This is a genomic window from Pseudomonas sp. CBS, assembly GCF_024734645.1.
Classification (GTDB): domain Bacteria; phylum Pseudomonadota; class Gammaproteobacteria; order Pseudomonadales; family Pseudomonadaceae; genus Aquipseudomonas.
On record NZ_CP102929.1, the window covers coordinates 1,375,868 to 1,432,051 of the forward strand.

The 56,184-nt window shown below is 60.3% G+C and carries 54 protein-coding genes and 1 pseudogene (2 of these 55 only partly in view); 22 read left to right on the plus strand and 33 right to left on the minus strand.

Annotated elements, in window-relative coordinates; translation table 11 throughout:
* The 8 genes from NVB75_RS06170 to NVB75_RS06205 form a co-directional block, all read right to left on the minus strand.
* Window positions 1–551: the 5' portion of a glycosyltransferase family 1 protein gene (locus NVB75_RS06170; RefSeq protein WP_309149019.1), read on the minus strand. 412 nt of this gene lie to the left of the window's left edge; only the first 551 of its 963 coding nucleotides appear in the window; its start codon is at window positions 549–551; the stop codon falls past the left edge of the window.
* Between the two features lie 53 nt (window positions 552–604).
* Entirely contained in the window at window positions 605–1,147 is a 543-nt protein-coding gene (locus tag NVB75_RS06175) for a DapH/DapD/GlmU-related protein (protein WP_219272014.1), read from the minus strand.
* Complete coding sequence (locus NVB75_RS06180; protein WP_258346467.1) at window positions 1,148–2,023, minus strand: polysaccharide lyase; 876 nt, start codon at window positions 2,021–2,023, stop codon at window positions 1,148–1,150.
* A complete protein-coding gene (locus NVB75_RS06185) occupies window positions 2,013–3,164 on the minus strand; it encodes a polysaccharide pyruvyl transferase family protein (protein ID WP_258346468.1) in 1,152 nt (383 codons plus the stop codon). The genes NVB75_RS06180 and NVB75_RS06185 overlap by 11 nt, the downstream gene beginning before the upstream one ends.
* Window positions 3,161–4,621, minus strand: a complete 1,461-nt coding sequence (locus tag NVB75_RS06190) for an oligosaccharide flippase family protein (RefSeq protein WP_275713341.1) — start codon at window positions 4,619–4,621, stop codon at window positions 3,161–3,163. The genes NVB75_RS06185 and NVB75_RS06190 overlap by 4 nt, the downstream gene beginning before the upstream one ends.
* Complete coding sequence (locus NVB75_RS06195; RefSeq protein WP_309149020.1) at window positions 4,618–5,889, minus strand: DUF6369 family protein; 1,272 nt, start codon at window positions 5,887–5,889, stop codon at window positions 4,618–4,620. Before NVB75_RS06195 ends, NVB75_RS06190 begins: the two co-directional genes overlap by 4 nt.
* A 105-nt stretch (window positions 5,890–5,994) precedes the next feature.
* Entirely contained in the window at window positions 5,995–8,223 is a 2,229-nt protein-coding gene (locus NVB75_RS06200) for a polysaccharide biosynthesis tyrosine autokinase (RefSeq protein ID WP_258346471.1), read from the minus strand.
* A gap of 45 nt (window positions 8,224–8,268) precedes the next feature.
* Window positions 8,269–8,709, minus strand: a complete 441-nt coding sequence (locus NVB75_RS06205; RefSeq protein ID WP_275713343.1) for a low molecular weight protein-tyrosine-phosphatase — start codon at window positions 8,707–8,709, stop codon at window positions 8,269–8,271.
* Window positions 8,710–8,940: 231 nt separating this feature from the next.
* On the opposite strand from NVB75_RS06205, the gene rfaH reads away from it, so the two are divergent.
* From rfaH to NVB75_RS06220, 3 genes are all read left to right on the plus strand, one after another.
* On the plus strand, window positions 8,941–9,450 hold the full coding sequence (rfaH, locus tag NVB75_RS06210) for a transcription/translation regulatory transformer protein RfaH (RefSeq protein WP_258346473.1): 510 nt from the start codon (window positions 8,941–8,943) through the stop codon (window positions 9,448–9,450).
* Between the two features lie 120 nt (window positions 9,451–9,570).
* Entirely contained in the window at window positions 9,571–9,879 is a 309-nt protein-coding gene (locus tag NVB75_RS06215; RefSeq protein ID WP_226476182.1) for a phosphomannomutase, read from the plus strand.
* Window positions 9,876–10,223: a hypothetical protein gene (locus tag NVB75_RS06220; RefSeq protein WP_258346475.1), complete on the plus strand. Its 348-nt coding sequence runs from the start codon at window positions 9,876–9,878 to the stop codon at window positions 10,221–10,223. The genes NVB75_RS06215 and NVB75_RS06220 overlap by 4 nt, the downstream gene beginning before the upstream one ends.
* On the opposite strand, the gene NVB75_RS06225 is transcribed toward NVB75_RS06220, so the two are convergent.
* Both NVB75_RS06225 and NVB75_RS06230 read right to left on the minus strand, forming a co-directional pair.
* Entirely contained in the window at window positions 10,175–10,834 is a 660-nt protein-coding gene (locus NVB75_RS06225) for a hypothetical protein (protein WP_258346476.1), read from the minus strand. The genes NVB75_RS06220 and NVB75_RS06225 overlap by 49 nt on opposite strands.
* Before the next feature lie 927 nt (window positions 10,835–11,761).
* Window positions 11,762–12,667 (minus strand): LysR family transcriptional regulator, encoded by a 906-nt coding sequence (locus tag NVB75_RS06230; protein ID WP_258346477.1) that lies wholly within the window; start codon window positions 12,665–12,667, stop codon window positions 11,762–11,764.
* A gap of 220 nt (window positions 12,668–12,887) precedes the next feature.
* Between NVB75_RS06230 and NVB75_RS06235 the strand changes: the two genes are divergently transcribed.
* On the plus strand, window positions 12,888–13,511 hold the full coding sequence (locus tag NVB75_RS06235) for a cysteine dioxygenase (RefSeq protein WP_258346478.1): 624 nt from the start codon (window positions 12,888–12,890) through the stop codon (window positions 13,509–13,511).
* The gene (locus NVB75_RS06240) at window positions 13,508–15,091 is read left to right on the plus strand and encodes a rhodanese-related sulfurtransferase (RefSeq protein WP_258346479.1); all 1,584 of its coding nucleotides are present in this window, start codon (window positions 13,508–13,510) and stop codon (window positions 15,089–15,091) included. Before NVB75_RS06235 ends, NVB75_RS06240 begins: the two co-directional genes overlap by 4 nt.
* A 73-nt stretch (window positions 15,092–15,164) precedes the next feature.
* Here NVB75_RS06240 and NVB75_RS06245 read toward each other — a convergent pair whose 3' ends face one another.
* The 10 genes from NVB75_RS06245 to NVB75_RS06290 all read right to left on the minus strand — a co-directional run bounded on the left by NVB75_RS06245 (window position 15,165) and on the right by NVB75_RS06290 (window position 25,714).
* Window positions 15,165–16,436, minus strand: coding sequence for an efflux RND transporter periplasmic adaptor subunit (locus NVB75_RS06245; RefSeq protein ID WP_258346480.1), 1,272 nt, complete (start codon window positions 16,434–16,436; stop codon window positions 15,165–15,167).
* A complete protein-coding gene (locus tag NVB75_RS06250) occupies window positions 16,426–17,877 on the minus strand; it encodes a TolC family protein (protein ID WP_375378935.1) in 1,452 nt (483 codons plus the stop codon). The genes NVB75_RS06245 and NVB75_RS06250 overlap by 11 nt, the downstream gene beginning before the upstream one ends.
* 19 nt (window positions 17,878–17,896) lie before the next feature.
* Window positions 17,897–19,099 (minus strand): ABC transporter permease, encoded by a 1,203-nt coding sequence (locus NVB75_RS06255; protein WP_258346481.1) that lies wholly within the window; start codon window positions 19,097–19,099, stop codon window positions 17,897–17,899.
* Window positions 19,087–19,797 (minus strand): ABC transporter ATP-binding protein, encoded by a 711-nt coding sequence (locus tag NVB75_RS06260; RefSeq protein ID WP_258346482.1) that lies wholly within the window; start codon window positions 19,795–19,797, stop codon window positions 19,087–19,089. Before NVB75_RS06260 ends, NVB75_RS06255 begins: the two co-directional genes overlap by 13 nt.
* A 134-nt stretch (window positions 19,798–19,931) precedes the next feature.
* On the minus strand, window positions 19,932–20,444 hold the full coding sequence (locus NVB75_RS06265) for a hypothetical protein (protein WP_258346483.1): 513 nt from the start codon (window positions 20,442–20,444) through the stop codon (window positions 19,932–19,934).
* 147 nt (window positions 20,445–20,591) lie between these two features.
* Window positions 20,592–21,470: a LysR family transcriptional regulator gene (locus NVB75_RS06270; RefSeq protein WP_258346484.1), complete on the minus strand. Its 879-nt coding sequence runs from the start codon at window positions 21,468–21,470 to the stop codon at window positions 20,592–20,594.
* A gap of 184 nt (window positions 21,471–21,654) precedes the next feature.
* Window positions 21,655–22,272, minus strand: a complete 618-nt coding sequence (ycaC, locus tag NVB75_RS06275; RefSeq protein ID WP_003207315.1) for an isochorismate family cysteine hydrolase YcaC — start codon at window positions 22,270–22,272, stop codon at window positions 21,655–21,657.
* A 24-nt stretch (window positions 22,273–22,296) separates the two neighbouring features.
* Window positions 22,297–24,135, minus strand: coding sequence for an amidohydrolase (locus NVB75_RS06280; RefSeq protein ID WP_258346485.1), 1,839 nt, complete (start codon window positions 24,133–24,135; stop codon window positions 22,297–22,299).
* Complete coding sequence (locus tag NVB75_RS06285; protein ID WP_258346486.1) at window positions 24,132–24,725, minus strand: antibiotic biosynthesis monooxygenase; 594 nt, start codon at window positions 24,723–24,725, stop codon at window positions 24,132–24,134. The genes NVB75_RS06280 and NVB75_RS06285 overlap by 4 nt, the downstream gene beginning before the upstream one ends.
* An 80-nt stretch (window positions 24,726–24,805) precedes the next feature.
* The gene (locus NVB75_RS06290) at window positions 24,806–25,714 is read right to left on the minus strand and encodes a LysR family transcriptional regulator (protein ID WP_258346487.1); all 909 of its coding nucleotides are present in this window, start codon (window positions 25,712–25,714) and stop codon (window positions 24,806–24,808) included.
* A gap of 205 nt (window positions 25,715–25,919) precedes the next feature.
* Between NVB75_RS06290 and NVB75_RS06295 the strand changes: the two genes are divergently transcribed.
* Window positions 25,920–26,318: a helix-turn-helix domain-containing protein gene (locus tag NVB75_RS06295; RefSeq protein WP_258346488.1), complete on the plus strand. Its 399-nt coding sequence runs from the start codon at window positions 25,920–25,922 to the stop codon at window positions 26,316–26,318.
* Window positions 26,319–26,383: 65 nt separating this feature from the next.
* Window positions 26,384–29,176 (plus strand): helix-turn-helix transcriptional regulator, encoded by a 2,793-nt coding sequence (locus NVB75_RS06300; protein ID WP_258346489.1) that lies wholly within the window; start codon window positions 26,384–26,386, stop codon window positions 29,174–29,176.
* On the opposite strand, the gene NVB75_RS06305 is transcribed toward NVB75_RS06300, so the two are convergent.
* Window positions 29,123–30,664, minus strand: a complete 1,542-nt coding sequence (locus tag NVB75_RS06305) for a helix-turn-helix transcriptional regulator (protein WP_258346490.1) — start codon at window positions 30,662–30,664, stop codon at window positions 29,123–29,125. The genes NVB75_RS06300 and NVB75_RS06305 overlap by 54 nt on opposite strands.
* Window positions 30,665–30,752: 88 nt before the next feature.
* Window positions 30,753–31,703, minus strand: coding sequence for a GlxA family transcriptional regulator (locus NVB75_RS06310; protein WP_258348546.1), 951 nt, complete (start codon window positions 31,701–31,703; stop codon window positions 30,753–30,755).
* 183 nt (window positions 31,704–31,886) lie between these two features.
* Here NVB75_RS06310 and NVB75_RS06315 point away from each other — a divergent pair, with 183 nt between their 5' ends.
* The 4 genes from NVB75_RS06315 (at window position 31,887) to NVB75_RS06330 (ending at window position 36,380) form a co-directional block, all read left to right on the plus strand.
* Window positions 31,887–32,609 carry a pirin family protein gene (locus NVB75_RS06315; protein WP_258346492.1) on the plus strand — a complete coding sequence of 241 codons (723 nt, stop codon included), beginning with the start codon at window positions 31,887–31,889 and terminating at the stop codon, window positions 32,607–32,609.
* Window positions 32,610–32,745: 136 nt separating this feature from the next.
* Complete coding sequence (locus NVB75_RS06320) at window positions 32,746–33,054, plus strand: hypothetical protein (protein WP_258346493.1); 309 nt, start codon at window positions 32,746–32,748, stop codon at window positions 33,052–33,054.
* Window positions 33,055–33,342: 288 nt separating this feature from the next.
* Window positions 33,343–35,139, plus strand: a complete 1,797-nt coding sequence (locus NVB75_RS06325; RefSeq protein ID WP_258346494.1) for a triacylglycerol lipase — start codon at window positions 33,343–33,345, stop codon at window positions 35,137–35,139.
* The gene (locus NVB75_RS06330) at window positions 35,127–36,380 is read left to right on the plus strand and encodes a T6SS immunity protein Tli4 family protein (protein WP_258346495.1); all 1,254 of its coding nucleotides are present in this window, start codon (window positions 35,127–35,129) and stop codon (window positions 36,378–36,380) included. Before NVB75_RS06325 ends, NVB75_RS06330 begins: the two co-directional genes overlap by 13 nt.
* On the opposite strand, the gene NVB75_RS06335 is transcribed toward NVB75_RS06330, so the two are convergent.
* Window positions 36,381–37,367, minus strand: coding sequence for a quinone oxidoreductase (locus NVB75_RS06335; protein ID WP_258346496.1), 987 nt, complete (start codon window positions 37,365–37,367; stop codon window positions 36,381–36,383).
* Window positions 37,368–37,469: 102 nt separating this feature from the next.
* On the opposite strand from NVB75_RS06335, the gene NVB75_RS06340 reads away from it, so the two are divergent.
* A complete protein-coding gene (locus NVB75_RS06340) occupies window positions 37,470–38,333 on the plus strand; it encodes a LysR family transcriptional regulator (RefSeq protein ID WP_258346497.1) in 864 nt (287 codons plus the stop codon).
* A gap of 1 nt (window position 38,334) precedes the next feature.
* Here the strand turns inward: NVB75_RS06340 and NVB75_RS06345 are convergent, their stop codons facing one another.
* A complete protein-coding gene (locus NVB75_RS06345; protein WP_258346498.1) occupies window positions 38,335–39,297 on the minus strand; it encodes a GlxA family transcriptional regulator in 963 nt (320 codons plus the stop codon).
* A 106-nt stretch (window positions 39,298–39,403) separates the two neighbouring features.
* Between NVB75_RS06345 and NVB75_RS06350 the strand changes: the two genes are divergently transcribed.
* Window positions 39,404–39,982: an acyl-CoA thioesterase gene (locus NVB75_RS06350; protein ID WP_258346499.1), complete on the plus strand. Its 579-nt coding sequence runs from the start codon at window positions 39,404–39,406 to the stop codon at window positions 39,980–39,982.
* On the opposite strand, the pseudogene NVB75_RS06355 reads toward NVB75_RS06350, so the two are convergent.
* Window positions 39,951–40,046 (minus strand): annotated as a pseudogene (locus tag NVB75_RS06355) (cupin domain-containing protein); the annotation flags it as partial. The gene NVB75_RS06350 and the pseudogene NVB75_RS06355 sit on opposite strands and share 32 nt — an antisense overlap.
* Before the next feature lie 47 nt (window positions 40,047–40,093).
* A complete protein-coding gene (locus NVB75_RS06360) occupies window positions 40,094–40,987 on the minus strand; it encodes a LysR family transcriptional regulator (protein ID WP_258346500.1) in 894 nt (297 codons plus the stop codon).
* A 117-nt stretch (window positions 40,988–41,104) separates the two neighbouring features.
* On the opposite strand from NVB75_RS06360, the gene NVB75_RS06365 reads away from it, so the two are divergent.
* Window positions 41,105–41,545 (plus strand): GFA family protein, encoded by a 441-nt coding sequence (locus tag NVB75_RS06365; protein WP_258346501.1) that lies wholly within the window; start codon window positions 41,105–41,107, stop codon window positions 41,543–41,545.
* Between the two features lie 101 nt (window positions 41,546–41,646).
* Here NVB75_RS06365 and NVB75_RS06370 read toward each other — a convergent pair whose 3' ends face one another.
* Window positions 41,647–42,252, minus strand: coding sequence for a histidine phosphatase family protein (locus NVB75_RS06370; protein ID WP_258346502.1), 606 nt, complete (start codon window positions 42,250–42,252; stop codon window positions 41,647–41,649).
* 138 nt (window positions 42,253–42,390) lie between these two features.
* On the opposite strand from NVB75_RS06370, the gene NVB75_RS06375 reads away from it, so the two are divergent.
* The gene (locus NVB75_RS06375) at window positions 42,391–43,344 is read left to right on the plus strand and encodes an aliphatic sulfonate ABC transporter substrate-binding protein (protein ID WP_258346503.1); all 954 of its coding nucleotides are present in this window, start codon (window positions 42,391–42,393) and stop codon (window positions 43,342–43,344) included.
* A 158-nt stretch (window positions 43,345–43,502) separates the two neighbouring features.
* Here the strand turns inward: NVB75_RS06375 and NVB75_RS06380 are convergent, their stop codons facing one another.
* From NVB75_RS06380 to rpiB, 6 genes are all read right to left on the minus strand, one after another.
* Window positions 43,503–44,729, minus strand: a complete 1,227-nt coding sequence (locus tag NVB75_RS06380; protein WP_258346504.1) for a hypothetical protein — start codon at window positions 44,727–44,729, stop codon at window positions 43,503–43,505.
* 33 nt (window positions 44,730–44,762) lie between these two features.
* A complete protein-coding gene (locus tag NVB75_RS06385) occupies window positions 44,763–45,140 on the minus strand; it encodes a VOC family protein (RefSeq protein ID WP_258346505.1) in 378 nt (125 codons plus the stop codon).
* 17 nt (window positions 45,141–45,157) lie between these two features.
* A complete protein-coding gene (locus tag NVB75_RS06390) occupies window positions 45,158–46,765 on the minus strand; it encodes a GMC oxidoreductase (RefSeq protein ID WP_258346506.1) in 1,608 nt (535 codons plus the stop codon).
* Window positions 46,749–47,204 carry a hypothetical protein gene (locus NVB75_RS06395; protein WP_258346507.1) on the minus strand — a complete coding sequence of 152 codons (456 nt, stop codon included), beginning with the start codon at window positions 47,202–47,204 and terminating at the stop codon, window positions 46,749–46,751. The genes NVB75_RS06390 and NVB75_RS06395 overlap by 17 nt, the downstream gene beginning before the upstream one ends.
* Before the next feature lie 393 nt (window positions 47,205–47,597).
* Window positions 47,598–48,578 (minus strand): sugar-binding transcriptional regulator, encoded by a 981-nt coding sequence (locus NVB75_RS06400; RefSeq protein ID WP_017479041.1) that lies wholly within the window; start codon window positions 48,576–48,578, stop codon window positions 47,598–47,600.
* 63 nt (window positions 48,579–48,641) lie between these two features.
* The gene (gene rpiB, locus NVB75_RS06405) at window positions 48,642–49,103 is read right to left on the minus strand and encodes a ribose 5-phosphate isomerase B (RefSeq protein ID WP_003215716.1); all 462 of its coding nucleotides are present in this window, start codon (window positions 49,101–49,103) and stop codon (window positions 48,642–48,644) included.
* Window positions 49,104–49,387: 284 nt separating this feature from the next.
* On the opposite strand from rpiB, the gene NVB75_RS06410 reads away from it, so the two are divergent.
* The 7 genes from NVB75_RS06410 to dhaL form a co-directional block, all read left to right on the plus strand.
* Entirely contained in the window at window positions 49,388–50,875 is a 1,488-nt protein-coding gene (locus NVB75_RS06410) for a sugar ABC transporter ATP-binding protein (protein ID WP_258346508.1), read from the plus strand.
* Window positions 50,872–51,861, plus strand: coding sequence for an ABC transporter permease (locus NVB75_RS06415; protein WP_258346509.1), 990 nt, complete (start codon window positions 50,872–50,874; stop codon window positions 51,859–51,861). Before NVB75_RS06410 ends, NVB75_RS06415 begins: the two co-directional genes overlap by 4 nt.
* A gap of 56 nt (window positions 51,862–51,917) precedes the next feature.
* Window positions 51,918–52,925 (plus strand): substrate-binding domain-containing protein, encoded by a 1,008-nt coding sequence (locus tag NVB75_RS06420; RefSeq protein ID WP_258346511.1) that lies wholly within the window; start codon window positions 51,918–51,920, stop codon window positions 52,923–52,925.
* A 138-nt stretch (window positions 52,926–53,063) separates the two neighbouring features.
* Window positions 53,064–53,819 (plus strand): SDR family oxidoreductase, encoded by a 756-nt coding sequence (locus tag NVB75_RS06425; protein WP_258346512.1) that lies wholly within the window; start codon window positions 53,064–53,066, stop codon window positions 53,817–53,819.
* A 28-nt stretch (window positions 53,820–53,847) separates the two neighbouring features.
* Window positions 53,848–54,963 carry an alcohol dehydrogenase catalytic domain-containing protein gene (locus NVB75_RS06430; RefSeq protein WP_063031068.1) on the plus strand — a complete coding sequence of 372 codons (1,116 nt, stop codon included), beginning with the start codon at window positions 53,848–53,850 and terminating at the stop codon, window positions 54,961–54,963.
* Between the two features lie 153 nt (window positions 54,964–55,116).
* Window positions 55,117–56,118 (plus strand): dihydroxyacetone kinase subunit DhaK, encoded by a 1,002-nt coding sequence (locus tag NVB75_RS06435; RefSeq protein WP_258346513.1) that lies wholly within the window; start codon window positions 55,117–55,119, stop codon window positions 56,116–56,118.
* A 3-nt stretch (window positions 56,119–56,121) separates the two neighbouring features.
* Window positions 56,122–56,184 carry the 5' end (the start) of a dihydroxyacetone kinase subunit DhaL gene (gene dhaL, locus NVB75_RS06440; RefSeq protein WP_258346514.1) on the plus strand. 582 nt of this gene lie beyond the right edge of the window, so 63 of the gene's 645 nt are visible here — the first part of the coding sequence; it begins with the start codon at window positions 56,122–56,124; the stop codon falls past the right edge of the window.

Below are 56,184 nucleotides of genomic sequence, written 5' to 3' on the forward strand. Positions count from 1 at the left end.
AAGTCAACATCCGGCATTTCCCGGGCGGCGTTGATCACGATCTCTATGGGCTCATCGATATCAAAAGAGCACGGAAACAGCACATAGGGCCTCTCGCGCTCAGTGGCGGGCGCCGCCGGGAAGTCACAGGGCAAGTCTTCCAGGATAAAGATATTGGTTTCCTTGACGCCAAGGCCTGCCAGTTCTTCTTTGACTTTAAAGTTATGCACGACCACTGCGTCGATTCTATTCAACAGGGATACAGTGCCCGGAAAGCCTATCCACTGTTTGCGCAACAAGCTGTTGTGGGCATCAGCGATAATCTTCAAGCGCCGGTTGAATATAAACTTGTAGGCCAGTGCTATATGCAATACCGGACTCGGCGGCAACTGCACCCACAGTACTTCCGGAGAACCGGCCAACAGCGTCTTGATGGTTTTAAACGACTTGATCAAGTAGTCCAGTGGACGCGCCGATTTCTTCTTGAACTGGTTGGGCAAGTGCAGAATGTCATAGGCCCAATATTGCTTCATGGTATCGGCGCGTCGTTGATAGCCAATCCATGCGATCATTAATGATTTCACGTCAGAATCCTGCATAAATAAAAGTGGAGCCAGTGAGATGCTTACACGGCAAACCAAATCGGAAAGTCGGCGCTGTACAGAATATTTTTATTCCTGAAGCGAAGATGTTTGGCCGGGTTGCCGCCCACAATTGAGTACGCTTCAACGTTGCGCGTGACCACACTGCCTGGATAAACCACGGCGCCTTTTCCGATGGTGACGCCTGGCATCACCATCACATTGGGAAAGATCCAGGCGTTGTCTTCGATCACTACGGGTTTGCCCACCAGGCAACTCATCGGGTCATCAATATCGTGACCCAGGGTATAAATCCTGGCGTTGTGGGAAATATTGACGTTATCCCCAATCTGAATCCCGGCCCGGTTGTCCAGGTAGCAGTCGTAATTGACTGTGCAGTTTTTCCCGATGGAGAAGTTGCCGAAGGTAAAAAAAACCACCTTGCGGTGAACCGTAGTTTTCGCGCCCACCTGGCATCCGGTCAGCCTGAGCAGTGAACGCCTCAGGTTGAAAAACAACGCCAGGCTGAGCAGCGAATTAAACAGCGCAACAGCGGCCTTCTTGATATTCAGTTTCAGGTTCTTCACTTAGTCACCCTGCCCTGATGCATCAGTCACGCGCTGGGAACTCATCACAAAATTCCTGAAGCGGATATTGGTGCTGACCGGCGTGGCGAACGACGGGTTATTCCCACCGAAGAACGTGGAAAACAGCAGGCCATCGATGGTGATGTCCGGGGTGTCTCTAAACGTCAGTCCGGTTTCGGAGTGCACCAGCTTTTTGTCGTACCAGATGGAAATCACGCCATCGGCCTGCCCCGGTGTATTCAACTTCACCAGTTGCTCCAACCTGTGCCACTGCCCGACCGTAAAGATCCAGGAACCCAGGCCGACTGCCGTGCCCCAGGTTTTACTGGTGGGCAAATAGGCATAGATCGCACCGGCGCCCTTCTCTTTCCAGATATAGCGCGTGGAAAAGCCGTCATGCCCGTTGGGTATTTTCCCGCCGGTATTGCCGGTGCCGCCGTAGAGGCCAGGGAGCTTGCCGCCTTTTACAAAATTGAAATTCTGGTCGAACTTCAACTCGTACGTCAGCACCAGGCACTCCCTGCCCGGTTGCGGGAGCGGGGATTTGAATTCGATTCCGCCGTAGGGCAATCCGAGCCGAACCATCGAGCCCGGGTCGTACGAGCCGGCGGGAAAATGCACGGCGATGTCCTTGATTTTCTGGCTGTAGGTTTTGTTGGTTAAATTGGCGCGGCCCTTGATGCTGTTCTGCGCCTGAGTACCGTCGAGCACCTGCGACACATCCGGAAGTGACGGATAGATGTTTTTGATGCGTTGCTCGCAGCGGTCGCTGGCCTCTGATGCGCCGCTCGCGGCCACCTGCAGAGAGAACGCCAAAGTGAGTAGCGTCGAGGCTGTCTTTTTCACGTCGATTGCCCCCTCCACTTTATTTTCCATCGACCCATTTCAAAAAATCGTCGACCGCTTTTTGCGCAAGGGAAGATCGCTGGGCAATTTCCTGCTTGAGGTGCTCGGCCATTTGCGCTTTCGATTGGCGGAATTCGCTGATGGTCGTGATGATCACGTCGGGGTCCGGGACGCTGACCAGCTTCGTGCCGTGCGGGAGCATTTCATGGACTTTTTTCAGCTTGTTTTCGATCTCAACGGCGATGGTCGGGAAACCCAGGGAAGCCGGCAGGAGTACGCCGTGGGCCCGTGCGCTGATGATCACGTCGGACTCAACGATGAGTTTCGCCATGAAGGTTTCAGGGGTATCGCCGGCGGCGTCCCAGCACAACCACTCGAAGGTGTCGTACTTGTCGATCAGGTGCTGGTCACGCTCTTTGTAGAGCGAGACTAGGCGCACCTGCTCGCCTCGCTTGGCCAATTCATCAGCGGCCTGAACCATCGCCTTGATGAACTGTTGCCCGTTCGCATCGTGGGGCCAGTCGCGCAGGATAAAGGACAGGTACTTGCCCTTCTTGAGGCTGCCGATTTCCAGGTCTTTGCTGGAGATCCAGAGGTCGGAAAGCAGGCTTGGGTCGGTGTACACCTCCACGTCTTTCTTTCCGAAGGTATTGCAATGCTGCTGGCTGGTACCGTCCCGCACGGAAATGTAGTCACAGCGATTGATCACGCTGACGGCGCGGGTCAGCAACTTGCCGCCGCCATCAAACGGGCCCAGGCCGATACAGAACGCCGCCAGACGCTGGTGGAAATAGATCTTGTCGACACCGCCACGCAGCCCGACATACAGGCGTAACAGCGTGGACTTCAGGTCGGTTTGAGCCTTGATGCTCTTGTAGACCTTCGCCAATCGCCCGGTGGTGGCGGTGACTTCTTTGGCCGGCGGGATGAACGAGAAGAACTGGCCGCCGCCGCCCAACACCACCAGGTCAGCCTTGACCGGTTCCTTGATATGCAGCCACTTGATGCGCGGGTTGAAGTTCCTGGCGATCTCCGGATGATCGACACCCACCGCAATATCCGATTCTTTAAAGCGCTTTTTCAGAATATTGATCACGCATAGCATTAATACGTCATCACCCAAGTTACCCGGACCGTATGCACCCCGGATATAAACTTTACTGACATTCATGCTGGGCTTCCATTTTCCACGGGGTCATTAAACACGGTATTCAAGGCAAACGTCGTTGCGAGAATGTAGATAAATATCGTCGCCATAATCATCAATCGATACAGGACACTTTCAACGTAGGCGCTGGCTATGAAACTGATAAAAGGCAATGTCCACAGGATCAGGATCCTGGGAGAAATAAGCAGTTCCAAAGGCAGTATTTTCTTATAAACAAAATAAGGCAGGCCCAGCAGGAAGTGGATGAACTGCGAACCAATGAATGCCTTGGCAATCCCGATTGCGCCCTCCTCCCTGAGCCATAACGCGCCGGCGATAAACAGCAGGCCCCATAGAATGTTGCTCATGACGCTGAACCAGGCCAGGTTCATCACGATCATCTTTCTTGAGATGCCGGACTTGAATGCACTGAGTAAAGACCCGAGGATTACCAGCACCAACGTGACTTCAAAATCCCGCCCGAGGAAACTGCTGCCATAGAGTTTGGCCAGCAACTCGGGAAACATGATCACCGGCTGTATGATCACTAATACTACTAACCAGCCTGACAGAAAGTTCAAGGCGTCCAGCTTGCGGTTTTTACCGCCCAGCGCTGCAGCCAGCATCGGCACCAGTACAGAGCCCAACACCACGGAAACATGTGAAAAGATCGCGTTCCATTGCATGGCGGCGGCGTACATGCCTAGCGCGGCAAGACCGTTAGTTGTTTCTGCCAACAGCTTGTTGGCGAACCAGTTCATTGGGGCGACCATCAACCCCGTCAGCAATACCGGCAGGCCCACCGACAACACGGCATGCTTTTCAGTCATTGCGCCTGTGAAGCTCAGCGCGGTGTTCCGGGCCTTGAGTATTTTCCAGCAGGCCAGTGCGCTGAAAAACACGATCAGCAATTGGGAACCGGCCAACCCCAGCAGCGCGCCGTTGAGCCGGAACTGGATGGTCAGGAAATACGTCGCCGGGATCGCGACCATCGCGATGATTCCGTTGATCGTCGCAATCGACCGGTATTGCCCCCACCCGGTCAGGCAACCTTGGGTCCACCCCGACAGAATGATGAAGGTGATGGTGCTCAATACAATCAGCGACGCCGCGCTCAGGCTGTCTGCGCCCAAGATAACGCTGGAAAAGAAGTGCGGGAAAAACAGCGCTGTCCCGATGATCATCGCGCTGAAAAACACCGAAAATGTCAGCGTCAGGGCGATGCCCCGGCCGGTTTTCTCGGGGCTGCTCTCTTTGAACTCCCCGATATGCTTGGCCGTTGCCGTGGTGGTGGCTTGGGCGGCGACGTTGGCCAGCATCACAATCGCGCTTTGGATCAACCCGTACTCACCAAAGGATTGGGCGCCCAATACCCGGGCCACCAGGATGCCGGTGATCACCACCGAGACTTTGGTGGCGACGGCAGAGATGAAACTCCAGGCCGTACTGGAGACGAATTTTTTCAACACTGTGCTGTTCATCCGGCTTTCACCTGTAAGGGCATGGTTATCAGCGGCAAGCCCGGCTTGAGCAGCTTTTTACGTTGCCTCGCCGTGTGTTCCGCACAAACGCGCAGGACGATGGCGCCATAAGCGATCCCGATGGCGTACGGCTGATAAGGCGTGGCCGACACAACGAACATCACGCCCAAAAACACAGCGATCGAGACCGCCACCCGGCTGTTCATGTGCTGGGTAATCGAGGTAATGAACACGTACAACAGGTACAAGCCGATCAGCCCGTACTTAACGAAGTACGTTAAGTAGGCACTGTCGATATTCGAGTTCTTGTCATCGAGGCCACGGTATTCAAACCACGGAATTTCGAACGGCGTTCCCGCGCCCAATCCGACAAAGTAGTGCAGCGGGTTCATGCCCCGGATCAGTTCCAGCGCGGGGCTGAAACGAGTGCCCAGTTGAGCGGCCATGCCTTCAGACGACAAACCGTCATTGATTCGGTCAGCGCCGATCATGTTGCTGACGCCGATAAACGCCATCAGTACAACGGCCCCGGCCAGGGCGACCCCGATCATGCGGGCCGGCTTTGTGTATTGGTGAATGATGATCGCCGCAAACACCGACACAAAGATGAAGCGCGAATTGGCGATAAACAGACAGATGAATGAGGTGGCCAGGCAAATTCTGGCGAGCTTTTTTCGCTGTTCAAACAGCCGTGGGTCTATGAAGTAATAAATCAGGTATGCCACGGCGGCGTACGTACCGCCATCCAGATACCGGTAGGCGTTTTCTTCATAGTAAACGTCTTGAAATTTGTACAGGCCCAACCGCAACCAGGCGATATCCAGCACGTTAAATGCCGTCATCGCGATCAATAGCAACAGCACTGTTTGCAGCTTCAGGGTTTTCGCGGCAAGGGTCGCGATATTCGAGAGCACGATAAACGACAGGATCATTATGAAAGGCCGGACATCTTTCAACAGGTACTTGTTCGAAGACTCCAGCAAACCGCACGCGAGTAATACCAGATACAGGCCACAGCCAAACAACAGACCGCCTGGCGCTGTCAGTTGATTCCTCTGCGAAACCACCTGCCTGACCAGCAGTGCCCCCAGCCCACCGACGATGTAAAAGTCAAAGAAGTAGAGGCCTTTGAGCGAGATTATTTCGCTGTAGGAGTTACCCGTGGGAATAACAGCCAGCATTATCCCAAACACTACCATTGAGTATTTTGGATTTTTCGCCGCGAGCAAACCCGCTGACAGCGCGATAAGGGATAACAGGTAAAACATGGCTGGGTATTCTTTATGCTGATTTGAATTTGGCACGCTACCGCCCCAGGATTTTTCGTTCATTTCCTGAGAACGTAACCGCTATCCTGCAATTACAGTGGTGACTCAGCTCCGATCAGCCTGGTACTCGTACTGGTAATACCCGTAGTTGCCATAGCCATATTTGGCCGAGGCTTTCTTTTCAACGCCGTTGAAGATCGCGCCCCTGAGCACGATGCCGTTCTGGGCAAACCGGCGAATGGTGTGTTCGATCTCTTTTGCCGGGTTCAGGCCATAGCGCGTGACGATCAGGTTGGTCCCCGACTGCCTTCCCACGATCGCCGCGTCGGTCACGGCCAATAGCGGCGGCGTATCCAGAATCACCAGGTCATAGCGTTCGCTGACTTGCGACAACAATTCGGTCAGGTTGCGATGCATCAACAGCTCGGAAGGATTGGGCGGTATCTGCCCGCGGCTGATGATGTCGAGGTTTTCAATGCCGGTTTTGTGAATGGCGGACTCAAGGGTGCATTGGTTGGAGAGGATGTCGGAAAGCCCATCCTTGGCCGGCACACCCAACACCTTGTGCAGGTAGCCACGGCGCATATCCACATCAATCAACAAGACGCGCTGCCCGGTTTGCGCGATCACCGCCGCCAGGTTGACCGAGACGAAAGTCTTGCCTACCTCGGGGCTGGGCCCGGAGATCATGATGCGGTTATTCGGCGCCTCGAGCATCGCGAAGTGCAGGCTGGTGCGCAAACTGCGCAAGGCCTCCACCGCCAGGTCCGTGGGGTGACTGATGGCCAGCAATGACGACTCTGCATTGGTACGTCCACGACCGCGGGTGATTTTGTCTTCTTCAACCTTTTGCAACGGGCTGTATGGAATCGACGCATACACCGGCAACCCGAGTTGCTCGATGGCTTCCGGGCTTTCCAGGCCACGATTCAGCGCCTTGCGCAGCAGCACCAGCGCCACCGCCAGGAAGCCGCCCAACAGCGTCGCGATCAGCACAATCAGGATCTTTTTCGGCTTGATCGGCTTGAAGTAATTGACGTCTGCGGTGTCGATCAGGCGCACGTTGCCCACGGTCCCCGCGCGCATCACATCCAGTTCCTGGGACTTGTTCAGCAGTTGGGTATAGATGGCCGTGCCGACCTCGACATCCCGGGTCAGGCTCAACAGCTCCTGCTGGGTCGAGGGCAGGCCTTCTACCCGGCTCGCCAGGCTTTGCTGCTTGCTGGTCAACTCGCCAATCTGGGTCAGCAACGCGCGATACGCGGGATGCTGGCGGGTGAACTTGCGGTCCATCTCGGCCTGCTGCAACTTCAGCTCGGAGATGCTGGTATCGAGCCCCACGATCTGGTCGAGAATCGCCTTGGTTTCCAGGGTGATGTCCACCGACTTGCTGCGGGTCTGGTATTCATTCAAGGCCTTGCCGGCTTTTTCCAGGTCCTTCTTGACCTCCGGCAGTTGCTCCTTGAGGAACGCCAGGCTTTGCGCCGCCTCAGCCGAGGTGCGCTCGACGTTTTGCCGCACGTAGATGGCCGCGATCTGATTGAGGATTTTGATCGCCTGGTCCGGGTCGGTGCTTTCCAGCGCCAGGCCGATCATGCCCGACTCTTTCCCCCGCTCGACCACATCCAGGTTCTCTTGGTAGTCGAGGATGCTGGTCAGGCGCGCATTGCGGATCACTCGGAAACGCGTGCCGGGTTTGGCACGCAGTTCTTCAATCTGGAACGCGACGCCATTTTGCTCGATCAGTTGCCCGACTTGGCCAGCCGCCAACACCTGATCATCTTCATCCACCAAGGTGAAATGATCATGTTCACCTACGGTCAGGGTCAGTTTCTTGCCCAGTTGCCCGTCGGGCAGGTCCAGCTTGAAAATCTTCAGCGACTCGCCGCCCCAGGCGAAACTGTCCAGGCCCAGCAAGGGCTCGGCGATTGCACCGGGGTTAGTCTTCTGGAAGCGGCGCGCGAGGAACTCACCGACCACCGGGAAGTACATCGGCTGTACGACGATATCGAGTTTCAGGTTGTCGACGGTTTTGCCAATCACATACCGCGACTGGATCAACTCGATCTCGGTGGCCGAAGGCGACTCCTTGCCGAGCATGCCGCCGATGTCCGAAAAGCCCAGCAAGTCGTTCTTTTTCGCTTCGACCTGCAGCAGGGCATTCGCCTGATAGACCGGGGTCGCCAACACCGCATACGCGGCGCCTGTGAGCATAAAGGCGCCGGTAACCGCGGCGATCAACCATTTGTGGTCGATCAGTGTTCCAAACAGACCGAGGAGATCAATCTCCTCGTTATCGTCTTCCCGTACGGTGACTGCTGGCGCTTGCTGCATAAGTCGGATTCTTAGCCTTTATTTCGATTCAAAAAGTCATGGCGATCAGCGTGCGAGACGCTGCGCCCATGCGTTTACGGCTTCTTCGATCAACGCATAAGCGTGCACAAAAGCAGCTTTCCCTTGCCGGTAGGGGTCGCTGATCTCTCGCTCGTTTTGCCACTTCCCCAGCAGCAAGACCTTGCCTCGCGCCTCGGGCGCCATGCTGAGTACGGCATTGATGTGCTGTCGCTCCATCACCAGGATCAGGTCGGCTTCACTGATCGCCTGTGGCTCCAGCTGGACGGCCTGGTGCTCAATAACTGGATGACCATGGGCCTCGAGTACCGCACGCGCGGTGGTTTCAATCGGCTTGCCGACCAACGCGGCAATGCCCGCAGAACTGACCTTGATATCGCAGCGACTCAGTGCGCCACGCAACAGGCTTTCCGCGGTGGGACTACGACAAATATTGCCAATACAGACAATCAACACTCTTTTAAACAAGACACTATTCCCCGGGCCATCCATTACCCCACGAAGCCATCACATCAACTTCGCAACTTCGCGGCAGTATTTATTACCATGGAACCCCCACTTCACCAACATTATCTCCAGACGAAAAATAACAACACTCGCACTAGCCCGACGATTTATAACATTCATGACTTTGCAGCGTGCGCCGGCTTTAAATTACATGACCGCCGAGTTTCGTTATATATAGACAGAGGAAGTTCCATGAGCGCAAATGCCAACAAAGCCTGGTACCTGGTCCAGTGCAAATCCCGGCAGGACGAGCGCGCCGAGGAACATCTTCAGCGCCAGGGCTATACCTGTTTTCGCTCTACCTATAAACGCGAACGGCTGTTGAAGGGCCAGCGCAGGACCACGCGTGAATCGCTGTTTCCCGGTTATCTGTTTATTCAAATGAGCCTGCAGGACAGCTGGAGCTCCCTGCGCTCGACTCGCGGGGTGTCGCGGGTCGTGGCATTCGGCGCACATCCGCTGCCCATCAGCGACGCGCTGGTGGATGAGCTGCAGGAGCGAGACCATCAGGGCGTTGTGGCAACCCTGTTGCAGCCGGGCGAAAGCGTGCGCATCAACGAAGGGCCGTTTGCCGAACTTGAGGCCGTCTTCCTGGCCATGGACGGAGAAGAACGGGTGGTGTTGCTGATGAACTTCCTGCAACGGGAACAGCGAATCAATTTGCCATTAGCGGAAATCAGCCGAGTCCAGTTGACTTGCTGACAACCTACTTAATCAGACGAAAAATAACATCCAACTTACTAGCAGACTAAAAATAACATCCCCTTACTTTTTCGCCTCTTCAGAATAAAGTAATACCTGAATAAACAGCGAGGGACGGCCATGAAAAGTTCAAAGCTATTGGTAGAGCGTATCGGCCTGTTTCCTTCTTCGGGGAACATCCACGTCAAGGTTAATAGTTCAACCACTGTTGTAGAACGCATGCAGGTGTTATACGCCAGCAACTCACTGGACAGCGATGAATCCTGTAGCGGGCTTTCAATGGTCTTTGCCGACTGGCGCTTCAAGTTGCAGGTGAGCAATCCCCTGTCCATTTGCCTGTGTGTGGAGAGTCGCGGCGACAGCCACCTGATGCAAATAAAGACCGCCGAGTTACTGGCCAACATCTCCTGCACCGAGGAGCGGCCATGAGCATTTATGAGGACCTGAAACGTGCGTACGCCTTGAAAAGGCTGACGAACGCGTTTGAAGGGTTTGTGGGCCTGGCGCCCAACGAACAGCTGCCGGCGGAGCAATACGCACGCAACACCCAGGTGCTGTCCCACTGGCTGGATCGCTTGCGAGACAACTCACCGCAGGACATCACCGATACGTTGTTCAAGCAAATGAAGCGCGCTCAGCGCCGTGGCGATGCCCGGCGCTTCAATTGCCAGACGGTACTGCTGGAGCTGCTGGTGGAGAGTAACCTGGCCCTGGACCTGGCTACTTACTCGGCGTTCATCGGCATGGATGAGGCGCGCCAGGAAGGCTCCTGATGGGCCTCATCAGCCCCTGAAACCGCCACGGCGACATGGTTGAGCAGTTTCTCGGCGTTGTACTTGGGTGCCATCGCACTGAGCAACAGAATCACCATTCCCCCACCGATCAGGGATGGGGAAACCCGCACCTCAACCACCTCAAGTCGCCATAGAAAAGCGATCGCCGCCATCCCACCCAGGAAGCCACCGGCCAGCGCTTCGTTGAGCGGGTGAATGTAGGGCGCGACGCAAAAAGCGCTGAACCAGGCGGTGATCAACAGCCCGCAGATAGCCGCTGGCCAGCGCCAATCGGGGTTGATGCGGCGGGCTACCAGGCTGATCGCCACAGGGACCATCAACGAGGTATTCATGGCGTGGCCGCTGAGCACGGCGATATCGAGGTGTTGGAGCGACACGCCCCAGCCCTTGAACAACAATTTGCTGAACGCGACGATGGAATAGGTGCAGGCGATTGTCATCAGCCACCACTTGACCGCCTGGGGCCGGGAGTACCAGAGCCAGACGGCGATCACCACTGCGGCCGGAATCATGACGGTGATACCGCCGTATTGCGCCAGTTCTTCCCGTATCAAGTGCTGTTCCTTACGTGCGATTTTTGCTGGTTCCAATGAGACCTCAGACCAGGGTAAAACACAACGACTTCGGGGCTTGGCGGGCGATTTGGATGTGGACCGAGTACATATCCGTTATTTAGGTAACGGCCACCTATGGTTCCGCTCTTACAGCGGGTCACTTTTGGCAAACGCCCCAAAAGTAACCAAAAGGTCTTTGCCCCACCACTCGGTGCCTCGCCTAGGCTCGGCATGCCCGCACTCCGGCCCGATTCCGCGGGCCGCCGCGACGGGCCATCCATGGCCCGGCGCGGCTAAATCGGCATCCCTGCCGATTTACCCGCTCCACCGTGCCTACTTGCGGCCATCGTGGTTGACGGGGCCCGCAGATCAAAATCAAAAGCAGATCAAAAGCAGAGCACAGCGGCCTCCCGGCCGGCTTGAGTGTTAAAAGCAAAAGCAAAGACCAGAGCGAAAACAGAGCTGCTTTTCTGTGGGAGCGGGCTTGCTCGCGAAAAACCTGAGAGCGCCGCGTTCATTCAGGATGCCCGCGTCATCGTTAACGACCTTCGCGAGCAAGCCCGCTCCCACATTTTTTGGACCGTGCCCGCTTTAGCTTTTGATTTTGCTCTTCAACACTCAAGCCGGCCGGGAGGCCGCTGTGCTCTTGCTTTTGATCTGCTTTTGATCTTGATCTTAGGCGCCCCGTTAAACCACGCTGGCCGAACGCAGGCTTTGGAGCGTGGGTAACCTGGCAGGACGCCAGGTTAGCCGTCCTGGGCCAGGGATGGCCCATGACGGCGGCCCACGCTCCAAAGCCGGAGTGAGGGCACACCGAGCCTAGGCGAGGTGCCGAGTGGTGGGGCAAGAGCGTTTTGCTTACTTTTGCGCTCTTCAAAAGTGAGCCGCTGTAAGAGCGGAACCATAAGCCGCCGTTACCGCAGCAACGGATATGCCCCCCCTCCCCTAGCTACAGATACAGTCTCAAGCCACATGACGAGCCTTGTGCAACGACCCCGCCACCAGCCTGCCAAACGCATCCACCGGCCCTTGCAGGTTGCCAAGGAAATGCGGGTAGATCAGCCAAAGATCCATCACCGGCTTGAAATCCTTCAACGGCATGACCGCCAACTGCTCGCGATGAGCACTGCGCTCCAGCAACGGCCGTGGCACCAGGCCAAGGCCCAGGCCGTCAGCCACCAACCCCAGTTGCAACTCAGTGCCAAAGGTCTCCAGATTGACCCGCAACGCCAGACCCTGGTCCGACAAGGTACGCTGCAACCCCGCGCGAAACCCGCAGCCATCGGGGTTGAGAATCCAGCCGTTCTGGTACACGTCCGCCAACTTGCAGGGCTTCTTGGGCAGTTGGCCCTTGCCACAAACCACCACCAATTCCACCTTGCCCATAGACTCGCCGACGATACTATCCGGGAATATCTTGCCCGCCGGAAACAGCGCCGCCGCCGCGTCCAGCTCACCACGCTCGATCTTGCCCACCAGTTGGCTTCCCCAACCGGTAGCAACCTGCGCCCGCAGCTCGGGAAACTCACTGCGCAGGTGCTTGAGGGCATCCAGCAGCACCACATCGCCGATGGTCTGCGGCACGCCCAGGCGCAGAACACCAGTGGGCGGCGCGTCGGTGGCCACCAGTTCGCGCAGGGCGTCCATTTCCCGAAGGATCGAACGGCACTGCTCATACACCCGCGTACCGATCAAGGTCGGCTTGAGCGGCTTGGTGTTGCGGTCGAACAACTCCACCCCCAGCGCCTGCTCGAAGTTCTGCACGCGACGGGTGATGGCCGGCTGGGTCAGTTGCAACGACTCGGCGGCATGGCTGATGGACTGGCAACGAATCACTTCGACAAACGCATCGATATCGTCAATTTTCATTTGGGCCGCACATAGAGAACAGTCATTAAGATGTGTGAAAAGCATAGTTCCATTACCGGTAGCTGGATAGGCCACGGGGCTGATCGATAACAACCCACGCGCCTCAGGCCGGTTCTAAATTACTTTCAGCTATAACCTAATCATTAAAAGACAGCATATTAAGCTCAAACATTATGCTTAGATAAAGCCATCACCCTGAACCACCCACGATGGAATTGTCATGACCCAGGCCCGACACCCGGAGAGACTCAGAGCATTCATTGGCGCCCTGGCGGAATTGATCGACGGCAACCCTCGCGAAGGCGACGTGCTGCACCGCGGCGGCAAGCTGCTGGCGCAACTGGTCAGCCATGATGACTGGCTGCCGGACGAATTTGCCCAACCCGACCCCGAGCGCTACCAGCAGTTCCTGCTGCACGCCGATTCGCGTCAGCGCTTCAGCATCGTCAGTTTTGTCTGGGGTCCGGGGCAAACTACGCCGATCCATGACCATCGCGTGTGGGGGCTGATCGGCATGCTGCGGGGCTCCGAGTATTCCCAGGGTTTTAAGCGTAACGCTGAAGGCGCGTTGGTCGCCGATGGCAGGCGCATCCAGCTTGCGCCCGGCCAGGTGGAAGCGGTGTCGCCAAAGATCGGTGATATCCATCAAGTCAGCAATGCGTTCAGCGACCAGGTGTCCATCAGTATTCATGTCTACGGCGCCAACATCGGTGCCGTACGCCGTGCCGTCTACCAGCCAGACGGCAGCGAGAAACTGTTTATCTCCGGTTATTCCAACGCCTTTCTCCCGAACATCTGGGATTTGTCCAAAGACGCCTTGTCCAACGAGAGCCCTGCCCCATGAGTACTGCATCGAACCGCAGCTTCGCCCAGATCCGTCAGGCCCTGCTGGACCATGAAGAAGTCGCCCTTGTGGATGTGCGCGAGGAAGCACCTTTCGCCGAATCCCACCCGCTGTTCGCCGCGAATATCCCACTGTCGAAACTGGAACTGGAGGTGTACTCGCGCATCCCGCGCCGGGACACTCAGGTGACGGTCTACGACAACGGTGAAGGCCTGGCGCAGATTGCCGCCCAGCGCTTGCAGGCCCTCGGCTATACCGAGGTCAGCCTGCTGGAAGGCGGCCTGGACGGTTGGCGCAACGCCGGTGGCGAGCTGTTTATCGACGTCAACGTACCGAGTAAAGCCTTTGGTGAACTGGTGGAAAGCCAGCGCCACACGCCGTCCCTCGCGGCTGAAGAAGTGCAGGCCTTGCTCGACAGCAACGCCGACGTGGTAGTGCTCGACGCCCGGCGCTTTGATGAATACCAGACCATGAGCATTCCCACCGGCATCAGCGTGCCCGGCGCCGAACTGGTACTGCGCGCCCGTGAGCTGGCGCCCGACCCGGCCACCCGCATCATCGTCAATTGCGCCGGGCGTACCCGCAGCATCATCGGCACGCAGTCGCTGATCAATGCGGGCATCGCCAACCCGGTGTCTGCCTTGCGCAACGGCACCATCGGCTGGACCCTCGCCGGGCAGAAGCTGCAACACGGTCAGGCTCGACGCTTTGCGCCAACCTCGGAAGAACACCGCCAGATCGCCAGCAAGGACGCCCGCCAAGTCGCCGACAAGGCCCGCGTAGGTCGCGCCACCCTCGCCGACCTGCAACGCTGGCAGCAGGAAGCGGCGCGCACCACTTACCTGTTCGACGTACGCACCCCGGAAGAATTCGCCGCCGGCCATCTGCCCGGCTCGCGCTCCACGCCGGGCGGCCAGTTGGTGCAGGAAACCGATCACGTCGCCAGCGTGCGCGGCGCCCGGTTGGTACTGGCGGATGACGACGGCGTGCGGGCCAATATGTCTGCGTCCTGGCTCGCACAGCTGGGTTGGGACGTGTATGTGCTGGATGACCTGCAACCTGCGCATTTCAGCGAACAGGGTGCGTGGGTCGCTCCCGTCCCGGCACCGCAACAGGCCGAACTGATCAGCCCGCACACCCTCGCCGAATGGCAGGCCCATGGCGACACCGCGGTACTCGATTTCACCGCCAGCGCCAACTACGTCAAGCGCCATATCCCCGGGGCCTGGTGGGCGTTGCGTGGGCAGTTGCCCGAAGCCTTGCGCAAGGTGCCTGCTGCCGAACGCTACGTGTTGACCTGCGGCAGCAGCCAACTGGCGCGCCTCGCGGTCGCGGAAGTCGAAGCGCTGACCGGCAAGCCGGTGTTCCTGCTGGAGGGCGGCACCACCCGCTGGATCGCTGCGCAACGGCCCCTGGAGGAAGGCGAAACCCGGCTCGCTTCACCGCGCATCGACCGCTACCGCCGCCCGTACGAAGGCACCGACAACCCGAGGGAAGCCATGCAGGCCTATCTGGATTGGGAGTTCGGCCTGGTGGATCAGTTGGCCCGCGACGGCACCCATGGCTTTTATGTGATCTGAAGGGTCGTTAAGCATGACGTTGGGTACCTGGGACCCAGCGTCGCTCTCAAGTTTTTCGCGAGCAAGCTCGCTCCTACGATTCGTTGAGCAATTTCGAAACGCGCACCAAGCCCGGCGGCAGCCCGAACACCTCAACCCCTTGCACGGTGGCTTGCCCGGTGGTGACCACCAGGCTTTCCTCCGGCTGCGACAGGTCCTTGCGATAACTCACTACCAGCGTTTCGCCCTGCTGCCGGATAGCGCCCGGGGGAACCACCATCGCCTGATCATTGCTGTAGGTGACAATGGTCAAACGCGCGCTCATGCCCAGGCGTACACGCTGTAACTGCTCGGGCGTGAGTTGGCTGATCGAGAGCGTCACCGTAAACCTGGCGGTCCCCTCATCGGCCAGGGCCAAGCTATTGACCGCTAACACTGAACCGCTCAAACGCTCACCCGCGAAACCGTCTCCGAGAATTTCTACCGCCTGCCCAATACGCAGCTGATTGACGTCCAGCTCGGAGACCCTTGCCACGACCTTCAACTGCTCGACCGTGGCCAACCGAAACAACGCCTGCCCCTGGGTTACTTTAGTACCGGCCTGCACGGTTGCAGCCCCACCGCCTTCAACGCCTTGCGCAAGAGCCAGTGGCATCACTACGCCGTCGAATGGTGCCCGCACCTCGCGGCCAGCCAGCAGCGTGTGCAACGCTTCGTACTTGACCGTGGCATTGGTCAACTCCATCTCGGCGAGTTGCCGATGATCCCCCATGCCCTGTTCCAGCACTTGCTTCAATTCACTTTGTGCGGCGACCAGCTCTTGTTGTTGCATCTGCACCTGCTGCTTGAGGTCATCCAGTTCGTTGCGGGCAATGATCCCCCGATCAAAGAGGTGGCTGCTTTCCTCCAGCTTGTGGCTCAAGTTGCTCATCAGCATCTGCGCGGTCCGCACTGCCCGCCGCGCACGCACGACGGTGACATCGTTTTCCCAGTCATCCAGCACCTGCACGGCACGTCGCGCCTTGAGTTGCACGGCCAAGGCCTCGCGCAACTGCATCTCGGCCTGCGCCGGGTCCATCGTCAGCAAGACCTGCCCAGTGCTGACTTGCTGGCCCTCCTCTACCTGCCGGACCCGCACATTGCCGTCAAACGGCGCTGTTACCACCAGGGTGTGATGGGGCTCGATCCTGCCCACCAGCGCAATCTGCTGCACCAGCGGAGCAGGCTCTACAGCCAGCCAGATTGGCTGTGGAACATCCTCAATGGAAGAGGTGCCAGCGCCGAGTAGCAGGCTGCCGGCCACCGTCGCCAGCACGACCGCGCAACCCGCCAGAGTGCGCCGCATGAGGTTTTGCTTAGTGATCATTAAGGGCAATCTCCCAGCTCTCCAAGATCATGCCGAGTGTCAGTTGCAGACGGGTCTGGGCATTCAGATAGGCAATCAGCGCACCCAGCCGGGTACTTTGTGCATGGCGCAAGTCGCTTTCAAAACTGATGACCTGAAAGTTGCTGGAACGTCCGGCCGCGAGTTTCTCGCGCTCGATGTCCAGCTTGCGCTGGGACAACTGCGCCGAGCGTTGCGCGATCTCGTACTGACGCCACAGGGTGCCCAGTTCGCGTACCACCGTGGTCACGTCGTTTTCCAATGCCTGGCGCGTTTCGGCCTGGGCGATTTCCAGCGTCTGTTGGTTGACCCGCGCCCGCACCTCGGCCTGACGTGTACTGCGATCGCCAATGGGAATCTCCAACTGCACGCCGGCATAGCGCTCCCAGCGACGCCCAGACCCGACACCATCGTCGTAGCGGTCGGTCATCTGATTGGCCCCGGCCACCAGCGACAGATCCCAGCGCGACTGGTCCCTGGCGACAATCAGGTTCAACTCGGCCTGCTGGCTTTGCAGCAAGGTGGACAAATATTCCGGTTGTTGTGCCTGTGCCAGGCGCAAGGCGTCGCGGCGGTCGATGCTCAGGTGGGAAGCCTCCAGCACTTCCGTGGCGCGCACCGCCAGGGACAGGTCCAGAGCCAGCATTCGCAACAAGGCCAGGCGACTGTTGTCCAGCTCGTTACGCGCCTCCTCAACCCCCAATTGCTGAGCGGCAATGTCGGCCTGGGTCTGCACGATCTCAAACTCGGCCATGCGGCCTGCCTGGATCAGCGCCTGGTTCACCGCCAGGAGTGACTCAGCGCGTACGAGTGCCTCCTCGACAATGCTCAATTGCTCCTGGGCCCGCAGCAAGTCTCGGTAGGCCGTACTGATCTCGGCCACCGTACGCGAGACTGCAGCCTTGAGGTTCAAGCGCTCGGCTTGTTCGGCCAGCCGCGCCATGCGCAAGGGGGCGGTGGTGACTTCTCGGCCTGCGCCACGCAGCAAGGGTTGAATCACCGCCAGGTCCAGGCCGTCCCGGCGCAACCCGGCAGCGCTGTCTGAGGCATGTATCTGCCGGGCCCAGCCCAGGCTCAGGCGGGTGCCGTATTCGCCGAGCAGGTTGGCGGTGGGAGACAGCTCGACGTCGCGGGTTCGGTCATTGCTGCCTTGGGTATTCATATAGCTGCTCTTGAGCGACAGCTTGGGCCTGAAGGTGTCTTCTGCCACGCGCAGGTCGAACTTCTGCGTGATGCGTTGCAGGTAGGCGCTGCGAATGCTCGGGTTATTGCGCAAGCCCAGGTAAATCGCATCCCCCAGGGTCAGGTGGGTCAACTGTTCGCGCAGGGACGCGCTGACAGTAGCGGTCATGGTCGGCATTGAAGCCTGATCGTGCATCGTCAGGGTTGCGTAGCTTGCAGGGCTCAACACGCCGGCGAGCATGCCGAGTACGAGGCGCCACCTACTCTTCACGCAAGGCCTCCACCGGTTGCAACCGGGCACCAGCCATGGCGGGATACAAGCCGAAAAACAAGCCAACCAGCAGTGTACTGCCGACACCCAGAACCAGAGACGACGGCGCCAGGGAAAAGCGCCAACCGGACAGGCTCGAATAACCCCAGGCACACAGACACCCCAGCAGCGCCCCCACGGCCGCCCCCACCGCCGTCAGCGCGATAGCCTCCAGCAAAAACAAGTGGCGAATATCACGGCGACGGGCGCCCAGCGCCAGGCGCACACCGATTTCCCGGCGCCGCTGGGCGACATTCGCCAGCATCACATTCATCACCCCGACACCGCCGCTCACCAACGAGATACCGGCAAGCGCCATCAGCAAAAAGCTGAAGGTGCGATTCTGGCGAGACATGCCCTCGATCATTTGCTGGGCAATCATGATGTGGATGTCCTGCCCAGCGGCAATCGGCTCAAATGCACTGCGCACGGCCGCCGACAGCACGGTCATGTCCTGGTCGGGCGCGGCACGAAGAATCACCTCATCCCACTGCGCTCGCGGATCAACGCGTCGCATGCCTTCAAGGGGAATGAACAACGACGCACCGGCCCGGACGGGAGCCATCATCCCATCGGGCCGATCCTGCAAAATACCCACCACCTGATACAGGTAATCGTTGACTCGCAGGCGGTCGCCCACCTGCACCGGGCTGCCACCTGCGGCCAGAGACTGGGCCAACGGGTACCCGACCACCGCATGGGTCGCTCGCTGGTCGAAGTCAGACAGGAAACGCCCGGCACTCAGTTCCAGCCCGATGGCGTCAGGCAATTGGGCGGTGCTGCCCACCAGCGTCGCATCGACGGTATGCCCCTTGAATACCAACGACACTCCGGTTTGCGCGATAGGCGCGATGTGGCGCAGTTGGGGAATCCTCGCGCGCAGTTCATCACTGTCAACGTGCATGCCCGACGCTGCCGCAGACGTACCGGAAAAGCGCACGACCATGGTATCGACCCCCATGCCCTTGAAGATCGCTTCAACCTCCTGCGCGGCGTTGTTGCCGATATTGACCAAGGCGATGACCGACGCACTGCCCATGACGATACCCAGCAGTGCCAGGATCGAACGTTTGCCCAGGGCGCGCAGGCTGAAGGCGGCATCCTGAACCAGGTCGGCGAAGCCCAACCTTGCGCAGCGGTTCAAGCAGGGCATCGCTCGATCTCCTGAACGGTGGCGTCCATCACATGGATCTGCCGGTCAAGACGGCAGGCGATGGCGGGATCATGGGTAACCACTACCAGGGTGGTCCCGCGTTCGCGGTTGAGCGACAGCAGCAGGTCCATGATGTCGGCGGCTGTGGCGTGATCGAGGTTGCCAGTAGGCTCATCGGCGAGGATCAACGAAGGCTCGCCCACCAAGGCGCGCGCGATGGCTACCCGCTGGCGCTGGCCACCGGATAAATCCGCCGGGCGATGGGCGGCACGGTCGGCCAGCCCGACCTGTGCCAGCATCGCTTCGGCCCGTTGCCGGGCTTCACGGCGGCCAACGCCGCGATAACTCAGGGGCAAGGCGACGTTTTCAAGTGCGGTCATGCGCGCAATCAAGTTGAAGTTCTGGAAGACAAAACCAATCTGTCGGTTGCGCAGGGCTGCCAATTCATCCGGGCAGGCGGAAAACACATCGTGGCCGGCGAAATGGTAGTGGCCGCTGTCGGGTAAATCCAACAGGCCAAGGATATTAAGTAAGGTACTTTTTCCGGAACCAGACTCGCCAAGGATTGCGCAACTTTCTTTTTTATCAATGAACAAAGAAATGTCTTTAAGCACATCAAAAGACTGGCCAGGCAGTTGATAACGTTTAGTGACCCCACGCAGTGAAATAAACTGCGCACTGCAAACTCCGTCGTTCATGACTGGACACTCAGCGCCGCACACTTATCAATCAGTTCAAAAATATAACGCCCGCATATAGGCGAGCGTCATGGTGAATACCCGCTGTGTAACGCAAACTAAAAAGGTCTGGCACACACTTCAAGAAAGGCAAATTATGTAATGGTTGCCTCGCAACGCACATCTTTGCCTGGCTTATCGAAAATAAACTGGACTTTCGGAAGAATCAAATCCTTAGTATTTCCTGCCGAGATCGAAACCTCGATATGGTTCTGAGTGTCATTACCCCAAAGATATTGCTTTAAATTATCGCCCTGCGACTTGGATTTAGTGCCATTCCATAGGAGATTCAAGTTCGCCTTATTACCGGCACCATCCACCCAAGGACTTTTCACAATATTATAGGATGTTACGTGTACCTCACGCTGCCCGTTCGCCCATTGTAAAATATTCCCGCGGGCATTCCCCTTAAACTTTGGTTTACCCCACATCCCATGGCGATAGGTTAACTCATCACCTCCATAACTTGCATCACAGCTCACATCAAAAAACTTTTTTACGGGTGGCTGCGCGTTGGCAACGGGATTCAACTGCAGCGAGGCGGCTGCAGGCATGGAGAACGCTGCCAAAGCGCCGCACAACAAAATCGGAGGAATTAGCTTTTTCAAAATAACCTCTTCACTTATCTATTTTTTATTTAACGAAGCATCCAGTACTTGATGCGCCTGATCAGTCAAGCGCACGAAATATATCCGCCAGAAAAAAAATAAAATGTAGGAAGTTTCGGAATAACAAGCTTTGACGATCAGTGACAGTTAAATGTGCTGTTCACGCAAGAACTCAATCAACGCCTGCACCGGCCGTGAGTTTTGCCGATGCTGGGGGAACACCGCCGACAGGGCCAGGGCTTCAGGGGCAAAGTCTTCCAACACGGTGACCAGCCGCCCATCTTTCAGGGCCTCGGCGACGATGAAGGTGGGCAGGTAAGTAATGCCCAACCCGGCGATTGCCGAGTCCCGCAGCAACTCACCGTTGTTCACGCGCATGCGCCCGCTGACATTCATTACCAACGGCTTGCCCTTGACCATAAAGCGCCATTGCACCTGGCGACTATGGCCGTACGGCAAGCACTCGTGCTCGGCCAGGTCTTCCGGGGTTTGCGGGGTGCCACGTCGCGTGAGGTAGTCGGGGCTGGCGCAGTAGACGCGCTGCACACTGGCGATGCGCCGGGCGATCAGGGTCGAGTCTTCCAGGGTGCCGATGCGCAGCACCAGGTCGTAGCCTTCGCTGATCAGGTCGACGGGCCGGTCGCTGAGGTCGACTTCCACCGACACGTGGGGATGGCGCTGCAAAAACAGCGGTAACAGGCTGCCTAAATGAGCCATGGCAAACGACAACGGCGCGCTCAAGCGAATGGTGCCGCGGGGGTCGGTGTTTTGCCCGGAGATACCCTGCTCCACTTGCTCGACTTCACTGAGCAGGCGCAGGGCGGATTCGTAGTAACTCTGGCCCAGGGGCGTGACATCCAGGCGGCGCGTGGAGCGGTTGAGCAGGCGTACGCCGAGGCGCTCTTCCAGCTGGATCAGGCGGCGGCTGACAAATTGCTTGGACAGGCCGAGGTGTTCGGCGGCGGCGGTGAAGCTGCCGGATTCCATGACCTGGCAAAACAGGCGCATGTCTTCGAAGGGGTTCATTGTCGCTTCTCGATGGACGCCGGGCTGTTTTATAGCCGGTCAGTCGCCACACCACAACTGATCGTTCCCACGCTCTGCGTGGGGACGCCGCCTTGGACGCTCCGCGTCCCGTTTGCGCAAGGGCGACGCGGAGCGTCACGGGATGCATTCCCACGCGGAGCGTGGGAACGATCGTCAGGTGAGGTTACTTGGCCGTCAGCGCCGAGTAGCTGTTCATCAGGTTGCGATAGTTGGGAATGCGCGGCGACAGCAGGTTGGCCAGGCCTTCCATGTCATTGCGCCAGTCGACCTGCAGTTCACACGCCACCGAGAACCAGTTCACCAACTGCGCACCAGCAGCCGTCATCCGCGCCCAGGCGGCCTGTTGCACGGTTTCGTTGAAGGTGCCCGACGCATCGGTCACCACGAACACTTCAAAGCCTTCAGCCAGGGCCGACAGCGTCGGGAAGGTCACGCAGACATCCGTCACCACACCGGCAATGATCAGTTGCTTGCGCCCGGTGGCTTTTACCGCCTTGACGAAATCTTCGTTGTCCCAGGCATTGATCTGGCCAGGACGCGGGATGTATGGCGCGTCCGGGAACAGCTCTTTCAACTCCGGCACCATCGGGCCGTTGGGGCCGCTTTCGAAGCTGGTGGTGAGGATGGTCGGCAGTTTGAAGAACTTGGCCAGGTCCGCCAGGGCCAGCACGTTGTTCTTGAACTCGTTGGGCGAGAAGTCCTGCACCAGCGAGATCAGGCCGGTCTGGTGATCCACCAGCAGGACCACGGCGTCATCTTTGTTCAGGCGTTTGTAAGTCATGGGAACACTCCTTTGGGGTTAGATTCAGAAGGCAAAACACGAGCAGCCAAACGCGCCCCAGAAACCCTGGAAGTCGCTGACCGGCACGTTCGAAAGACGCGCCCGTTCATGGCTATGGGAATGCACGCCACAGGGGCCGCTGCACTGGTGCACCTGGGCCTGCAGCGGTGCAGTCGGGCGCCAGTGGCCCGGCACTTTGGCCACCGGCGACCAGTCCGGCAGCACGGGCACCCGAGGCGGTGCGAAATCTTCAAAGTCGCCGGCGCCGTAGACCACCTTGCCGCCGACCACGGTGAGCACCGACTCGATCCACTTGATGGCTTCCTCGTCGACACTGAAGAAATCCGCCGACAGGGCCGCCACGTCCGCCAATTGGCCGACCTTGATCTGGCCTTTCTTGCCCTGTTCGGAGGAGAACCAGGCGCTGCCGTGGGTGAACAGTTCCAGAGCGGTCAGCCGGGGCAAACCTTCGGCGTGCAACTCCAGCCCGCCCACGGTGCGACCGCTGACCATCCAGTACAGCGAGGTCCAGGGGTTGTAACTCGACACCCGGGTGGCGTCGGTGCCAGCGCCCACCGGCACGCCCTCAGCGAGCATGCGCTTGATCGGCGGTGTGGCCTCGGCGGCCTTGGCGCCATAGCGCTCCACAAAGTACTCGCCCTGGAACGCCATGCGATCCTGGATCGCGATACCGCCGCCCAGCGCCCGCACCCGCTCGATGTTCTGCGGGGTGATGGTTTCGGCGTGGTCGAAGAACCACGGCAGGCCGTTGAACGGGATGTCGCGGTTGACCTTCTCGAACACGTCGAGCATCCGCGAGATCGATTCGTTATAGGTGGCGTGCAGACGGAACGGCCAGCGCTGTTCCACCAAGTGGCGCACCACCGGCTCCAGCTCCTGCTCCATGGTCAGCGGCAGGTCCGGGCGGGGTTCGAGGAAGTCTTCGAAGTCGGCCGCCGAGAACACCAGCATCTCGCCGGCGCCGTTGTGGCGCAGGTAGTCGTCGCCCTGGTGCAGGGTCACGCTGCCGGTCCAGTTCTTGAAGTCGTTGAGTTCTTCCTTGGGCTTCTGAGTGAACAGGTTGTAGGCGATGCGCACGGTCAGTTGCTGGTCCTTGGCCAACTGCTCGATCACTGCGTAATCGTCGGGGTAGTTCTGGAAACCGCCGCCGGCGTCGATGGCACTGGTCAGTCCCAGGCGGTTGAGTTCGCGCATGAACTGGCGGGTGGAATTGACCTGGTATTCCAGGGGCAGTTTCGGGCCCTTGGCCAGGGTCGAGTAGAGAATCATCGCGTTGGGCTTGGCCACCAGCATGCCGGTGGGGTTGCCGTTGTGGTCGCGTACGATCTCGCCGCCGGGCGGGTTTGGCGTGTCCTTGGTGTAGCCGGCCACGCGCAGGGCGGCGCGGTTGAGCAAGGCGCGGTCATACAGGTGCAGCACGAACACCGGCGTGTCGGGTGCGGCCTGGTTGAGTTCGTCGAGGGTGGGCATGCGTTTTTCGGCGAACTGGAATTCGTTCCAGCCGCCCACCACCCGCACCCACTGCGGCGTGGGCGTGCGGTCGGCCTGGTCCTTGAGCATGCGCAGGGCATCGGCCAGGGATGGCACGCCTTCCCAGCGCAGTTCGAGGTTGTAGTTCAGCCCGCCACGGATCAGGTGCAGGTGCGAGTCGTTGAGGCCAGGGATGACGGTGCGGCCTTTGAGGTCGATGACCTGGGTGCCACTGCCGCGCAGGCCCATGGCTTCGCCGTCGGTGCCCACCGCGACGAAGCGTCCCTGGTGAATGGCGACTGCCGTGGCGCGGGGATTTTCACGGTCCACGGTGTGGAACTGGCCATTGAACAGAATCAGGTCGGCGTTCATAGGGTTTCCTTTACAGAGGCTTCAAGCCAGGGCGCGAACAGGCGGGTGGCCGCCGGCATCAGCAGATAAACCACCAGGACAACGATGGTCACGGTGACCAGGAAGGTGGCGACGATGTAGTTGGACAGGAACGGATGCAGCCGCAGTACCGGGCCCCAGATGATCGGCACCAGCAAGGTCAGCGGCAGGATCACCAGCAGCGTGACCACCGCCTGCTTCCAGCGCGGCGGCTTGGCGGCGGCATCGGCCAGGGGCGAAAACCAGAACTCGTTGACCGCGCCGACTTCAGTCTGGTCGCCGTCGGCCAGCATCGGCGCCGCTTCGTTGATCAGCTCCAGGCGCTGCGGCGACTCGAGCCAGCGTTCCAGGTCATCGGTGGAGCGGTAACGCAGCACGCAGGTGAACAGCGCCAGGCCGCCCTGCCGGGTGCGCACCACGTCAACGCCGAGATGGCCCGGACGTTCGCCGGCGATACGCACGATGCGCCGCAGCCAAGCTTCATAGTCGGCTTCGTGGCCGGGCTTGATGCGGTGTTTGACCACCAGGGTGACCACCTCGTCCGGGCCGCCTTGTTGCGTTGCTGAGTCCATCGTGCCCCTCCCCTTCATACGTGAGCGATGGCCGCAGTGTGGGGTGTCACGTAGCGGAAAAATTGGATGTACGTGCTCTGTTAGAGCGCCCGGGACATGTGTTCGCCAATCCGCGATCGCAACCAGCGCTCCGCCGGGTCGTTGTCGTGCACCCCGCTCCACACCATCGACAGCTCTGCGGCATCGATGGGGAACGGCGGGTCCTCGGCCCGTAAGCCGCTGCCTTGGGTCAACGCGCAGGCGGCATAATCGGGCACCGTCGCAATCATCTCGCTGCCGGCCAACAGGTCCCGCAACCCACTGAATTGCGGCACCGCCAACACCACTCGGCGGGCCCGACCGATGCGCGCCAGGTCCAGGTCGATATTGCCGCTCAGATCACCGGAAAACGAAACCATGGCATGGGGCCGCGAACAGTAGTCATCCAGGGTCAACGGCTCCGGCCGGTCGTCGCCCCGCAGGACCTTGCAAGGAATGTCCCTCAGCTTCTTGCGCTTGGCATTGGCCGGCAGCTCGGTGGTGTAGCTGACCCCCACGGAGATCTCGCCACTGGCCAACAATGCCGACATCAGCAAGTAGTTCGCGCGCCGCACCACCACGATGATCCGCGGCGCCTCTTCGCGCAGCTGGCTGAGCAACGGTGGAAACAACCCGAACTCGGCGTCGTCCGAGAGCCCGATGCGAAACACCGCGCAACTGGTGGAAGGGTCGAAGTCCTTGGCGCGGCTGACCGCGCCGGAAATGATGTCCATCGCCGGTTGCAACTCCTTGAGGATCGCCACGGCCCGTGGCGTGGGCTCCATGCCGCGACCATTGCGCAGCAGCAGCGGGTCATCGAACAGGTCGCGCAACCGGCCCAGGGCCGCACTCACGGCCGGCTGGCCCATGAAGAGTTTTTCGGCAACCCGGGTCAGGTTCTTTTCGAACATCAGGGCCTCGAAAATCACCAGCAGGTTCATGTCGACGCGGCGCAAGTCGTTGCGATTCATAGGGTTTCCCGGGAGGTGAGCACCCCGTCAGCTAACCACGTTCAAGGCCGCTGCAATTGCATCCCTGTGCTGTCTTTTTTGCGCAGGCACCTGGCGAAATTAACAACGATTAACTCGCCAGCCAGACAGGCCGCAGCGAAAAATACGGCGGTCTACACTGGATTTTCATTCACCGGGAACGCTCCCATCGACCACGGAATCTGTCATGGCCCGACTCGAGCACGTCGCACCTGCCCCGCACTCGCGCCCATCCGCCACCGGCGGCCTGTGTGCCCGCCGCGAACGCATGGTCAAGCAGTTGATCCTGGCGAACCTGGGAGAAAGTCTGGAAGTCACCGAACTGGCGCGGGCATGCGCACTGTCCCGCAGCCATTTCTCTCGTGCCTTTAAATGCAGTACGGGCCTGTCTCCCCAGGAGTGGATTCGCCAACAACGCATCCAGCGGGCCAAGGAACTGATCGTCAGCTCCGCCTTGAGCCTGACTCAGATCAGCCAGGAATGCGGGTTCTGCGACCAGGCACACTTCTGCCATATTTTCAGCCGCAGTGAAGGCGTGAACCCCATGACCTGGCGTAACCACCAACTTCGCGTGATCGCCGCCTAGTGGTGATTGCACCCGGGCGCAAACCTCTGGAATATGCACCACAGACCCCACCCCAGAGCCCGCGCATGAGCAACCCCCACGACCAGGCCATGCATTTCGGCCCCTACCGGATTCACCCGCGCCAGCGCGTGGTGCTGGAGGGTGGCCAGCCGTTGCGCCTGGGCCGGCGGGCGGTGGATATCCTGCTGATTTTGCTGGAGCACGCCGGCCAGGTGGTGAGCAAGCAGGAGCTGATCGCCCGGGTCTGGCCCAGGACGGTGGTGGAGGATGGCAACCTGCGGGTGCACATGGCAGCCCTGCGCAAGGCGCTCGGCGACGGCCAGGCCGGGCAGCGCTATATCGTCACGGTGGCCCAGCGTGGCTACAGTTTTGTTGCCCCGCTGAGTGTCGACCCCACAACGTTGGAGGGCGACGCCACTTCGCCCTATCCAGGGCACAACTTGCCGCTGCGCCGCACGCGGATGCTGGGGCGCCAGGCTCTGATCGAAAGCCTGGTGCAACAGCTGCCTCACCACCGTTTCATCACCCTCACGGGTGCAGGGGGTATCGGTAAGACCACCGTCGCCCTGCGAGTGGCCGAACTGCTGATCGGACGTTACCGCGACGGCATCCGTCTGCTGGACCTGGCGCCCCTGAGCCAGCCCTCGATGATCGTGCCCAACCTCGCCGCCCTGCTGGAGCTTACGCCACCGAGTCACGAACCCTTGACCGGTCTCGCCGGCCTGTTGCGCGAGCGCCAGATGCTGCTGGTGATCGACAACTGTGAGCACCTGCTCGACGACATTGCACTGATCAGCGAAACCCTGCTGCGCCATGCCCCTCAGTTGCACATTCTGACCACCAGCCGCGAAGCGCTGCGCGCCGAGGGCGAGTTCGTGCAGCGCCTGGAGCCTTTGGCGTGCCCGCCGGCCACTGGCGGCCGCGCCGAAGCCATGGCGTACCCCGCGCTGCAATTGCTGGTGGAGCGGGCGCTGTCGCGCTGGGACGGCTTTGAACTGAGTGACGCCGAGCTGCCCCTGGCCATCGATATTTGCCGACGCCTGGACGGTATTCCCTTGGCGATCGAACTGGTGGCAGCGCAAATCGAACGCTTTGGCCTGAAGGGCTTGCTGGTGCAGATGGAGGACAATTTTCGCCTGTTGACCCGTGGTCGACGCAGCGCCCTGCCCCGGCACCAAACGCTGCGCGCCACCCTGGAGTGGAGCTTCGATCTGCTGACCACTTGCGAGCAGGTGTGCCTGCGGCGCCTTGCGGTGTTCCGGGGTAGTTTCACCCTGGAATCGGCGGCGGCGGTCATAGCCGGTGAGCACATTGCGCCGATGGAGGTGCTGGGCTCGATCACGCAGTTGGTGGCCAAGTCCCTGCTCAACGTTGAAGTGGGTGACGAAGAGGTGGCCTATCGGCTGCTGGACATCACCCGGACCTATGCCCTGGAGAAACTCAGTAGCGCCTGCGAACTGGAGGCCAGCCGTGAGCGACACGCCGCCCGCTGCCTGACGCTGATGAATCAAGCGCAAGCCGATTGGGAACGAGTGCCCACCCAGCAATGGCTCGACCGTTATGCAGCCTGTCGCGAAGACGTGCGTGCCGCTCTCGACTGGGGGTTGCGCGAGGAAGGCGCGCCGTTGCTGGCGATCCGCCTGACGGTCAGTGCAATGCCGCTGTGGCAGGAGCTGTCGCTGCTCACCGAGCACGGTTTGTATGTGGGCAAGGCCCTGGCCTTGCTTCAGCAATCGGCAGCACCCTGCCCACACTTGCACCTGCAACTGCAATTGGCCCTGGGCAGCTTTTCCTATCACACCCAGGGCGCAACCCCGCAGACCATCAATGCCTTTGAGCAGGCACGGCAACTGGCCGAAGCCAGCCACGATATCGCCGGCCAGCTCAGGGCAGTGTCCGGCCATATGGCCGTCAACCTGTGCAACGGCAACTACCGCCAGGCCCTGCGCCAAAGCCTGCATTTCGACCGCCTGGACCCCAACGCCCAACCGCTGCTGGACTTGAGCGCACAGCGCCTGCGGGTACTGGCGCAACATTTCGCCGGTAACCAGGCCCTGGCCCGGCACAACGCCGAACAGGTGATGCAGCGCATGGCCCACAGCGGCCACCTCAATCGGTTTACCCATGGATTTGGCGTGCAATACGACCAGAGCGTGGCGTCGCTGACGGTGCTGGCGCGCATCCTCTGGCTACAGGGTTTCCCGGAGCGCGCCTGGCGCACCGCCCGACAGGCGCTGGAGCTGGCGCTGCAAATCAATCACGGCACCTCGATCTGCTACACACTTGCCCTCTCGGGCGTCGTCATCGCCCACTACAACGGCGACGACACGACGGCAAGGTCAATGCTGGAGCTGTTGTCACAGCAGGCACAGAAGCACTCGGTGTTGCTATTCGACACCTGGGCCAGGCATTACGCCCTGGCATTGGACGCAGGGGTGCCCGAGGGCGATGTCGACGGCCTTGGCCTGATCAAGGACATCGTTGCGACCCTGCGCACAAGGGAGGTGGATGAGGCCAGCTTCGAACGAGCCAGGCAGGGCAATGCCGGTTGGTGCACCGCAGAAATCCTGCGGGCGCGGGCCGAATCCCTGCTGCTGCGCCCTGACCCGCTCGCGGCGCAAGCGGCTGAAAAATTGCTGCTGGAAGCGTTGGGGCTGGCTCGTCAGCAAGCAGCCTTGGCCTGGGAACTGCGTTGCGCCCTGTCCCTTGCCCGGCTATGGCAGCGCGAAGGTCGACACGCTGCCGCACGCGAGCTTTTACAAGGGGTGTATGGGCGCTTCACTGAAGGATTTTCCACGCCGGACCTAGTGAGCGTGCGCCGCTTGCTCGACGAACTGCACCACCCGCTGCCGGCCTGAGAACGGCTCGAGCTCGTAACCTTGTTGCAACAGCATCACCTGGGCCGGGTCACCCAAGCGGGCCAACGCGTAGGCACGCACGCTATTGAGCAAACGATAACGCCGAAGACCGGGACCGGGTTCGACGGTCAGCAGCGAAGTCGCCACCAAGCGTGCCAGCAGGTAAGACAGGTCGGCGTGTTCCAGCTCAGTGCCGGCAACCAGCGCGCCCAGCGTCGGCACGGTCACCGCCATCTTGAACAGGCCCAGTTGGAGGAACAGCCAGCGCTCCGGCAGGCTCAAGCGATCATAGGTCCAGTCCAGCGCCGCGCTCATGGATTGATGGCGCTCTACCGCCGTTCGCCGCCCGCGAGTCAGCACTTGCAAGCCGTTTACCAACTGCGCTTGCAGGCTCTTGACCCCAAGGGCGTCGACCTGGGCTGCCGCCAGCTCCAGCGCCAACGGAATACCGTCGAGGCGCCGGCAGATATCCCGCAGAGGCGCCAGGTCTTGCCTGCGTAACTCAAAGCCCTGCTGACTGGCCTGGGCCCGGCTGACAAATAGCTGCACCGCAGGCGAAGCCAGCGTCTGCTCGACGTCCGCCAATGCCGACAACGGCGGCAATGCCAACGCGGGTACGCGCTGGGCCCATTCGCCGGGAATATTCAGGGCTTCGCGGCTACTCACCAGCAGCGTTACCTGGGGCGCCATGCCCCGTAGAGCCAATACCAGGTTGCGGCAAGCGGCCAATGCCTGTTCACACCCATCAAGCACCAGCAGCAAGTGCCGTGACGCCAGTTGTCGGCAAAAGCCATGCAGCGTGCCGCCCGGTTCAACCTCAATCCCGAGCACCCTGCACAATTGACGGACCACGTCCGATAACCGACTGATACCGGCCAACTCCACGCGCCACACTCCGTCGCGATAACGCGGCAGCACCTGTGCAGCCAGGTAGAGGGCCAGGGTGGTTTTGCCAATACCGGCGCACCCGGTGAGGGTCATCAGCGTTTGCCCCGGCAAACGCCGGGCAAGGGCATGGGCCAGCGGGTCCAGGCCGAACACCGGGACCAGGCGCGCCGGCAGATTATGCTGAGGCAGAGGCTGCGCAGGTGCTGACTGCGTCGGCTGCGTCGCGACAAAACAATAACCGCGTTGCGGCAGGTTGATGATATAGCGCCGCCCGTCCTCGCCATCGGCCAGGGCACGGCGCAAGGCCGCGATGTGCACCCGCAGGTTGTTCTCCTCCACCACACTGTTCGGCCACACCCGTGCGATCAAGGATGCCTTGTCGACAAACTGCCCGGCCTGCTCCACCAACACCCCAAGAATGTCCAGGGCGCGCCCGCCCAACGGCAGCGGCCGGCCCTCTTCGCACACCAGGCGCTGCTGGGGGTAAAAGGTGAAGGGGCCGAAGCGCACTGCGCATTCCGGTTCAATCGTATGAAGGCTGTTCATGCTCGTCAAAGCGCTGAAACACCCGGCCTTGGGCGCCTGCGCATCCTTTTCCATGAGACTGACCGCTATCTTGCCAGCTACCGGTGACAGGACAATGCTGGCACAGGGATCCACACGGACATTCAGGTGCGCCAGACGGACATCAGCTGAATTGCTGGCGGTACTGGGTCGGGTTCAAGCCGAGTTTTTCACTGAACAGAGACCGCATATGCCGCACGCTGCCAAACCCGGCGTGAAACGCTACGGTCTTGAGCGGCAGGTCGGTGCTTTCCAGCAAGTGCCGGGCGCGATCGATGCGGGCGCCTTGCAGGAAAGCCATCGGGGTCATCTGCACTTCCTTGGCGAACACCCGCGCAAAGTGCCGCGTGCTCATGCCGGCCAACTGCGCCATGGACTCGATGGTAAAGGCCTGGTCCAGCCGCTCCAGCACCTGGGTCTGCACCCGGGTAATCGCGGTTTCCTGAGGGGCCACGGCTGCGGTCATCGGGCTGAACTGGGCTTGACCGCCCTGGCGCTTCATCACCACCAACAATACCTTGGCCACATCGACGGCCACCTGCTTGCCGTGGTCCTGGGCCACAATGGACAGCGCCAGGTCGATGCCCGCCGTCACACCGCCAGAGGTGATAAGCCGACCGTCTTGCAGGTAGATCCGGTCGGTCTCGACCACTGCCTTGGGAAAGGCCTTGATCAGCCGTTCGGTGTAATGCCAGTGAGTGGTCACGCGCTGGCCGTCCAGCAACCCCGCGTACCCCAGCACAAAAGCGCCGGTGCAGATGGAGCCGAATCGCCGGGCGCGGGGCGCAGCTGTCCTGAGCCATGGCAACAGCGCGGGATGGCATTCGTTATAGGCGCCGGGGCCGCCCGGGACCAACAGCAAGTCATAAGCCTCAAGGGCCTGATCCAGTTGCAGGTCGGGGTGCACCACCACGCCATTGGAGGCCCGCAGCGCCCCGGGCTCGGTACCGATGGTCAGGACCTGATAGTGGGCTGACGGCTCCAGGTAACGATTGGCAATGGAGAACACTTCCAGTGGCCCGGCCATGTCGAGCAGAAGGAAGTCGGGAAACAGCGCCATGGCCACGGTTTTCATTGTCAGGAATTGTCCGTTGAGAGAGATGAGCTGGAGCATTATGGCACGCCGCTCACTGTCAACTCACACAGGACAGTCATTCCGATTTCAGCTTCTTAATCAACCTTTCGCTAACCAGTAACCTTCTTCTCACACCGAAGCCTCTGCATCTCGCAGCCAAGCTTCCCTTGAGGAGAACACCCCATGCTGACCCTTCGCAAAGCCTCGGAACGCGGCGCCGCCAATCACGGTTGGTTGAAGTCGTTCCACACCTTCTCGTTCGCCAACTACTGGAACCCCAAGGAACAGGGTTTTTCCGACCTGCTGGTGATCAACGATGACCGGGTTGCCGCCGGCAAGGGCTTCGGCCAACACCCGCACCGCGACATGGAGATTTTCTCCTATGTGCTCGAAGGCGCCCTGGAACACAAGGACACCCTGGGCACTGGTTCGGTGATTCGCCCCGGCGATGTGCAACTGATGAGCGCCGGCAGCGGCGTGGCCCACAGCGAGTTCAACCACAGCCACACCCAGGGCGTGCACTTCCTGCAAATCTGGATCGTGCCGCAGGTGGCGGGCGCTGAACCGCGCTATCAGCAGGAGCACTTCACCGAGGCGCAAAAACGCGGCCGGTTGCAGTTGATCATCTCGCCGGAAGGCACCGACGGCTCCCTTGGCGTGCGCCAGGATGCGCGGGTGTATGCCGGGCTGTTCAACGGCTTTGAAACCGCCAGCCTGCCACTGGCCCCGGAGCGCTACGCCTACATCCATGTGGCGCGGGGCAGCGTTGAAGTCAACGGCCAACGCTTGCACGAAGGCGACGGTGCCCGAGTGCGCGACGAGCGGGAAATTCACCTGAGCCATGGCGAGAACGCCGAGGTGCTGGTGTTCGACCTGCGCCCTCAGGAACTGCCTGAAATGCCGTGATAGTCGGCGCGATGGCCCGCGAAAACGGGCCATCGCTGGCGTCGATAGTCACCATCAGCCCAATGAAGTTCTCTAAAAAAATCCACCGCGTAACATCGCATCCATACCAACCAATGACATCCCGGAGCACACCCTCATGAAACGCCAACTCTTGCTTAGCCTCGCTTTCTCGGTACTTGCTGTAAGCGCCTTTACCCAACCTGCCCTCGCTGAAGGCGGCGCGGATCGCCTGATGGACAGCCGCGTGGCTGAGGGTGGTTCTGACCGTTTGCTGGAACGTCGTGTGGCGGAAGGCGGCTCTGATCGATTGCTGGAACGTCGTGTAGCGGAAGGTGGTGCAGACCGTCTTCAAGAAAACCGTGTAGCTGAAGGTGGCGCTGAGCGTCTTCAAGGCAACCGTGTAGCTGAAGGTGGTGCAGACCGCCTGATGGAAAACCGCGCATAACCGCTGCTGCTTGCGGTTCACCCCAAGCCGGCCTGATCAGCCGGCTTTTTTTCGTCTGCAGTTATTGAGGATCACGCGCTAGCGACGGTGCCTGTCAGCCTCAATGGCGCGGTATATCCGACAGATTATTACAACCAAAATGTAGGACCGCTCTTGATTGTCGACGCGTGATTGAGACTCAAGTCATGCCTGCCTAAAGTGTCCTGCACTGCGGACCGGCCTGCTTCGAGCGCCATTTTGGCTGATACGGGGCGTGACGCTCGAATGGCTTGAAAACGGAGACCCCCCATGACCGATAAGCCCTCGGCGCCTCGCGTTGCCCCCATGAGCTACAACGCTCGAGGCAACCCCGTGCACACCTGGACCCTGACACCCAGCCATATCACCGACCCGGTGCAGTGCATATTGCCGCCGGACGGGATTCTACCGGTGATTTTTGTGCCGGGGATTATGGGGTCGAATTTGAAGAGTAAGCCTGATAAACGGAATAAAAAGGAAAAGGCCGTTCCCGTATGGCGCCTGGATGCGGGGTTCATGGGCAAAAACATGTGGTTGGCCTTGAACTGGATTAACAAAAAAGCCGGTATCCGGCAAAAACTGTTGCACCCGGCCCGGGTGGAAGTCGACAACCAGGGTGCGGTGCCTGAACGGGTTGCCGGTACGGTGTTGGCGCAGCCAGGGCTGGACAGGAAAAAGACCGTTCTGGCCCTGAAAAAACGCTATGAAGAGCGCGGTTGGGGCGAGGTCAGTGAAACCAGCTATCACGCGTTTCTTCTTTGGCTGGAAGAGGCTCTGAACAGCGGGTTTTTGCCTCACCAATGGCCACAGTTCGACATCCGGCCGGAGCACCTGCATACCGTTGCTGTCGAACCTGGGCCGACGCATATCACCCGGTTAAAGCCCGAAATCCCCATTGGCATGCCAGGGCTGGGTGCCACCCTGGCCAGTCAGTTGCCGTCGATTGTGTCGGATGAGCTGGTGGCACGAGCGGGTTATCGAATGCCGGTGCATGCGTGTGGTTATAACTGGTTGGATTCAAACGAGCAGGCTGCATTAAGGCTGGCCGGGCGGATTGATGAACTGATGCACCAATATGGCCGCAACTGTCAGCAGGTGATTCTGGTCACCCACTCCATGGGTGGCTTGGTGGCCCGGAGGTGTGCGCAGTTGCCGGGTATGGCCGCCAAAATTGCCGGTGTCGTACATGGGGTAATGCCCGCCACTGGGGCACCTGTTGCTTATCGCCGTTGCAAGGTTGGCATGAGCGACGAAGATCCGATTGCAGGTGCAGTGATTGGCCCGACCGGGCAGGAAGTTACCGCCGTTTTTGCGCAAGCGCCCGGTGCCTTGCAGTTATTGCCCACACAAGATTACACCCCAGGCTGGCTGAGGCTGGTCGACGATAAAGGCGTTTCGGCCATGCCGCGCCAACCCGTAAAAGATCCTTATGAAGAGATCTATTTACGGCGCGACCGTTGGTGGGGATTGCTGCGTGAAGAGTGGTTGGCACCGAAGGATGGTGATGCGATTACGTGGGAAACGTTTGCAGACAACATTAAAAAAGCAAAAGTCTTTCATCATGATATTAGCGGCTCCTATCACCCCCAAACCTACGTCTACTACGGCAGTGACGATAAACACCGCAGTTTCGAGTCTATCACCTGGCAAATGCAGCGCGGGTCTCGCCTCAATGGCCCTCACGCCTCAAGGCCCGACGCCTTCACGGTGTCCAGCCTGCAGATGCATGAGGTGCGCGATGACGGACGCAGCCCTGTGTATGTGGGTGGGCGAGCCGAAGCAGTGCCGCCGCTGCGTGGCGATCCCGATGCGCCGATCAAAACCGTGCAGACCAGTTACTGGGAATTGCATTGCCAGATGCAGGACGGCTCCGGTGACGGCACTGTCCCGGTAAGTTCGGGCAGCGCGCCGATAAAACGTGCGCGTAATGGCGAAGTCCGCCAGCAAATCAAGGCGCCCGGCTTCGATCATGAAGCCTCCTACGCTAACCCGTTAGCGCAGCACTTCACCCTCTACTCACTCATCAAAATCGCGGCAAAAGCCAAGAGGCCCCTATGCGTCAGCTGACTCTTTTTTTGGCGTGTCTGGTGCTGGGTTCTATCACCGGATGTGCAGTTTTCAAACAACCCAGCGAACAGGAGAAACACAACGTGAGCGAAATGACTACCCATATGCGCACCTGGGCGCTGGGCCGTGGGCTAATTGATTTGCCCGCTAATTGGAGTGGGGGCGGCGATGTGAAGCTGTATTACGGGTTAGGGGCTGACCACTCATCCGTTGAAGTGCGTGTGTTGGGGGAGGGCGTTATTCAGGAGCGGTTCGATGCTGCGCTGGAGGAAAGGGCGCGTCGAATCGCGATGGTAAAAAACTACAAGCTGGCGGATAGGCCCATGTTGATGTCTGCGGAAAAAGTATCACCGCAAAGTGCGACATTTCAGTATTTCGAGAGCACCGAACTTCCGGATACTTTCGTGCACGAATTTCATCTGCTGGTTGATGACGCCTACGTCATGCTCCGCGCTCAGTCTTACAACGGCAACACCGCCCCGGTTGAAGCACGCCTTTTAAAACTCTCCAAAGAAATCTTCAAAGTTACTGCACCGCAGAACGCAGGTGCGGGCTTCGCCTTGGGCCCCGTCGTGATCCGAAGTCATCACGATCAGGAAATCGCCAGCTTCGATTTCAGCCCCCCTGCGTCTGACGTATCGCTGGAGGTCTACATCAATGCGTTATCACCGGATGATGAAGAGCGTTTGCATGTTCGCACGCAAAAAGACACGCAAATATTCCTCGCGGGCGATTATGAAAATTTGCGGGCGGGAAAAATCACTCTGGCCGACATGCAAGCCGAAGAGTCCCTGATCGGTTTCAGTGACGACACTCACCGTCAAATACTCTTCGTCAGCGAAAACTATCGCGACAATCCGTCTCTGAGTCGCCCAGCAATGAGTGTCCGTCTTTCAGCCGGCGGCATGAAAGCAGGCCCCATTGATCCCAATGAACCCGAAGATCTGGTGCGCTGGACCCTTCCCGAGTTCGCCAACAAAGGCTACGAACTGCCGCTCTGGCAACAGCCCGCCACGCCAGAGCCCGTCAACCCCTCACTCACCGACTACGAAGCCATGGCCGTCTGGGACGCGATCCTCAAGTCCGTGCGCATCCGCTACGGCGCGGTCGCGCCTAAGCCGGATCCTTGGTTCAACCCCCGCGGGCCTCGCCCCGAAGAGGCGGCCGAAAGCAAACGCATCCTCGATGAATTCATCGCCAGCTTCGGAGAACCCAAGCCGGGGCCGGGGCAGAAAGACTGATCAATCCAGCCACACCACCGCCTTGCCAATCTGCTGCCTGGCTTCAATCCGCGCGTGCACCTGATGCACCTCTTCCAGCGCGTAATGCCCTTCGATATCCACCGTCAGCGAACCTTCGAGCATCGCTGCAAACACCGCATTGGCACGCCGTTGTACGGTCGGGCCGTCGGCCATGTGGTCGTTGAGCCGTGGGCGAGTCAGGAACAGTGAACCGGCTTCCCCCAACTCCATCGGGTCCAGATCAGTGATCGAACCGGAGACGTTGCCGTAATTGACGATCAACCCCCGCGTGCGGCACGCCCTGAAGCTCTCGCGCAAGGTGGCCTTGCCCACCGAATCGAACACCACGTCCACACCCCGCCCCTGCGTAACCTGCAAGACTCGCTCGGCAAACCCGTCGTATGGCCAAGCGTGATCAGCACCCCGCTGAAGGGCAATCGCACATTTTTCAGTGCTGCTGCCGGTGGTGAACACCGTGGCACCGAGCCGATGGGCCATTTGCACAAGCAACTGGCCAATGCTGCCGGACGCCGCGTGGATCAAGCAACGGTTGCCCGTCTGCAACCGCGCAACATCTTCAATCAGGTAGTGAGCCGTGCAGCCCTGGAACATCGCCGCAGCCGCCTGATCGAAGCCTATCGCATTGGGAATTTGCGCCACTCGCGCGGCGGGTACGTTGGCGTATTCAGCGAACGCGCCCCAGGCAATGCACCAGGCCACCCGATCACCCGGCGCCAAATGGCTCACACCCTCGCCCACCGCCACCACCACACCCGCCCCTTCCATACCCAGGGTGCACGGCAGCCGTACCGGGTAGGTCACCGACTTGGCGTACTTGCCCTGGCGGGTGTGAACATCCATGAAATTGATCCCGGCACAGGCCACCTTGACCAGTACATGGCCGGCGGTCACTTGGGGTTTGGGCACATCAAGGCGCAGTTGAACGACCTCAGGGCCGCCGTAGGTTTCAAGGGTGAGGGCTTTCATCACGGGACAACTCCGTTTGCGGTGGTAATACGCCATGGTAAAAGCCGCCACTCTGTACGAGAATTCCCCAATACCTCCCACCCTCCGTGCGGAAATAACCCGATGTTCGACTGGCAGGACCTGTATTTCTTCACCGTGCTCGCGCGCACCCAGTCACTGTCGGCTGCCGCCCGCGAGCTGCAGGTGGAACACGCCACGGTTGGCCGCCGCGTCGATGCCCTGGAAAAAGCCCTCGCCGTAAAGTTGGTGGATCGCCTGCCCCGCAGCCGACCGCTGACCGAGGAAGGCCTGGCATTGGCGAAGATGGCAGCAGGCATGGGCGAGATGGCCACCGAAGTGATGCGCCTGTCCCGCGTAGCCTCCATCGAGGTGGCCGGCACCGTGCGGGTCAGTTGCCCGCCGTCGATTGCCATCCACTGTATCGCGCCCCATGTCGCACGCTTCAGGGCGCAGTACCCCAAACTGAATCTCGTGTTGATGTCCTCGACAACGCTTGCCGCCCTCGACAAAGGCGAAGCCGACATTGCCCTGCGCACGGTGCGTCCCGATGAGGAAGCGCTGGTACGCAGAAAGGTCGGCGCCGTGCGCTTCGGCCTCTATGCCACGCCCCAGCTCAAACAACTGCCCGCTGAGCAGTGGACATTCATTGCCTATGACGCCACCCGCGACCACCTGCCCCAGCAGGCGTGGATGCATCAGGTGCGCGGCAACCGCACGATTGCCTTCGCCGCCAGCGACCTGATCACCCAGCAAATGGCCGCCCGGTGCCAGGTGGGTGCGGTGGTGTTGCCCACGCTGGTGGGAGATCACGACGCGGTATTGGTGCGCCTGGCAACGAACACCGAAGGCCCGGTTCGCGATATCTGGCTGACGGTGTATCCGGATATGCGCCGCTCGCCTTCGGTGAAGGTGGTGATGGAGTTTTTGGTGAATTGCATTGAAGGCGAACCGCAATTGCGGCGCTGACTCAGTTGAGGGCGGGCTGGAATTTCTTGCGATAGGCCACCGGCAACACACCCACCCGCTGCTCAAATAAGCGGCGGAAGGAATTGCTGTCCTCATAGCCTACGGCGTAGGTGATGCTGTCCAGCGTCATACGGGTGGTTTCCAGCAGTAGCTTGGCCCGCTCCAAACGCAGGGTTTGCAGGTAGGCAATGGGTGTATAGCCGGTGGCCTCCTTGAAGCGCCGCTTGAAATTGCGAACACCAAAACCAAAGCGCTGAGCCAGGTCATCGATTACAACGGCTTGTGCAAAGTGCTGCTCCAACCAATGCTGCACCCGCAAAATATCTCCGTCGCCGTGGTTTTTAGGCGATGACCACATGACATAGATGGATTGCTCGCTGCGCACGTTGTCGATCAGCAGGTACTTGCTACAGGTGTGCGCCAACTCCGGTGTGCCGAAGCGGCGTATCAGGTGCAACAGCAGGTCCATCGCGGCACTCGCCCCGCCGCTGGTGATCACCCGGTTTTCTTCACAGAGGATCTGCGTCTCCTGCAACGTCACCCCGGGGTAACGCCGGGCAAAGAGTTCGGCAAAAGCCCAGTGAGTGGTGGCGTGTAACCCGTCCAGCAGGCCGTTCTCGGCAAGCATGAACGCGGCGGTGCACATTGATGCAACCACCGCGCCTTGCGCGTGCTGCTTGCGCAGCCATGCACCGTAGGCAGGAAACGCCGGCAAGGCCTCTTTCAAAGTGAACAGAAACCCCGGTATCAGCACCAGATCGGTGTGCCCCACTTGTGCCATCGAACGATCAACCTGCAAGCACTGCCCGCCCCAAGCGTTGACGAGCTTACCGTCGAGCGAAACGACGACCACTTCAAAGGGCTGCTTGCCCTCGGCAAACAGATTGGCCGCACTCAGCATCTCAAGGGCGAGCGTGGCGCTGGCAGCCGAACACCGATCAGCCAGGAGCAGGGTAATGTGCATAAACATTCCAGATTGCGCTTTTCGCATGAAATAAGTCATTTGCGCACCTACCTTACCTGATTCCTCCGCACTACAGTGCGAGCTTCAATCACTGCTCGGCTAATTCATGAATCTCTGGTTTCGCTTACTGCTCATGCTGTTTCGGCGCCCCTGGCGCAAGCCCGTCGATGGCCTGGCCACCACCGTTGTACGGATGCGTGTCTGGCCGCTGGACCTTGACCTCAACCGGCACGTCACCAACGGCCGGTATTTCACCCTGGCCGATGTCGGGCGCATGGATTTCGTGCTGCGCAGCGGCGCATTTCGCGTAGCTTTGCGCAATAAGGCGCTGCCGGTTGTCGGTGACACCTGGGGCAAGTTCCGACGGGAACTGAAGCTGTTCGAAGCATTTGAAATCCACACCCGGATTCTGGGCTGGGATCATAAATGGAGCGTGATGGAGCACCGCTTCGTCAGCCGGGGCCGCGTGGTCGGCGTGGTGGTGATGCGCGGGCTGTTTCGCTCGGCCAAGGGCACCCTCCCCGCCGCAGATTTTGTGCGGGAGCTGGGATTGGCCGAGGTATCACCCGCGATGCCTGAATGGCTGAGGGCGTGGACGCACAGTTGCGACACCATGAGCGCCCAGTTGCGCGAGGAGGAGCAGCGTTCAGGTGTTATTGCGCGGTCGAGTACTGAGCGTCGCTGACCTGCTCCATCCAGTCCACCACCTTGCCGTCGAGCATTTCGTTAATCGCGATATGGGTCATGGCGGCCGCCAGGCTTCACCCGCATTTGCGCTGTTGGTGGACGCGCTGCGTTATCGCGGGTGAAGGAAGGCCGTCAGGGCCTCGCCCAATCCATCGAACACCACGGCGATGCGCGGGACCTTGCGCATGTCCTGGTGCATGGCGATCCACACGTCAACCTTGAAATCCACTTGCGCGGGCAACACCCGCACCAGCCCGTGACGTTGTGCCACCTGGGCTGAACACACGCCGATCCCCAGTCCCGCACGCAACGCGGCCAACTGCGCGAGGTGATCGTCGGTGCGAATCACTGTAGTGGGTGCCGAACAGTCGAAACCGCGCTCACCCAGGAATTCGATCTCCAGCAAGTTGCGGTCCGGCCCGATCAGCGGATAGCCGTGCAATTGCGCAACGGTGTCCGGCTTGCCCTGCTCTGCCAGCAATTCTGGCGCGGCGTACAGCCCGACTTGCAGGTCGCCGACCTTGCGTGCGACCACGGTGGATTCGACCGGGCGACGGATGCGTACGGCGACGTCAGCCTCTTGCCGGGCAAGCGCCTGCAGTCGATTGGATACGCTCAGCTCGATGGCTAATTGCGGATGATCACGGCGCAGGCTGCGCAACATTGGCGGCAGCACTTCAACGCCCAGCAGCTTGCCGCTGGTGAGCCGCACAGTGCCCTCGGCGAGCGTCGTGTCAGCCGAGGCTGCGCGGTTAAAGGCGTTGGCGGCAACGGCCATCGCTTCAACATGGCTGATCAGGTCCTTGGCCGTGTCGGTGGGCAATAGCCCGGCGGGTGATCGGATAAACAGGCTGACCCCGACGCTCTGCTCCAGGGCCTCGATCCGTCGCCGCGCGGTGGCCTGGGCGATCCCCAGCAAACGGGCTGCGCCCGACAGGCTGCCGGTGCGCAACACGGCGAGGAAGGCGCGCTGGGTTTCCCATTGGAGTTGCGGGGCGTTCATACATTTCCTGTGAGCCGCTGGGCAGTTTTGGCGGATGTTCTTTGTTCGGAGGCTGCGGCATGCTGGCGAGCATAACCGATGGGGCTTTCGCCCTCACTTTGCACAGGATCGTTTTTGATGACACTCACCGGCCAATGTCGCTGCGCCCGCGTGACCTACACCCTCGATACCGACGCGCCGCTGGCGGTGTATGCCTGCCATTGCCGCCACTGCCAGACCTGGAGCGGCAGCGCGTTTGCCCTGCATGCGCTGTTGCCGGCGGATGCGCTGCGGGTTGAAGGTTCGCTGACGGAATATGCCTATGACGTTGACGGACAGCGTTCGGAGCATCGGTTGTGCGGGGTGTGCCATACGCGGATCTGCAACACCACGACGGCCGCGCCGGGGTTGGTTGTGCTGCGGGTCGGGACGCTGGATGAGAGCCCGTCCGTGCAGCCGGTGGCGCATATTTGGCTGCGGCACAAGCAACCGTGGATAACGCTGGCGGAGGGCGTTCCGACCTGGCCGGAAAGCCCTACGCCCCAGGCTTTTGCGCAGGCGTTGAACGCTCCCCTGTAGACAGGACTCACACCAACACTGTGGCGAGGGAGCTTGCTCCCGCTGGGTTGCGCAGCAACCCCAAAAGCATTGACCGGCCCATCCTGAAAGACCGCAGCGGCCTACCAGGGGGCGCTGCGCACCCCAACGGGAGCAAGCTCCCTCGCCACATTGGGCTCTGCGTTTATGTTGAGACTCAGCACTTCGCCATTGCGCAGCTGCCAGTCGAAGAAGTCTGAGAAATCATCGCGAACCAATGCGCGAATCGCCTTGGCGACAACCCCATGGGCAACCAGCACCACCACCTGTTGCCCATGGTTCACCAGCAACTGATTCAATCCGCCCCGGATACGCTCGACGAACTGCGAGATTGACTCACCGTCCGTGGGCGCCCGCTCCCATTGCCGGGTAATATTCTGCGTCCACAGTTCGGGATACCGCTGCGCCGCTTCCGCCTGGGTCAGTCCCTCAAACACCCCCACGCCGCGCTCACGAAACGCCTCCAGCGTTCGCAGTTCCAGCCCTTCATCGGCAAACACTATCGCCGCCGTTTGCTGAGCCCTGCGCAGTGGCGAGACAATGACCGTGTCGATATGCCCAGGCAACCTTACCCGCAATTCCTGCGCCTGGAGCACGCCCCGTTCGTTGAGATCAATGTCCAGCGAGCCCTGGTAACGCCCTTCGGCATTGGCATCCGTTTCGCCGTGACGAACAACATACAACTGCATACCGCCCTCCTTCATCCTGACGCTGAAAGGCCGTGAAGATCGCATCCGATAAAGCCCTAAGCTAAGACCGAAAAATTATTTATCGAATATTTTTTAGAACAATAAGCTGACCTTAATCCATTAAGAGTCGAGCACGACATGCCCCTGTTTTCGCTGCATCGTTTTTTCATCACTGGCTTGGCCACGCTGGGCCTCTGCACTGCCCTAAGCACTCAAGCCCAGGAAACCGTGCGCATCGGTTACCAGAAATCCTCGACCCTGATCACCTTGCTGAAAACCCAGGGCACCCTGGAAAAAGCCCTCAAGGCCGACGGCATCGACGTCACCTGGCACGAGTTTCCCAGTGGCCTGCCACTGCTGGAAGCGCTGAACGTCGGTAACGTGGATATCAGCGCTGACGTGGCCGACACCGTACCGATCTTCGCCCAGGCCGCGCAGGCCAAGCTCACGTACTTCGCCCAGGAAGCGCCCTCGCCCCAAGCCCAGGCGATCGTGGTGCGCAAGGACTCGCCGATCCAGCAACTGGCGGACTTGAAAGGCAAGAAAATCGCGGTGACCAAGGCTGCCGGTACTCACTACCTGCTGATCGCCGCCCTGAACAAGGCAGGCCTGGCCTTCTCCGATATCGAGCCGGCGTACCTGACGCCCGCCGACGGTCGCGCGGCGTTTGAGAACAACAAGGTTGATGCGTGGGTCACCTGGGAACCCTTCCTCAGCAGCGTGCAGCGCCAACTGCCGACCCGTACCCTCGCGGACGGTACCGGGCTTGCCAGCTACAAGCGCTACTACCTGACGGGCACGCCCTACGCCAAGGCGCATCCAGAGGTGTTGAAACTGGTGTACGAGCAATTGCACCAGGCTGGCGAGTGGGTGAAAAGCCACCCGGGTGATGCGGCGAAAGTGTTGGGCCCGTTGTGGGGCAATCTGGATGTGGCAACTGTCGAGGCGGCCAACGCCCATCGCAGTTATCAGGTGCAGCCGGTGACGCTGGATCAGTTGGGTGAACAGCAGAAGATTGCGGATGCGTTCTTCAAGGCGGGATTGTTGCCCAAGGCGGTGGATGCGCAGGATGTGCAGGTGTGGAAGCCCTGAGCCAGTCAACTGTGGGAGCCGGGCTTGCCCGCGATACAGGCAACTCGGTACTCCAGTTGTACCGCAGTGACGCCATCGCAGCCTCGCCAGGGCTCGACAGCTCCCACAGTTGATATGGGTTGGTCCAGCGCAAGATCAGGGCAGCCCTGCCCCTCGCTTCAAACCAGCGGCTGCAAGGTAATGCTCCAGACCTGCTTGCCCTGCACGGTGGTTTGCGCAACGGCCAGCACCTCGAAAGAACTGCCCGGGGCAAAGGTGTATTCAATTTTAGTCGGGTCATCCGACAGTGCGGTGATGTAGCTGACCGTGTCCCAAACCCAGGCGTCGTTGGGCGGATTGGCCGTCAGGACGATACCGTTCTGGTACTGCATCGCTTCCTCCAGCGAACTGCCGAAGCTCCAGACCATCTTGCTGGTAATGACCTGGCCGACCTGGATATACGTGTCCAGCGCAACCTCCAGCGGAATCTGCAAAGGCGTGCCCACAGGGCCATCGTTGAGTGGGCATTGCAGGAATTCGATGCCGAAATGCTCGGTGCCCAATTGGGAAATATCCACTTGCCCGCTGAACAACTGGGGCTCACTGACAATGCTGGTGCGTGGCAAGGACTGGAACGCCGCGCATAGCAGGCGGTTCTCGACGTCACTGAAGGTCTGCAAGGCCGGCGCCACCTGCGCTAGCTGGTTCTGGACGTTTTGCAGCGAATTGGCCGGCACCATCATGAATGAGTTCATGTAGTCCACATTTTGTGGCGTATAGGTACCCCAGTTGGACTCCCAGATCGCCGCAGCAATGCTTGCCTGATCGAGGGGATAAGGCGCCGAGCCTATGCTGGTGTACTCAAATATCTTCATCAGAACCACGCGGGTAAACGAGGCTGTCGTCCAGTCATATACCGCCATCGCGAGTTGAAAGCTGTAGGGCGTGAACGGGAACAACTGCAGCCCCAACGCGGCAATCTGCGCAGTGGTTTTACCGGGCGCATCGGGGATGTTCTGGTAGGGAACGTAGTTGTCCTCGATCATTTGATTGAAGTCATTGACGTCAGCTGCAGAAATCACCGGCAAGGGTTTCAACTGGCCGGACAACGTGATGCCCTTGCTGACCTGGGTAGCGCTGAAGGTTCCATTGCCGGGCAAGCTCAGCGTGAGGTCCACGCTGGGGTTGGGGGTGTAGTTGAATACCTGGCCATTGAGATTGACCATGTCCATGACCGGCCCATTGGGAAAGCCATTCTGGAAATCCGTCACGTCAAGGAAGCCCTGGCCCTCCACGATCAAGCGACTGGACACGCCTTTGCCGCCGCGAGGCACCTCCAGCGGCTCACCATCGCTGAACCACAACGACGCGCCGGACGGGTTTTCGATGCTCTGGAACTGCCACATGATCAAGCTCCTTGCTGACAGGGATGGAAAGCACTAGCTCACGCTGGGGTCGTTCTCCCAGAAGCCGAAGGCATTGCCCAGCGGGTCGCGCAACTCGGCGAAATAGCCCACGCCCGGTACCGGTGTTTTATCGACCACCACGGGTGCGCCCAGGGAAATCGCTTTTTGCAGATAAGCGTCGATGCCTGTGACGGTGTAGTACTGCACCGGGCTGCCGGGCGCGCCAGGGCCCGACATGATCGCCAGGTAGGCCGTCTGCGGCGTCTGCCCGTCCGCCCCGGTTATCTCCCAGAAAACATTCGGCGGCTGATGCCGAAAGTGCCACTCGGGGAACAGCGCGGCGTAGAAGTTCTTGCCTTGTTGCTCGCTGTTGTCAGGAATGATGACGTGAAAATTCAATGATCCGGTCATGCTCAGACTCCTGTCTGTCAAGCCGTTGGGGGCGCAGCTTTTTTTGTCAGGTGCGCCAGTGCGGTGTCGCTACCCATTGCCCTCATCACCAAAGCCACCAGGGTCAGTGTCGGGTTGGCGGCGGGTAGTGTGGGCATGACGCTGTTGCTGACGACATACAGGTTATCGACGCCAAACACCTGCAACTCGGGACTGACCACGCCGTCGCTCGCACTGTTGGCCATACGGGTGGTGCACGCCACATGATCGCCCCGCTGCGGGTAGGTGCCCGAATTCACACCGCTGCACCCCATTTTCAATAGGACGTTTTCAAGAATGCCCACATACTTCTGCGCCGCCGCGGGATTGAACAGCGGGTCGGGGGTATTGATCAGGGTGCGCGGCAAGCCGAAACGCGTAGTGCCCGGTGCGCAGGTGACCCGGTTGTTGTATTGCGGGATCGCCGATAAGTTGCCATACAGCTGAAACTTCGCAGGCGCGGTGCAAGCCGCCTGAATCTGACTGATGCTTTGCCCCTGGGCCATCAGCAGGCCCAGGTCGATGTTGGGCGTTTCATAGTTCATCGAGATGAAAAACTTGCCGTACTTCTGGCATTCAGGTGAATCGTACGTGCGCGAATACAGACTGGGAAAACCCAGCTCCTCCTCGAATGCCTGTGGATTAGGCGCGGTGCCCGAGGCATAGAAAAATTGAGTTGCACTGACAAAACGGCCAACCAGGTCGTTGTCATTGCCGATGCCGTTGGGCCAAAAATTCGACGTGGACGCCTGGAGCAACTTGGGAATCTCGAAAGCACCGTTGCACAGGATCACGTTTTGGGCATCCAGCTCCACGGTGTCACCCGAAGTCAGGTCGGTGTAGGTAACGCCCGCCACCTGTTGCTTGCTAAGCATGCGGATCGCCGTGACTGCCGCTCCCAGGCGCAGGCTCACATTGGGGTTGCCGGCAAGCAGGGCCAGCGGCTGATCACCGGTGAAGCGGCCGGCGACCGGACAGTAGTCGCAGGTGCCGGTGGTGCGGCAAGGTCCACCCTTATCATTCGCCTGCCCGTAGCGCGCCACCGGCAAATGACCATAGTCGATATTCAATTGACGGAACGCCTGGATGAAAGGCCCCGCCGAGATCGGATAGGGCGCAGCGCCGTAAGGATAGGGTTGGCTACGGGGCGGGTTGTTGTCACTGGAGTCACCGCTGGCGCCCAGATACTGCTCGGCCTGATTGTAGAAGGGCTCCAATTGGTTGTAGCCGAAGGGCCAGTCGATCCCTTGCCCGGTGTTGGTGTGCAGCGCGAAGTCTTCAGGCTTAAAGCGCGGCACCCATCCGCCCCAATGCAGCATGGTGCCGCCGGCGCCAAAGATCCTGCCACCCTGGATGTTCCAGGGGTTGGCGCCGGTCGCATCAAAGTCCGCAGCCTGATCGTAATAAGCCGCGTAGGGTGTATTGGCGGTACCGCCGCCCCGCGCCACCTGGTGAAACCACCAGCCGGGATCCGCCATGGGAATGCTCGGCCCGGTTTCCAGGATGACGACGCCGTCGAGGCTTGCACACAGGCTCGCCATCAGGCTGCCGGCCACGCCGGAGCCGACGATAACGATATTGGCTGATTCGTTACGCACCTTGGCCATGGTCGCCTCCTACCGGCAGGTTCTGCACCGGGATGTTGAGCGCGCGATAAGGCGGCGGCTGTTGCAGGAACGAGCCACCGCCCATCCAGCCGTTGTAGTTCATGTAGCCGAACGCCTTGAACCCGCCAAACGCGATATTCCAGCGCATGAACTCAAGCAACACAAAGTTCGCCACCGCCGAAGGGTTGCTGGGTGAGTAAGGGTTTTGAGTAATCAGTGCCGCGAGGGCGAGTGAGGGTTGACCGTATTGCCGGAGGAGCGCCTGGTATTCGGCAATGGTGTCTCGGTAATAACCCGTGTAGGCCGGGTCACGTTGCATCTGCCATTGCAGCGCCTGTTGAAACTGCTGCTGCGACATCCCGCAATCAGCGGCAGTGCCCCACTTCAGGCCGATAAATCCGAACAAGCTCCAAAGCACATTGATCTGGTCTTCGTTCATGCGGATCTTCCTTTTCCGACTGGGTAATGCTCCCTATGCCACGGCCCACTGGGAGCGGGACGAGGCGACGATTCATCCTCGACGAAGACGTCAGGTTTGGCTACTCGAGTTTGGTAATAACCCTTATTCCATTCCTTTTGTATGGGTACTTCAAGGCGGGGTTACTGTCCAAGGCGGTGGGTGCTCATCTGCTGCCGAAACGCGAACTCAGCGTAGGAGCTGTCGAGCCTTGGCGAGGCTGCAATGCGGACTCAGCGTAGGAGCTGTCGAGCCTTGGCGAGGCTGCGATGGCATCACCGCGGTGTAACTGAAACACCGAGGCGCCTGCATCGCAGCCTCGCCAAGGCTCGACAGCTCCCACAGGTGATGTTCAGGGGCTGGGCTATCGGGGTGTCAGCTTTTACGCGTCGCATCATCCAGCGCGAGGATGGTATGGGCATTGGTCACCGTGGTCGCCAGGGTGTTGATCACCCCCGACCGCAAGGCCCCCAACGTCGCCGCCGCTTTGGTATTTTCACTGGCAATCGCCACCACATCAGGAATGCGGAACAGCTCCTGCACCGTCAACCCGATCACCCGCCCTTGGATCGCGTTGACCGCCGGCTGGCCATGAATGTCGATGAAGTCATAGCCCATCATGTCGCCCACCGTGCCGGACAACCGCGCCTGGGCGATTTCCTGGGGTGAGAACCAACCCATGCGCACCATATTGCTGTTTTCACTCATGTCGCCGATGCCGATCAACGCCATGTCGGCACGGCGGGCGCGGTCGAGGGTGGAACGTACGGTGTCGTTGCTGATCAGCACGCCCCGCAGTTCCGGATTGGCCACCAGCGCCGGGGCGTACAGGCTTTCACTTTCGCCGCCAAAGCGCAGGGCCAGGCGCCGGCAGATGTGGTCAGGGTTCATGTATTCGCCCGCCTTGAGCGAACCGCCAATAGCGCACACAAACGTGCAGTTGCGGGTCACCGGCAGGAACACGTTGTCGGCCACCGCACCGACGTTACGCCCCATGCCGACCGCGACGATCATGCCGTCGCTGAGGGTTTTGTTCAGGTAGTTGGCCACCAGGCTCGCAACCGCCGAGCGCTGGGTGTCGGGGTCGCTGTGGTCGACCGCGATCAAGGCGCGGTCCAGCTGGAAGCGATCCACCAGCGCCTGTTCCAGCTCATTGTTCATCGCTGGGTGCTGCAACACCCGCACCTCGACAATCCCTTCATCCCGTGCGCGTTTGAGCAGGCGGCTGACTTTTGCCCGGGACAGGTCGAAGCGCTTGGCGATGGCTTCCTGAGTGACGTTCTCAAGGTAATAGAGCATCGCCACTTCGGTCATCAGGTCGATGTCGCTGGCGATGCGCTGGGTACTGTCACTCATGGGCACGGGCTTCCGTTTCGGTGTCAAAGGCGCATTCTCCCGACTCTTGCCCTGTTCCGTCCACTACTGATGCCCGTCACGCTCGATCGCGTTGATGCGGTCGACCTTGGCCCCGGAACGCGCCGCTTCGAACTCCGACTCCAGGAACGACTTGACGATGCTCTTGGCCAGTTCCGCGCCGATCACCCGTGCACCGATGGACAGGATCTGCGCATCGTTGCTCTTGCGCGCCCGCTCCGCCGAATAGGTGTCGTGGGCCTGGGCCGCACGAATCCCCAGGACTTTGTTGGCCGAGATGGCCATGCCGATGCCGGTGCCGCACACCAGCACCCCCAGCCGCTGCTCACCGGCATTGATCGCCGTGGCCACCGCCAGGGCGATGTCCGGGTACAGCACCGGCGCCGTGGAGTGGGTACCGAAGTCAGTCACCGGGTAACCCAGCGCCTCGATATGGCGCTTCAACAGTTCTTTGAGCTCATAACCCGCTTCATCGCATCCGATAGCCACCGGGAAAGGTGTGTTCATGGCGTTTGGCTCCGCTGCCGTTTTGGGTACTTTCGAATGATCATATGATCACTCAATGAAATTTCGCTCAGTCATTTCTCGAACATTCCAGGCGCCCTGTCAAGCAGGATTTAGCTGACCTTGCAGTCAAAGCCCTCTAAACCGGTGCACTTTGCGCAAATCCGCCCATTTACAACTTTTCAGTGAAAGAGATTGACTGATCAGAATTTCATTTGATACACATATGATCACAGCGAAACATGACTGTGCGACCTAATAAGAATTCACAGCACGAGGACACGCCGATGGCCACGCCATTACTGCTCCAGGCTGAACACGTCGCCAAGGCTTACGCCGGGATCCCTGCCCTGCGTGAGGGGCGCCTCTCTCTGCGGGCCGGCAGCGTCCACGCCCTGTGTGGCGGTAATGGCGCAGGCAAGTCGACTTTCCTGAGCATCCTCATGGGCATCACCCAACGTGACGCCGGTACCATCCTGCTCAATGGCTCACCCGTTCAGTTCAACCGCCCCAGCGAAGCATTGGCGGCGGGGATCGCGATGATCACCCAGGAACTGGAACCCATCCCCTACATGACCGTCGCCGAAAACATCTGGCTGGGCCGCGAACCGCGCCGCGCCGGCTGCATCGTCGACAGCAAGGAGCTCAACCGGCGCACTCGCGAACTGCTGGAAGGCCTGGAGTTCGACGTCGACGCCACCAGCCCCATGCATCGCTTGAGCGTGGCGCAGATCCAGCTGGTGGAGATCGCCAAGGCGTTCAGCCACGACTGCCAGGTGATGATCATGGACGAGCCCACCTCGGCCATCGGCGAGCGCGAGGCCGAAACCCTGTTCAAGGCAATCCGCCGCCTCACCGCCCGTGGTGCCGGCATCATCTACGTGTCGCATCGTCTCAGCGAACTGGCGCAAATTGCCGACGACTACAGCATCTTTCGTGACGGCGCTTTCGTTGAGACCGGGCGCATGACGGATATCGACCGCGCCCACCTGGTGCGCGGCATCGTCGGCCAGGAGCTCACCCGCATCGACCACAAGGTGGGCCGCGAATGCGCTGCCGAATGCTGCCTGGATGTCGACAGTCTGAGCCGCGCCGGCGAGTTCCAGGACATCAGCCTGCAACTGCGCCAGGGCGAAATCCTCGGCATCTATGGACTGATGGGATCGGGCCGCAGTGAATTCCTCAACTGCATCTACGGCCTGACCACTCCGGACTCCGGCAGCGTGACCCTGCAAGGCAAACCGATACCCATCGGCCTGCCCAAGGCAACGATCCAGGCCGGCATGTCGCTGGTCACCGAAGACCGCAAAGATAGCGGCCTGGTGCTCAGCGGCAGCATCCTCTCGAACATTGCATTGTCGGCCTACAAGCAGCTGTCGAGCTGGTCGCTGATTAACGCGCGCAAGGAAAACCAGCTGGCCCAGGACATGGTCAAGCGTCTGCAGATCAAGACCACTTCCCTGGACCTGCCGGTGGAATCCATGAGCGGCGGCAACCAGCAAAAAGTGGTGCTCGCCAAATGCCTGTCGACCCAGCCGATCTGCCTGCTGTGCGACGAGCCGACCCGAGGCATCGACGAAGGCGCCAAGCAGGAGATCTATCACCTGCTGGACCAGTTCGTGCGCGCCGGTGGCGCGGCGATTGTGGTGTCGTCCGAAGCCCCGGAATTGCTGCACCTGAGTGACCGTATTGCCGTGTTCAAAGGCGGAAGGCTGGTGACCATCAGCAGCGATACCGCCCTTTCCCAGGAAGCCTTGTTGAGTCTTGCCTCATGAATGCCAAATCACTTTCTACACCTGCAGCCGCCCCCGTCACGACCGCACCCCGCAGCCGCCTGCGCTTGTCCCTCGACCGCTTCGGCCTGCCGCTGGTGTTCATCCTGCTGTGCCTGGTGATGGCCTTCGCCAGCGAATACTTCATGACCTGGCGCAACTGGATGGACATCCTGCGCCAGACCTCGATCAACGGAATTCTCGCCGTGGGCATGACCTACGTGATCCTGACCAAGGGCATCGACCTGTCAGTGGGCTCGATCCTGGCGTTTGCCGGGTTGTGCAGCGCCATGGTCGCGACCCAGGGGTATGGCGTGCTGGCGGCGGTCAGCGCCGGGATGTTCGCCGGGGCGATGCTCGGGGTGGTGAACGGCTTTATGGTCGCCAACCTGTCGATCCCGCCCTTTGTCGCGACCTTGGGCATGTTGAGCATTGCCCGGGGCATGACCTTCATCCTCAACGACGGCAGCCCGATCACCGACCTGCCCGACGCGTACCTGGCGCTGGGTATCGGCAAGATCGGCCCGATTGGCGTGCCCATCGTGATCTTCGCCGTGGTCGCGCTGATCTTCTGGATGGTGCTGCGCTACACCACCTACGGCCGCTATGTGTACGCGGTGGGCGGCAACGAGAAGAGCGCGCGCACCTCCGGGATCGGCGTGCGCAAGGTGATGTTTTCGGTGTACGTGGTTTCGGGCTTGCTCGCCGGGCTGACCGGTGTGGTGCTGTCGGCGCGCACCACCTCCGCCCTGCCCCAGGCGGGTACTTCTTATGAACTGGACGCGATTGCCGCGGTGGTGATCGGCGGCACCAGCCTGTCGGGCGGCACCGGCACGATTGTCGGCACGCTGTTTGGTGCACTGCTGATCGGCGTGATCAACAACGGCCTGAACCTGCTCGGCGTGTCCTCCTATTACCAGCAGGTCGCCAAGGGCCTGATCATCGTGTTCGCAGTATTGATTGATGTGTGGCGCAAGAAAAAACGCTAGTCGCTTTTCCTCGAAACCGAACTGAACGACCTACAACAATAAGCGGAGTTCTCATCATGAAAGTTGGTATTTCCCTGGCCGCCGTCGCGGCACTCTCCCTGCTCGCCAGCAGCATTGCCCTCGCGGCCGATGGCAAGACCTACAAGATCGGCGCCGCGGTATACGGCCTCAAGGGCCAGTTCATGCAGAACTGGGTGCGCGAGCTGAAGGAACACCCGGCGGTCAAGGACGGCACCGTGCAACTGACTGTGTTCGACGGCAACTACGACGCCCTGACCCAGAACAACCAGATTGAAAACATGGTGACCCAGCACTACGACGCGATCCTGTTTGTACCGATCGACACCAAGGCCGGCGTCGGCACCGTGAAGGCTGCCATGAGCAATGACGTGGTGGTGATCGCCTCCAACACCAAGGTGGCCGACGCCAACGTGCCTTATGTCGGCAACGACGACGTGGAAGGCGGCCGGCTCCAGGCCCAGGCCATGGTCGACAAGCTCAAGGGCAAAGGCAACGTCGTGATCATCCAGGGCCCGATTGGCCAGTCGGCACAGATCGATCGCGAAAAGGGCGAGCTGGAAGTGCTGGGCAAGCACCCGGACATCAAGATCATCGAGAAGAAAACCGCCAACTGGGACCGCGCCCAGGCCCTGGCCCTGACGGAAGACTGGCTGAACGCCCACCCGAAAGGCATCAACGGGGTAATCGCGCAAAACGATGACATGGCCCTCGGCGCGGTGCAGGCATTGAAGTCCCATGGGCTGACCTCCAAGGAGGTACCGGTGACCTCCATCGATGGCATGCCGGATGCGATCCAGGCCGCGAAGAAAGATGAGGTGACCACCTTCCTGCAAGACGCCCAGGCGCAATCCCAAGGCGCGCTGGATGTGGCGCTGCGGGCGCTGGCCGGCAAGGATTACAAGCCGCAGTCGGTGATCTGGGAACGCTATGGCAAGGATGTGAAATGGGGTGACGGCACCGCCAAGAACTACATCCTGCCGTGGGTGCCGGTGACCAATGCGAATGCGGATGCGCTGTATCAGCAGGTCAGCGGCAGCAAGTAACTCACTGATCGTTCCCACGCTCCGCGTGGGAATGCATACGGTGACGCTCCGCGTCACAACGGCGGACGCAGAGCGTCCAGGACGGCATTCCCACGCAGAGCGTGGGAACGATCATTGTCAGCAAGAGGAGTCATGTTCATGTCTGGATTCTGGAATCAAGCCTTCGACCTCACCGGCCGCTGCGCCGTGATCACCGGCGGGGCCGCCGGGATCGGTCTGGCTTGTGCCAGCCTGTTGGTGGAACGCGGCGCGCGCGTGGCCCTGCTCGACCGCGACCCGGTCGTGGTCGAAGTCGCCGCCAGCCTCGGCGCCGGGAATATCGGCATCGCCGTGGACCTGCGCCAACTCGACCAGGTGCACAGCACCGTCGATTACGTATTCGATCACTTCAAACGCCTGGATTACCTGGTCAACAGCGCCGGCGTGGCCCTGCTGGACAAGGCCCTGGACGTCAGCGAAAACGCCTGGGACACCACCCTCGACATCAACCTCAAGGCCAGCTTTTTCGTGGCCCGGGCCTGCGCCAAACACATGCTGGCCCAGGGCAGCGGGCGCATCGTCAACCTCGCCTCCCAAGCGGCGGTGATCGGCCTGGACCGTCACGTCGCCTACTGCGCCAGCAAGGCCGCCGTGGTTGGCATGACCAAGGTGCTCGCCATGGAATGGGCGCCCCACATCAACGTCAACGCCATCTCCCCGACCATCGTAGAAACCGCCCTGGGCAAAAAGGCCTGGGCCGGCGAGCTGGGGGAACGGGCCAAATTGCAGATCCCGGCGGGCCGCTTTGCCCAGCCGGAAGAAATCGCCGGGCTGGCGTTGTACCTGCTCAGCGACGCCGCGCAGATGATCACCGGCGAAAACGTGGTGATCGACGGCGGCTACAGCATCCAGTAATTCATCTTTTGTCGTGAGGTTTATCGTCATGTCTACCGTTACCGAACGCACGCCCGAGCAACTGTCACCCGTCATTCCGAAAACCATGCAGGCTGTGGTCTGCCATGGCCCCGAAGACTACCGCCTGGAGACCGTCGACGTACCAACGCCCGGGCCCGACGAGATCCTGACCAAGGTCGAGCTGTGCGGCATCTGCATGGGCGACATCAAGACTTATCGCGGCGCGCCGTCGTTCTGGGGCGACGCCGAGCAGCCGCGCTACGTGAAGCCGCCGATGATTCCCGGCCACGAGTTCGTGTGCCGCGTGGTTGCCCTTGGCCCAGGCGCGGAGAAGCGTGGGGTGAAGGTCGGCGACCGGGTGATTTCCGAGCAGATCGTGCCGTGCTGGGGCTGCCGCTTCTGCAACCACGGCCAGTACTGGATGTGCCAGAAACACGACCTGTACGGTTTCCAGAACAACGTCCAAGGCGCCATGGCCCAGTACATGATCTTCACCAAGGAAGGCATCATCCACAAAGTGCCGGACTCGATTGCCCCGGACGAAGCCATCCTGATTGAACCCCTGGCCTGCTCGCTGCACGCAGCGGAGCGGGCGAATGTGGATTTCGACGACATCGTGGTGGTGGCCGGCGCCGGTACGTTGGGCCTGGGGATCATCGGCGCGGTGCGCATGCGCAACCCGAAAAAACTCATCGTGCTCGACATGAAACCCGAGCGCGCCGCCCTCGCCCTGCGCATGGGTGCGGACGAAGTGTGGAACCCGGCCGAAGTCGACGTGATGGCGAAGATTCGCGAAATCACCGATGGCTACGGTTGCGACATTTACATCGAGGCCACCGGGCACCACAAGGCGGTGAACCAGGGCCTGGCGATGCTGCGCAAACTGGGGCGTTTTGTGGAGTTCAGCGTGTTCAACGACGAGGCCACGGTGGACTGGTCGATCATCGGCGACCGCAAGGAACTGGACGTGCTGGGCTCCCACCTGGGTCCGTATATGTACCCGCGCGCCATCGACTTTATCGGCAACCGCAAAATCGACATGCGCGATGTGGTGACCCACAAATTTGCCCTGGCAGACTTCAAGGAAGCGTTTGCGGTGATGGAACGCGGGGACAAGTCGCTTAAAGTCGTACTGGAACCCTGAAACACGCCAAAACCGCTTTTACTGTAGGCGCGAGCTTGCTCGCGAAAGTCGTTAACGATAATGCTCGCGTCCTGAATCAACGCGGCGCTCTCTGGTTTTTCGCGAGCAAGCTCGCTCCTACAGTTGATTAAAACAAAAATAGGAAACCGCGTTATGAATCGAGTGATAAACGATCCGGATCAGGTGGTCGAAGACATGCTGCGGGGCATCTTGGTCGCGCACCCCGAGCTGCGCCAATACGAAACCAATCCACGGGTGATCGGCAAGGCCAAGCCGTCGCCACAAGGCCGCGTGGGCATCGTGACCGGCGGCGGTTCCGGCCATGAACCGGCCTTCCTCGGCTACGTCGGCCCCGGCCTGGTAGACGCCGTGGCCGTCGGCGAAATCTTCTCCTCGCCCACCGCCAAAAGCTTCTTCGACGCCTTCCGCGCCGCCGATCACGGCGCGGGCGTGGCATGCCTGTACGGCAACTACGCCGGCGACAACATGAACGTGAAGCTGGCAATGAAAATGGCCGCCAGCAAGGACATGCAAATTCGCACCGTGGTCGCCAACGACGACGTGGCCTCGGCGCCCAAGGCCGACATCGCCAAGCGTCGCGGGGTGGCAGGCGAGATCTTCATGTGGAAGGTCGGCGGTGCTGCCGCTGCCCAGCATTACGATCTGGACGGGGTGATTCGTGTCGCCCAGAAGGCCGTCGACAACTGCCGCTCCATCGGCATCGGCCTCACCCCCTGCACCATCGCGGCGGTGGGCAAGCCGAACTTCCAGATTCCCGACGGGCAGATGGAATTGGGCATCGGCCACCACGGCGAGCCGGGCATCGAAGTGATCGCCATCGAATCCGCCGAAGCCATGGCCGCGCGCATGCTCGCGCCGATCCTCGCCGACCGCGACTTCAGCCAGGATGACAGCGTGGTGGTGCTGGTCTCGGGCCTGGGCGCGACGCCGGTGATGGAGCTGTACATTTTCTACGCCGAGGTTGAGCGTCAACTGCAGGCCAGGGGCTTGAAGATTCACCGCTGCTACGTGGGCAACTACTTCACCTCCCTGGAAATGATGGGCGTGACTTTGACCTTGCTGGGCCTGGACGCCGAGCTGAAAACCCTGATCGACCAACCCTGCCGTTCCATCGGCATGACCCAGGCGGACTGAACCATGAGCCAGCATTTCTCCACCCACGACGGCAGCGCCATCGTCGCCGACCTGGTGAGCGTGATC

What these genes read in the sequence shown, in the direction of transcription:
- NVB75_RS06180 (WP_258346467.1), bottom strand. Translation starts at nt 2,023, where the DNA reads ATGGAAAATAAAGTGGAGGGGGCAATCGACGTGAAAAAGACAGCCTCG.
- NVB75_RS06185 (WP_258346468.1), bottom strand. Translation starts at nt 3,164, where the DNA reads ATGAATGTCAGTAAAGTTTATATCCGGGGTGCATACGGTCCGGGTAAC.
- NVB75_RS06190 (WP_275713341.1), bottom strand. Translation starts at nt 4,621, where the DNA reads ATGAACAGCACAGTGTTGAAAAAATTCGTCTCCAGTACGGCCTGGAGT.
- NVB75_RS06195 (WP_309149020.1), bottom strand. Translation starts at nt 5,889, where the DNA reads ATGTTTTACCTGTTATCCCTTATCGCGCTGTCAGCGGGTTTGCTCGCG.
- NVB75_RS06200 (WP_258346471.1), bottom strand. Translation starts at nt 8,223, where the DNA reads ATGCAGCAAGCGCCAGCAGTCACCGTACGGGAAGACGATAACGAGGAG.
- rfaH (WP_258346473.1), top strand. Translation starts at nt 8,941, where the DNA reads ATGAGCGCAAATGCCAACAAAGCCTGGTACCTGGTCCAGTGCAAATCC.
- NVB75_RS06215 (WP_226476182.1), top strand. Translation starts at nt 9,571, where the DNA reads ATGAAAAGTTCAAAGCTATTGGTAGAGCGTATCGGCCTGTTTCCTTCT.
- NVB75_RS06220 (WP_258346475.1), top strand. Translation starts at nt 9,876, where the DNA reads ATGAGCATTTATGAGGACCTGAAACGTGCGTACGCCTTGAAAAGGCTG.
- NVB75_RS06230 (WP_258346477.1), bottom strand. Translation starts at nt 12,667, where the DNA reads ATGAAAATTGACGATATCGATGCGTTTGTCGAAGTGATTCGTTGCCAG.
- NVB75_RS06235 (WP_258346478.1), top strand. Translation starts at nt 12,888, where the DNA reads ATGACCCAGGCCCGACACCCGGAGAGACTCAGAGCATTCATTGGCGCC.
- NVB75_RS06240 (WP_258346479.1), top strand. Translation starts at nt 13,508, where the DNA reads ATGAGTACTGCATCGAACCGCAGCTTCGCCCAGATCCGTCAGGCCCTG.
- NVB75_RS06245 (WP_258346480.1), bottom strand. Translation starts at nt 16,436, where the DNA reads ATGATCACTAAGCAAAACCTCATGCGGCGCACTCTGGCGGGTTGCGCG.
- NVB75_RS06250 (WP_375378935.1), bottom strand. Translation starts at nt 17,877, where the DNA reads ATGCTCGCCGGCGTGTTGAGCCCTGCAAGCTACGCAACCCTGACGATG.
- NVB75_RS06255 (WP_258346481.1), bottom strand. Translation starts at nt 19,099, where the DNA reads ATGCCCTGCTTGAACCGCTGCGCAAGGTTGGGCTTCGCCGACCTGGTT.
- NVB75_RS06260 (WP_258346482.1), bottom strand. Translation starts at nt 19,797, where the DNA reads ATGAACGACGGAGTTTGCAGTGCGCAGTTTATTTCACTGCGTGGGGTC.
- NVB75_RS06270 (WP_258346484.1), bottom strand. Translation starts at nt 21,470, where the DNA reads ATGAACCCCTTCGAAGACATGCGCCTGTTTTGCCAGGTCATGGAATCC.
- ycaC (WP_003207315.1), bottom strand. Translation starts at nt 22,272, where the DNA reads ATGACTTACAAACGCCTGAACAAAGATGACGCCGTGGTCCTGCTGGTG.
- NVB75_RS06280 (WP_258346485.1), bottom strand. Translation starts at nt 24,135, where the DNA reads ATGAACGCCGACCTGATTCTGTTCAATGGCCAGTTCCACACCGTGGAC.
- NVB75_RS06285 (WP_258346486.1), bottom strand. Translation starts at nt 24,725, where the DNA reads ATGGACTCAGCAACGCAACAAGGCGGCCCGGACGAGGTGGTCACCCTG.
- NVB75_RS06290 (WP_258346487.1), bottom strand. Translation starts at nt 25,714, where the DNA reads ATGAATCGCAACGACTTGCGCCGCGTCGACATGAACCTGCTGGTGATT.
- NVB75_RS06295 (WP_258346488.1), top strand. Translation starts at nt 25,920, where the DNA reads ATGGCCCGACTCGAGCACGTCGCACCTGCCCCGCACTCGCGCCCATCC.
- NVB75_RS06300 (WP_258346489.1), top strand. Translation starts at nt 26,384, where the DNA reads ATGAGCAACCCCCACGACCAGGCCATGCATTTCGGCCCCTACCGGATT.
- NVB75_RS06305 (WP_258346490.1), bottom strand. Translation starts at nt 30,664, where the DNA reads ATGGAAAAGGATGCGCAGGCGCCCAAGGCCGGGTGTTTCAGCGCTTTG.
- NVB75_RS06310 (WP_258348546.1), bottom strand. Translation starts at nt 31,703, where the DNA reads ATGAAAACCGTGGCCATGGCGCTGTTTCCCGACTTCCTTCTGCTCGAC.
- NVB75_RS06315 (WP_258346492.1), top strand. Translation starts at nt 31,887, where the DNA reads ATGCTGACCCTTCGCAAAGCCTCGGAACGCGGCGCCGCCAATCACGGT.
- NVB75_RS06320 (WP_258346493.1), top strand. Translation starts at nt 32,746, where the DNA reads ATGAAACGCCAACTCTTGCTTAGCCTCGCTTTCTCGGTACTTGCTGTA.
- NVB75_RS06325 (WP_258346494.1), top strand. Translation starts at nt 33,343, where the DNA reads ATGACCGATAAGCCCTCGGCGCCTCGCGTTGCCCCCATGAGCTACAAC.
- NVB75_RS06330 (WP_258346495.1), top strand. Translation starts at nt 35,127, where the DNA reads ATGCGTCAGCTGACTCTTTTTTTGGCGTGTCTGGTGCTGGGTTCTATC.
- NVB75_RS06335 (WP_258346496.1), bottom strand. Translation starts at nt 37,367, where the DNA reads ATGAAAGCCCTCACCCTTGAAACCTACGGCGGCCCTGAGGTCGTTCAA.
- NVB75_RS06340 (WP_258346497.1), top strand. Translation starts at nt 37,470, where the DNA reads ATGTTCGACTGGCAGGACCTGTATTTCTTCACCGTGCTCGCGCGCACC.
- NVB75_RS06345 (WP_258346498.1), bottom strand. Translation starts at nt 39,297, where the DNA reads ATGCACATTACCCTGCTCCTGGCTGATCGGTGTTCGGCTGCCAGCGCC.
- NVB75_RS06350 (WP_258346499.1), top strand. Translation starts at nt 39,404, where the DNA reads ATGAATCTCTGGTTTCGCTTACTGCTCATGCTGTTTCGGCGCCCCTGG.
- NVB75_RS06360 (WP_258346500.1), bottom strand. Translation starts at nt 40,987, where the DNA reads ATGAACGCCCCGCAACTCCAATGGGAAACCCAGCGCGCCTTCCTCGCC.
- NVB75_RS06365 (WP_258346501.1), top strand. Translation starts at nt 41,105, where the DNA reads ATGACACTCACCGGCCAATGTCGCTGCGCCCGCGTGACCTACACCCTC.
- NVB75_RS06370 (WP_258346502.1), bottom strand. Translation starts at nt 42,252, where the DNA reads ATGCAGTTGTATGTTGTTCGTCACGGCGAAACGGATGCCAATGCCGAA.
- NVB75_RS06375 (WP_258346503.1), top strand. Translation starts at nt 42,391, where the DNA reads ATGCCCCTGTTTTCGCTGCATCGTTTTTTCATCACTGGCTTGGCCACG.
- NVB75_RS06380 (WP_258346504.1), bottom strand. Translation starts at nt 44,729, where the DNA reads ATGTGGCAGTTCCAGAGCATCGAAAACCCGTCCGGCGCGTCGTTGTGG.
- NVB75_RS06385 (WP_258346505.1), bottom strand. Translation starts at nt 45,140, where the DNA reads ATGACCGGATCATTGAATTTTCACGTCATCATTCCTGACAACAGCGAG.
- NVB75_RS06390 (WP_258346506.1), bottom strand. Translation starts at nt 46,765, where the DNA reads ATGGCCAAGGTGCGTAACGAATCAGCCAATATCGTTATCGTCGGCTCC.
- NVB75_RS06395 (WP_258346507.1), bottom strand. Translation starts at nt 47,204, where the DNA reads ATGAACGAAGACCAGATCAATGTGCTTTGGAGCTTGTTCGGATTTATC.
- NVB75_RS06400 (WP_017479041.1), bottom strand. Translation starts at nt 48,578, where the DNA reads ATGAGTGACAGTACCCAGCGCATCGCCAGCGACATCGACCTGATGACC.
- rpiB (WP_003215716.1), bottom strand. Translation starts at nt 49,103, where the DNA reads ATGAACACACCTTTCCCGGTGGCTATCGGATGCGATGAAGCGGGTTAT.
- NVB75_RS06410 (WP_258346508.1), top strand. Translation starts at nt 49,388, where the DNA reads ATGGCCACGCCATTACTGCTCCAGGCTGAACACGTCGCCAAGGCTTAC.
- NVB75_RS06415 (WP_258346509.1), top strand. Translation starts at nt 50,872, where the DNA reads ATGAATGCCAAATCACTTTCTACACCTGCAGCCGCCCCCGTCACGACC.
- NVB75_RS06420 (WP_258346511.1), top strand. Translation starts at nt 51,918, where the DNA reads ATGAAAGTTGGTATTTCCCTGGCCGCCGTCGCGGCACTCTCCCTGCTC.
- NVB75_RS06425 (WP_258346512.1), top strand. Translation starts at nt 53,064, where the DNA reads ATGTCTGGATTCTGGAATCAAGCCTTCGACCTCACCGGCCGCTGCGCC.
- NVB75_RS06430 (WP_063031068.1), top strand. Translation starts at nt 53,848, where the DNA reads ATGTCTACCGTTACCGAACGCACGCCCGAGCAACTGTCACCCGTCATT.
- NVB75_RS06435 (WP_258346513.1), top strand. Translation starts at nt 55,117, where the DNA reads ATGAATCGAGTGATAAACGATCCGGATCAGGTGGTCGAAGACATGCTG.